The organism is Rhizobium sp. TRM95796 (assembly GCF_025779995.1).
Classification (GTDB): Bacteria; Pseudomonadota; Alphaproteobacteria; order Rhizobiales; family Rhizobiaceae; genus Rhizobium_E.
Genome location: NZ_JAOXHE010000005.1, coordinates 1 through 54,918, shown reverse-complemented (window position 1 = coordinate 54,918; position 54,918 = coordinate 1). Strand labels below are relative to the sequence as shown.

Annotated in this window: 60 protein-coding genes (1 of these 60 only partly in view); 13 read left to right on the top strand and 47 right to left on the bottom strand. The window is 61.6% G+C overall.

Annotated elements, in window-relative coordinates; genetic code table 11:
• The 9 genes from OCK01_RS11655 to flgF all read right to left on the bottom strand — a co-directional run.
• Positions 1-1,079: the 5' portion of a flagellar basal body P-ring protein FlgI gene (locus OCK01_RS11655; protein ID WP_182827274.1), read on the bottom strand. 37 nt of this gene lie to the left of the window's left edge; the window shows 1,079 of its 1,116 coding nt (coding positions 1-1,079); its start codon is at positions 1,077-1,079; its stop codon lies off the left edge, out of view.
• Positions 1,076-1,546 (bottom strand): flagellar basal body P-ring formation chaperone FlgA, encoded by a 471-nt coding sequence (flgA, locus tag OCK01_RS11650; RefSeq protein ID WP_246697328.1) that lies wholly within the window; start codon positions 1,544-1,546, stop codon positions 1,076-1,078. The genes OCK01_RS11655 and flgA overlap by 4 nt, the downstream gene beginning before the upstream one ends.
• 28 nt (positions 1,547-1,574) lie before the next feature.
• Positions 1,575-2,363 (bottom strand): flagellar basal-body rod protein FlgG, encoded by a 789-nt coding sequence (gene flgG, locus OCK01_RS11645; protein ID WP_182827276.1) that lies wholly within the window; start codon positions 2,361-2,363, stop codon positions 1,575-1,577.
• A gap of 9 nt (positions 2,364-2,372) precedes the next feature.
• On the bottom strand, positions 2,373-2,693 hold the full coding sequence (locus OCK01_RS11640) for a flagellar hook-basal body complex protein FliE (protein WP_182827277.1): 321 nt from the start codon (positions 2,691-2,693) through the stop codon (positions 2,373-2,375).
• Complete coding sequence (flgC, locus tag OCK01_RS11635; protein WP_182827278.1) at positions 2,690-3,109, bottom strand: flagellar basal body rod protein FlgC; 420 nt, start codon at positions 3,107-3,109, stop codon at positions 2,690-2,692. The genes OCK01_RS11640 and flgC overlap by 4 nt, the downstream gene beginning before the upstream one ends.
• A gap of 3 nt (positions 3,110-3,112) precedes the next feature.
• The gene (flgB, locus tag OCK01_RS11630; protein WP_182827279.1) at positions 3,113-3,496 is read right to left on the bottom strand and encodes a flagellar basal body rod protein FlgB; all 384 of its coding nucleotides are present in this window, start codon (positions 3,494-3,496) and stop codon (positions 3,113-3,115) included.
• A 172-nt stretch (positions 3,497-3,668) separates the two neighbouring features.
• Positions 3,669-4,232 (bottom strand): flagellar protein, encoded by a 564-nt coding sequence (locus tag OCK01_RS11625; protein WP_182827280.1) that lies wholly within the window; start codon positions 4,230-4,232, stop codon positions 3,669-3,671.
• Between the two features lie 2 nt (positions 4,233-4,234).
• Positions 4,235-5,587 carry a flagellar protein export ATPase FliI gene (gene fliI / locus OCK01_RS11620; protein ID WP_246697558.1) on the bottom strand — a complete coding sequence of 451 codons (1,353 nt, stop codon included), beginning with the start codon at positions 5,585-5,587 and terminating at the stop codon, positions 4,235-4,237.
• Between the two features lie 59 nt (positions 5,588-5,646).
• Positions 5,647-6,372: a flagellar basal-body rod protein FlgF gene (gene flgF / locus OCK01_RS11615; protein ID WP_182827282.1), complete on the bottom strand. Its 726-nt coding sequence runs from the start codon at positions 6,370-6,372 to the stop codon at positions 5,647-5,649.
• A 219-nt stretch (positions 6,373-6,591) separates the two neighbouring features.
• Here flgF and motA point away from each other — a divergent pair, with 219 nt between their 5' ends.
• The 6 genes from motA to OCK01_RS11585 are packed head-to-tail and all read left to right on the top strand — an operon-like array spanning position 6,592 to position 11,685.
• Positions 6,592-7,467, top strand: a complete 876-nt coding sequence (gene motA / locus OCK01_RS11610) for a flagellar motor stator protein MotA (protein WP_263824064.1) — start codon at positions 6,592-6,594, stop codon at positions 7,465-7,467.
• Between the two features lie 17 nt (positions 7,468-7,484).
• The gene (locus OCK01_RS11605; protein ID WP_182827283.1) at positions 7,485-8,417 is read left to right on the top strand and encodes a FliM/FliN family flagellar motor switch protein; all 933 of its coding nucleotides are present in this window, start codon (positions 7,485-7,487) and stop codon (positions 8,415-8,417) included.
• 48 nt (positions 8,418-8,465) lie between these two features.
• Positions 8,466-9,044, top strand: coding sequence for a flagellar motor switch protein FliN (gene fliN, locus OCK01_RS11600; RefSeq protein WP_263824063.1), 579 nt, complete (start codon positions 8,466-8,468; stop codon positions 9,042-9,044).
• A 44-nt stretch (positions 9,045-9,088) separates the two neighbouring features.
• The gene (locus OCK01_RS11595) at positions 9,089-10,120 is read left to right on the top strand and encodes a flagellar motor switch protein FliG (RefSeq protein WP_182827285.1); all 1,032 of its coding nucleotides are present in this window, start codon (positions 9,089-9,091) and stop codon (positions 10,118-10,120) included.
• A 15-nt stretch (positions 10,121-10,135) separates the two neighbouring features.
• Positions 10,136-11,218: a flagellar biosynthesis protein FlhB gene (flhB, locus tag OCK01_RS11590; RefSeq protein ID WP_263824062.1), complete on the top strand. Its 1,083-nt coding sequence runs from the start codon at positions 10,136-10,138 to the stop codon at positions 11,216-11,218.
• A 5-nt stretch (positions 11,219-11,223) separates the two neighbouring features.
• Entirely contained in the window at positions 11,224-11,685 is a 462-nt protein-coding gene (locus OCK01_RS11585) for a hypothetical protein (RefSeq protein WP_263824061.1), read from the top strand.
• Positions 11,686-11,700: 15 nt separating this feature from the next.
• On the opposite strand, the gene visR is transcribed toward OCK01_RS11585, so the two are convergent.
• From visR to OCK01_RS26450, 13 genes are all read right to left on the bottom strand, one after another.
• Positions 11,701-12,411 carry a transcriptional regulator VisR gene (visR, locus tag OCK01_RS11580; RefSeq protein WP_412179010.1) on the bottom strand — a complete coding sequence of 237 codons (711 nt, stop codon included), beginning with the start codon at positions 12,409-12,411 and terminating at the stop codon, positions 11,701-11,703.
• Positions 12,412-12,444: 33 nt separating this feature from the next.
• Complete coding sequence (gene visN, locus OCK01_RS11575) at positions 12,445-13,098, bottom strand: transcriptional regulator VisN (protein WP_182829310.1); 654 nt, start codon at positions 13,096-13,098, stop codon at positions 12,445-12,447.
• 315 nt (positions 13,099-13,413) lie between these two features.
• Positions 13,414-15,123, bottom strand: coding sequence for a flagellar basal-body MS-ring/collar protein FliF (gene fliF / locus OCK01_RS11570; RefSeq protein ID WP_182827287.1), 1,710 nt, complete (start codon positions 15,121-15,123; stop codon positions 13,414-13,416).
• Positions 15,124-15,279: 156 nt separating this feature from the next.
• The gene (locus OCK01_RS11565; RefSeq protein ID WP_182827288.1) at positions 15,280-15,669 is read right to left on the bottom strand and encodes a hypothetical protein; all 390 of its coding nucleotides are present in this window, start codon (positions 15,667-15,669) and stop codon (positions 15,280-15,282) included.
• 17 nt (positions 15,670-15,686) lie between these two features.
• Positions 15,687-16,235, bottom strand: a complete 549-nt coding sequence (gene cheD / locus OCK01_RS11560) for a chemoreceptor glutamine deamidase CheD (RefSeq protein ID WP_182827289.1) — start codon at positions 16,233-16,235, stop codon at positions 15,687-15,689.
• Entirely contained in the window at positions 16,232-16,621 is a 390-nt protein-coding gene (locus OCK01_RS11555; RefSeq protein WP_137156717.1) for a response regulator, read from the bottom strand. Before OCK01_RS11555 ends, cheD begins: the two co-directional genes overlap by 4 nt.
• Positions 16,621-17,682 carry a protein-glutamate O-methylesterase CheB gene (gene cheB, locus OCK01_RS11550; RefSeq protein ID WP_263824471.1) on the bottom strand — a complete coding sequence of 354 codons (1,062 nt, stop codon included), beginning with the start codon at positions 17,680-17,682 and terminating at the stop codon, positions 16,621-16,623. The genes OCK01_RS11555 and cheB overlap by 1 nt, the downstream gene beginning before the upstream one ends.
• The gene (locus OCK01_RS11545; RefSeq protein ID WP_263824059.1) at positions 17,679-18,581 is read right to left on the bottom strand and encodes a protein-glutamate O-methyltransferase; all 903 of its coding nucleotides are present in this window, start codon (positions 18,579-18,581) and stop codon (positions 17,679-17,681) included. The genes cheB and OCK01_RS11545 overlap by 4 nt, the downstream gene beginning before the upstream one ends.
• Positions 18,582-18,583: 2 nt before the next feature.
• On the bottom strand, positions 18,584-19,051 hold the full coding sequence (locus OCK01_RS11540; RefSeq protein ID WP_182827290.1) for a chemotaxis protein CheW: 468 nt from the start codon (positions 19,049-19,051) through the stop codon (positions 18,584-18,586).
• A 30-nt stretch (positions 19,052-19,081) separates the two neighbouring features.
• The gene (locus tag OCK01_RS11535) at positions 19,082-21,391 is read right to left on the bottom strand and encodes a chemotaxis protein CheA (protein ID WP_263824058.1); all 2,310 of its coding nucleotides are present in this window, start codon (positions 21,389-21,391) and stop codon (positions 19,082-19,084) included.
• A gap of 13 nt (positions 21,392-21,404) precedes the next feature.
• Positions 21,405-21,770 (bottom strand): chemotaxis response regulator CheY1, encoded by a 366-nt coding sequence (cheY1, locus tag OCK01_RS11530; protein ID WP_137156722.1) that lies wholly within the window; start codon positions 21,768-21,770, stop codon positions 21,405-21,407.
• Entirely contained in the window at positions 21,770-22,060 is a 291-nt protein-coding gene (locus tag OCK01_RS11525) for an STAS domain-containing protein (RefSeq protein ID WP_263824057.1), read from the bottom strand. Before OCK01_RS11525 ends, cheY1 begins: the two co-directional genes overlap by 1 nt.
• Positions 22,061-22,103: 43 nt before the next feature.
• Positions 22,104-23,702 (bottom strand): globin-coupled sensor protein, encoded by a 1,599-nt coding sequence (locus tag OCK01_RS26450; protein WP_318530238.1) that lies wholly within the window; start codon positions 23,700-23,702, stop codon positions 22,104-22,106.
• A gap of 481 nt (positions 23,703-24,183) precedes the next feature.
• On the opposite strand from OCK01_RS26450, the gene OCK01_RS11510 reads away from it, so the two are divergent.
• Entirely contained in the window at positions 24,184-24,642 is a 459-nt protein-coding gene (locus OCK01_RS11510; protein ID WP_182827293.1) for a YbaK/EbsC family protein, read from the top strand.
• A gap of 12 nt (positions 24,643-24,654) precedes the next feature.
• Here OCK01_RS11510 and OCK01_RS11505 read toward each other — a convergent pair whose 3' ends face one another.
• Positions 24,655-25,011: a hypothetical protein gene (locus tag OCK01_RS11505; RefSeq protein WP_263824056.1), complete on the bottom strand. Its 357-nt coding sequence runs from the start codon at positions 25,009-25,011 to the stop codon at positions 24,655-24,657.
• A 132-nt stretch (positions 25,012-25,143) separates the two neighbouring features.
• Here OCK01_RS11505 and OCK01_RS11500 point away from each other — a divergent pair, with 132 nt between their 5' ends.
• Positions 25,144-25,896: a Crp/Fnr family transcriptional regulator gene (locus OCK01_RS11500; protein ID WP_263824055.1), complete on the top strand. Its 753-nt coding sequence runs from the start codon at positions 25,144-25,146 to the stop codon at positions 25,894-25,896.
• A gap of 26 nt (positions 25,897-25,922) precedes the next feature.
• On the opposite strand, the gene OCK01_RS11495 is transcribed toward OCK01_RS11500, so the two are convergent.
• From OCK01_RS11495 to OCK01_RS11480, 4 genes are all read right to left on the bottom strand, one after another.
• The gene (locus OCK01_RS11495; RefSeq protein WP_263824054.1) at positions 25,923-26,930 is read right to left on the bottom strand and encodes a sensor histidine kinase; all 1,008 of its coding nucleotides are present in this window, start codon (positions 26,928-26,930) and stop codon (positions 25,923-25,925) included.
• 90 nt (positions 26,931-27,020) lie between these two features.
• Positions 27,021-27,827 (bottom strand): response regulator, encoded by an 807-nt coding sequence (locus OCK01_RS11490; protein WP_263824053.1) that lies wholly within the window; start codon positions 27,825-27,827, stop codon positions 27,021-27,023.
• Positions 27,828-27,919: 92 nt separating this feature from the next.
• Complete coding sequence (locus OCK01_RS11485; protein WP_263824052.1) at positions 27,920-28,348, bottom strand: hypothetical protein; 429 nt, start codon at positions 28,346-28,348, stop codon at positions 27,920-27,922.
• 2 nt (positions 28,349-28,350) lie between these two features.
• A complete protein-coding gene (locus tag OCK01_RS11480; RefSeq protein ID WP_263824051.1) occupies positions 28,351-28,677 on the bottom strand; it encodes a DUF883 domain-containing protein in 327 nt (108 codons plus the stop codon).
• Between the two features lie 445 nt (positions 28,678-29,122).
• On the opposite strand from OCK01_RS11480, the gene OCK01_RS11475 reads away from it, so the two are divergent.
• From OCK01_RS11475 to OCK01_RS11465, 3 genes are all read left to right on the top strand, one after another.
• Positions 29,123-30,256, top strand: coding sequence for a PQQ-dependent sugar dehydrogenase (locus OCK01_RS11475; protein WP_263824050.1), 1,134 nt, complete (start codon positions 29,123-29,125; stop codon positions 30,254-30,256).
• 103 nt (positions 30,257-30,359) lie between these two features.
• Positions 30,360-30,563: a NepR family anti-sigma factor gene (locus OCK01_RS11470; protein ID WP_281409981.1), complete on the top strand. Its 204-nt coding sequence runs from the start codon at positions 30,360-30,362 to the stop codon at positions 30,561-30,563.
• 2 nt (positions 30,564-30,565) lie between these two features.
• Positions 30,566-31,132, top strand: a complete 567-nt coding sequence (locus tag OCK01_RS11465) for an RNA polymerase sigma factor (protein ID WP_137156732.1) — start codon at positions 30,566-30,568, stop codon at positions 31,130-31,132.
• A 102-nt stretch (positions 31,133-31,234) separates the two neighbouring features.
• On the opposite strand, the gene OCK01_RS11460 is transcribed toward OCK01_RS11465, so the two are convergent.
• The 5 genes from OCK01_RS11460 to OCK01_RS11440 all read right to left on the bottom strand — a co-directional run bounded on the left by OCK01_RS11460 (position 31,235) and on the right by OCK01_RS11440 (position 37,529).
• Positions 31,235-32,266 carry a histidine kinase dimerization/phosphoacceptor domain -containing protein gene (locus OCK01_RS11460; RefSeq protein WP_263824049.1) on the bottom strand — a complete coding sequence of 344 codons (1,032 nt, stop codon included), beginning with the start codon at positions 32,264-32,266 and terminating at the stop codon, positions 31,235-31,237.
• A 13-nt stretch (positions 32,267-32,279) separates the two neighbouring features.
• The gene (locus OCK01_RS11455) at positions 32,280-32,717 is read right to left on the bottom strand and encodes a response regulator (RefSeq protein WP_182827300.1); all 438 of its coding nucleotides are present in this window, start codon (positions 32,715-32,717) and stop codon (positions 32,280-32,282) included.
• Positions 32,714-34,210, bottom strand: coding sequence for a sensor histidine kinase (locus tag OCK01_RS11450; RefSeq protein ID WP_263824048.1), 1,497 nt, complete (start codon positions 34,208-34,210; stop codon positions 32,714-32,716). Before OCK01_RS11450 ends, OCK01_RS11455 begins: the two co-directional genes overlap by 4 nt.
• A 164-nt stretch (positions 34,211-34,374) precedes the next feature.
• Entirely contained in the window at positions 34,375-37,071 is a 2,697-nt protein-coding gene (locus OCK01_RS11445) for an EAL domain-containing protein (RefSeq protein ID WP_263824047.1), read from the bottom strand.
• Between the two features lie 146 nt (positions 37,072-37,217).
• Positions 37,218-37,529: an SH3 domain-containing protein gene (locus tag OCK01_RS11440; protein ID WP_182827302.1), complete on the bottom strand. Its 312-nt coding sequence runs from the start codon at positions 37,527-37,529 to the stop codon at positions 37,218-37,220.
• 191 nt (positions 37,530-37,720) lie between these two features.
• Between OCK01_RS11440 and OCK01_RS11435 the strand changes: the two genes are divergently transcribed.
• A complete protein-coding gene (locus tag OCK01_RS11435; protein WP_263824046.1) occupies positions 37,721-38,386 on the top strand; it encodes a sulfite oxidase-like oxidoreductase in 666 nt (221 codons plus the stop codon).
• A gap of 3 nt (positions 38,387-38,389) precedes the next feature.
• Here OCK01_RS11435 and OCK01_RS11430 read toward each other — a convergent pair whose 3' ends face one another.
• From OCK01_RS11430 to OCK01_RS11415, 4 genes are all read right to left on the bottom strand, one after another.
• A complete protein-coding gene (locus OCK01_RS11430; protein ID WP_263824045.1) occupies positions 38,390-38,581 on the bottom strand; it encodes a hypothetical protein in 192 nt (63 codons plus the stop codon).
• 72 nt (positions 38,582-38,653) lie between these two features.
• Entirely contained in the window at positions 38,654-39,766 is a 1,113-nt protein-coding gene (locus tag OCK01_RS11425; RefSeq protein WP_263824044.1) for an ABC transporter permease, read from the bottom strand.
• A 3-nt stretch (positions 39,767-39,769) separates the two neighbouring features.
• Positions 39,770-42,505, bottom strand: a complete 2,736-nt coding sequence (gene rbbA / locus OCK01_RS11420) for a ribosome-associated ATPase/putative transporter RbbA (RefSeq protein ID WP_263824043.1) — start codon at positions 42,503-42,505, stop codon at positions 39,770-39,772.
• Positions 42,502-43,569: an HlyD family secretion protein gene (locus OCK01_RS11415; RefSeq protein ID WP_263824042.1), complete on the bottom strand. Its 1,068-nt coding sequence runs from the start codon at positions 43,567-43,569 to the stop codon at positions 42,502-42,504. Before OCK01_RS11415 ends, rbbA begins: the two co-directional genes overlap by 4 nt.
• Before the next feature lie 337 nt (positions 43,570-43,906).
• Between OCK01_RS11415 and OCK01_RS11410 the strand changes: the two genes are divergently transcribed.
• Positions 43,907-44,203 carry a DUF6894 family protein gene (locus OCK01_RS11410; RefSeq protein ID WP_263824041.1) on the top strand — a complete coding sequence of 99 codons (297 nt, stop codon included), beginning with the start codon at positions 43,907-43,909 and terminating at the stop codon, positions 44,201-44,203.
• Positions 44,204-44,209: 6 nt separating this feature from the next.
• On the opposite strand, the gene OCK01_RS11405 is transcribed toward OCK01_RS11410, so the two are convergent.
• From OCK01_RS11405 to rfbB, 11 genes are all read right to left on the bottom strand, one after another.
• Positions 44,210-44,836, bottom strand: a complete 627-nt coding sequence (locus OCK01_RS11405; RefSeq protein ID WP_263824040.1) for a hypothetical protein — start codon at positions 44,834-44,836, stop codon at positions 44,210-44,212.
• A gap of 41 nt (positions 44,837-44,877) precedes the next feature.
• Complete coding sequence (locus OCK01_RS11400) at positions 44,878-45,342, bottom strand: MarR family winged helix-turn-helix transcriptional regulator (RefSeq protein WP_182827309.1); 465 nt, start codon at positions 45,340-45,342, stop codon at positions 44,878-44,880.
• A gap of 2 nt (positions 45,343-45,344) precedes the next feature.
• The gene (locus tag OCK01_RS11395) at positions 45,345-46,784 is read right to left on the bottom strand and encodes a hypothetical protein (RefSeq protein WP_263824039.1); all 1,440 of its coding nucleotides are present in this window, start codon (positions 46,782-46,784) and stop codon (positions 45,345-45,347) included.
• Positions 46,785-46,800: 16 nt separating this feature from the next.
• Positions 46,801-47,502: an ABC transporter ATP-binding protein gene (locus OCK01_RS11390; RefSeq protein WP_263824038.1), complete on the bottom strand. Its 702-nt coding sequence runs from the start codon at positions 47,500-47,502 to the stop codon at positions 46,801-46,803.
• A complete protein-coding gene (locus OCK01_RS11385; protein ID WP_263824037.1) occupies positions 47,502-48,233 on the bottom strand; it encodes an ABC transporter ATP-binding protein in 732 nt (243 codons plus the stop codon). Before OCK01_RS11385 ends, OCK01_RS11390 begins: the two co-directional genes overlap by 1 nt.
• Positions 48,221-49,180, bottom strand: coding sequence for a branched-chain amino acid ABC transporter permease (locus OCK01_RS11380; RefSeq protein ID WP_263824036.1), 960 nt, complete (start codon positions 49,178-49,180; stop codon positions 48,221-48,223). The genes OCK01_RS11385 and OCK01_RS11380 overlap by 13 nt, the downstream gene beginning before the upstream one ends.
• Positions 49,177-50,058 carry a branched-chain amino acid ABC transporter permease gene (locus OCK01_RS11375; RefSeq protein ID WP_263824035.1) on the bottom strand — a complete coding sequence of 294 codons (882 nt, stop codon included), beginning with the start codon at positions 50,056-50,058 and terminating at the stop codon, positions 49,177-49,179. Before OCK01_RS11375 ends, OCK01_RS11380 begins: the two co-directional genes overlap by 4 nt.
• 107 nt (positions 50,059-50,165) lie before the next feature.
• Positions 50,166-51,452, bottom strand: coding sequence for an ABC transporter substrate-binding protein (locus OCK01_RS11370; RefSeq protein WP_263824034.1), 1,287 nt, complete (start codon positions 51,450-51,452; stop codon positions 50,166-50,168).
• A 580-nt stretch (positions 51,453-52,032) separates the two neighbouring features.
• On the bottom strand, positions 52,033-52,896 hold the full coding sequence (gene rfbA, locus OCK01_RS11365) for a glucose-1-phosphate thymidylyltransferase RfbA (RefSeq protein ID WP_263824033.1): 864 nt from the start codon (positions 52,894-52,896) through the stop codon (positions 52,033-52,035).
• Positions 52,897-52,936: 40 nt separating this feature from the next.
• Positions 52,937-53,824 carry a dTDP-4-dehydrorhamnose reductase gene (gene rfbD, locus OCK01_RS11360; protein ID WP_263824032.1) on the bottom strand — a complete coding sequence of 296 codons (888 nt, stop codon included), beginning with the start codon at positions 53,822-53,824 and terminating at the stop codon, positions 52,937-52,939.
• A complete protein-coding gene (gene rfbB, locus OCK01_RS11355; protein ID WP_263824031.1) occupies positions 53,821-54,879 on the bottom strand; it encodes a dTDP-glucose 4,6-dehydratase in 1,059 nt (352 codons plus the stop codon). The genes rfbD and rfbB overlap by 4 nt, the downstream gene beginning before the upstream one ends.
• Positions 54,880-54,918 lie beyond the last annotated feature (39 nt).

The window sequence follows — 54,918 nt, the reverse complement described above, 5'->3', positions numbered from 1 at the left end:
TGCTTGATGCCCTGGAGAATGGCGATGATGCCGTCAGGCTTCACGCCGATCGAATTCAGTCCCGACACCAGGGTCTTCAGATTGGAGCCCTTGATGATCGCCACCTTGCTGTTGGCTTGCTGCGCGATGATGTCCGTCTGCGGCTGCACCGCCGTCTCGCCGTTCGAGAACGGCAAAGGCTGCACCACGGTGGGGTTTTCGCTGACCTGAACCGTCAGGGTGCCGTAGCTGACCGCCACTTCGGAGATCCGGACATCGGCGCCGATCACGATCGTGCCGGTGCGCTCGTTGACCACCACCTTGGCCGGCGTGTCGGTGTCGATGGGAAGGTTCTCGATCTCCGCCATCAGTCGAGCGAGATCGGCTCGACGCGGCTTTTCCACGACCACTTCCTGGGAATCGTTCACCGTGGCGATCGGCCCGCCATAAGCCTGGCTCGAGAATGCGTTGATCGCGTCGGTCATGCGCACCGCGGTCGAAAAATCCGGGTTGCGCAGTTGCAGGACGAGATTGACCGAATCCTTGAAGCGGGACGGCAGGGGACGTTCGATGATCGCGCCGTTGGGCACGCGGCCGGCGGTCGCCACGCCCTGCGTCAACTGGGTGGCGTCGCCGGTGGCCGAAAAGCCCGAGACGATGAGCGGGCCCTGCGCCACGGCGTAGATCTGCCCGTCCGCGCCGGTCAGCGACGTCATTACCAGCGTGCCGCCGCGGAGCGACGTGGCGTCGCCGAGCGAGCTGACGGCGACATCCATGCGGCTGCCTGGGCTCGCGAACGGCGGCAGCGTGGCGGTGACCATGACCGCGGCGATATTCTTGGACCGGTTTTCGCCGCCCTGGGTGGAGATGCCGAGATTCTGCAGCATCGCGCGGAGCGACTGTTCGGTGAAAGGTGAAGAGCGCAGACTGTCGCCCGATCCCTGCAGCCCTACGACGAGACCGTAACCGATCAACTGATTGTCGCGGCCGGCCTGCAGCGACGCCACGTCCTTGATGCGGGCTGTGGCCGCCGCATGCGACGGCGCCGCAGTCGACAAGGTCATCAGGCTGGCCAGGATCAGGGCGAGGAGTTTCTTCATTTCTGCACCACGAGGATCGAACTGTCCGGTCTGACCGTGCCGGAGATGATCACGCCGGTGTCGGTGTTGCGGACCTTGACGAGGTCGCCGACGACGCCGTCGTTGAGCGGCGTGCCGGCCGCGGTGATCTTCAAGCCGCCGCTGTCATAGACCAGCACGATCTTGTCGCCGCGACGCACCGTCCACGCTTCACGCAGCGAACCGAGCATGATCGTCCGGTTGGGCAGAAGCGTTCTCGTCGTCACCAGACCGGCGACATCGGACAGCTTCTGCGCATAGCCCGGCGCAATGTTCGGATTGGTCACGGGTACGGTCTTCACCTGGCTCTCGGTGATCTCCTGGCCGGGATAGATGATCTGAGTAGGGACGACCGCCATGCCGAAGTCAGCAGCCGTCGCCGAGCCCATCATCGCCAGGGACGCGAAGGCGAACGCCAGCGTCTTCAGCCCATGTCTCTTATGCCGCATGTTTGCCATCATGGTCGTCCGCTCCTCCTTACTTCATGCTCTGGCTCACCGTCTTGGACATCTCGTCCGCGGTGGTGATGACCTTGGAGTTCATTTCGTAGGCGCGCTGGGCCGAGATCAGGTCGGTGATTTCCTTGACCGAATCGACGTTCGAGCTCTCGAGGTAACCCTGCTTGACATAGCCGAAGCCCGCGTCGTCGCCGACGCCGACGATCGCGGCGCCCGAGGCGGTGGTTTCCTGATAGAGGTTGCCGCCGAGTTCCTTGAGGCCCGCTTCGTTGACGAAGTTCGCGAGCTGGATCTGGCCGAGCTGCTGGGGCGCAGTCTGGGCGCCGATCGTGGCGTAGACTTCGCCCGACCGGTTGATGGTGATCTGGGTGGCGTCGTTGGGAACGGTGATGGTGGGGATGACGAGATAGCCGTCGGCCGTCACCAACTCGCCGTTTTCATTCTTGTTGAAGGCGCCGTCGCGCGTGTAGAGCGTCGTGCCATCAGGAGCCTGGATCTGGAAGAAGCCGCGCCCGACGATAGCCATGTCGAAGTCGTTGCTGGTCTCGCTGAGATCGCCCTGCTCGAACAGGTTGCGCACCGCCGCGGTCTTGACGCCGAGGCCGATATTGATGCCTTCCGGCACCGTCGCCTGGTTCGCAGTGTTCGCGACGCCCGCCGCCCGATCCGTCTGGTAGAGAAGATCGGTGAATTCGGCGCGCGCGCGCTTGTAGCCCGTCGTGTTGATGTTCGCGATGTTGTTCGCGATCACCTCGAGATTGGTCTGCTGTGCGTTCATGCCGGTCGCGGCGATCGATAGCGCTCTCATTCGTTACCCTCAGATGTTCATCTTCACGATGTCGAGATAGGCCGAGACAACCTTGTCGCGGAACGCCATCGCCGTTTGCAGTGTCTGGTCGGCGGTCATGACGGTCTCGACGACCTCGCGAACGCTGGCTTTGCCGAGCATGCCGTCCATGGACTTGGTTTCGGCGGCCTTCAGATTATCGACGAAGGACGCGCCGATATTGGACATGAAATCCGTGAAGCTGGCGCCTGCCGCGCCGGCTTCCATAGAGGGCTGGGTCGCGGCGGTTTCCGCGATCTTCTTGGTTTCGGACGCCAGGGAGGCGCTCAATGCGCTGATAGGTTCAATCATTGCGAGGACTTCAGAAGATCGATGGTTGCGGAAATCAGATCACGTGTCTGACGAATGGATTGCAGATTGGCCTCGTAGGAGCGGTTGGCTTCCCGCATGTCGGCCATTTCGAGCAGGACGTTCACGTTCGGATACTTCACGATGCCGTTGGGGTCGGCGGCCGGATTGCCCGGTTCGTATTCGGTGAGGAAATCCGACGTATCGACGCCGATCCGCTTCACCTTGACCTTTTCGACGCCGGAAGTGCGGTCGAGTTCGTCCGAGAAGCTGATGGTCTTGCGACGGTAGGGATCGGCGCCCGGCGTGTCGCCGGTTGAACGCGCATTCGCGAGATTTTCCGACACGACGCGGAGACGCGTCGACTGGGCGGAAAGACCGGAAGCGGAAATCGTGAGGGAATCGGAAAGCGGATCCATGGATTATCCCTTCCTCACGGCCATCAGAAGCATCTTGTTGAAGGCTTTGACGACGGCGGTGTTGAGATCGTAATCGCGGCGGATCTGGCCTTGCTTCATCAGTTCTTCGGACAGGTCGACGGAGTTTCCGGACAGTTTGGCGACCGCCTTCTTGTCCTCGTCGGACTGGACCACGTAGGTCGCAGCCGGCGTGTCGGTGAAGTGCCGCGCATTGGTGGCGGCCATCGGCGTCGCCTGATTTTGCAACACGAATTCGAAGGGCTCGACGTCTTTGGCCCTGAAGGCCGGCGTGTTGGCGTTGGCGATATTTCCGGATACGGCGCCTTGGCGGACCGAAAGCCATTCTGCCTGTCGCGACGCCAATTCAAATAGTTGAATCGGTTGCATGGGTGTTCTCCGTCTTCATGACCGAACTTTTGTCTTCATGACACCACGGACCATAGAGGGAGAATCTTGCGCGGGACTTGTCCCAAAAGCCGCAATTTTCAGGGTTCGCCGGAAAACGCGAAAAGGGCGGCACCGGCCGCCCTTTCCCACTTGCCCGTCCTTGAACGGCGCGTCAGTTGCCCACGCCGTAGACCGTTCCCTTGTCCGTCACGACGACCCATTTGCCCTCGCGCTGTTCGAGCGCCGCCACTTTGGACGCGTCCGGCAAAAGCGAGCCGGGCTGCACCAGATAGACCCCGCCTTTGTCTTCGATCATGGCGCGGCCATTGGCGACATGGAGGACCTTGAACCTCATGGCGTCGCCCGGAAAGGCCTGGTCGAGAGCGGATGCGGCGCCGTCGTCGCCGATATCCTTGCCGATGTCGGGGACGGAGCCGGTGATGATCTTCTCGCCGGCCAGCGGGTCGCCGCTCTTCTCGTCGCGGTCCACGATCGCCGCCGGCGAGGGATTGACGATCGCCCGACCCGCCCATTCGGGAAGATCGCGGGACAATTCCTGCACCGCGACGCGTATGCCGAACTTGTCCTCGTTGAAGAAGACATACCAGGGGAAAAACGCTGCGGTCATCGCGAGCGCTGCGCCCGACCAGCCAATGATGCGGTCCACGGTCCAGAAAGGCTTGCGCAACGCTTTCTTGGGCGGTTCGACGGGTTCGTCGGCGTCAAAATCGGTCATCGTCACCTCGGGCGCCCGTTGGCGCCGTTACCCGGCTGGTTGGCGTTCTTCAGAGCCGAGGCCAGATCGGCGAAGGCGTCGCGCGCCGGCCTTTCCCCAGGGGTCTGCTTCAAAATTTCATAGATCGGCGGAACCTGCTTGACCGCCATGTCGAGGTCGGGATCCGCGCCGGCGCGATAGCCGCCGATGAGGCGAAGATCCCGGGTTTCCTCGAATTTGTGGATCAGCGTCTTCAGACGAGACACCAGCTTCTCCTCGTCCGGCGTCCACGCCTTGCGGGCGAGACGCGAGATCGATGCGAGCGGATCGACGGGCGGGTACCGGCCCTCTTCCGCCAGGGCGCGATCGAGTACGATATGGCCGTCGAGAATGCCGCGCGTCGCATCGGCGATCGGATCGTTGTGGTTGTCACCGTCGACCAGGATCGAGATGATCGCGGTGATCGCGCCGGCGCCTTCCTGTCCGGGGCCTGCCCGCTCGAGCAGTTTCGGCAGCTCGGTGAACACGGATGCGGGATAGCCGCGGGCCACGGGAGGTTCGCCCGATGCGGTCGCCACCTCCCGGATCGCATGCGCGAAGCGGGTGACGCTGTCGACGATCAGCAGCACATTCTTGCCTTCGTCGCGGAAGTGTTCGGCGATGGTGACGGCCGAGAGCGGCGCCATCTTGCGCAGCATCGGGCTCTCGTCCGATGTCGCGACCACCGCCACGGATTTCTTCAGATGCGGCCCGAGCGTGTCTTCGATGAATTCGCGGACTTCACGGCCGCGTTCGCCGACCAGCGCGATGACGACGCGATCGAAAGCGTCGGCGCGGGCGAGCATCGACAGAAGCGTCGACTTGCCGACGCCGGACCCTGCGAACACGCCAAGACGCTGACCGTGGCAGAGAGGCGCGAAGATGTCGATCGCCCGCACCCCGGTGCGAAACCCTTTCGAGACGCGCTGGCGCGTCATCGACGGCGGCGCCGTATTGGAGATGGAACGGGCGACGCGACCTTGCGCGATCGGTCCGAGACCATCGATCGGTTCGCCGAGCGAATTGACCGTGCGGCCGCACCAGCTGTCGTCGGGATTGAGGCGGAACGCTCCGCGTTTCAGAATGATGTCGTCGATGCCGATGGGATCGCCGGGTTCGATGGGGCAGACATAGACGAGATCCGGCTCGACGCGAACCACCTCGCCGAGATGGATGCCGGACTCGCTGCGATGGGCGACGAATTCTCCCAGGCGCACATGACGGGACAGCCCCGTCACGGTGTAGTGGCCCGCCGCGATGGTCTTGACGCGCCCGGCATGCGCCACCAGCGCGCCGGGCTGGTTGAAGCGCTGGAACAGGGCGCCGATGGCGGCCATTCGGTCGCCGGTGGTCCCCGTCTTGTCTTGCATCGCCCTATCCATTCAAATCCGCCCGGTCAGGACGCCCCGCCCAGTGTCTTGATTGCGCCGGTGAGCGAGTTTTCGTTGTCTCTCATCAGCTGGGTGACGTAGTCGAATGTCCGCTGCACGGTGATCATTTCGGTCATCTGCTTGAGCGGGTTGACGTTGGCCTGCTCGACGTAACCCTGCAGCACGCCTGCGTCGGGGCGGTCGACGACCGGCTGCGGCGCTTCGCCCGGAATCACGGCCGTGTTTCCGGCGCGGATGAAGTTGGCGCCGATATTGGCCGACATCAGACCCAGTGTCGCGACCGGTCTGCCATCCTGATAGAGTATGCCGTCGGTGGAGGCCGTCGGCGGCCCGCCTTGGGCGTTGAGCTGGATCGGCGCGCCGCCGGCGTCGAGCACCGGATATCCCTCCAGCGTCACGAGATCGCCGGTTTCCAGCATCGAAAAGCGACCGTCCCGCGTCACGGCGTTGCCGGAGGGGGAGGCGACATGGAACCAGACGTCGCCCTTGGCGGCGAAGTCGAGCGGGTTGCCGGTCTGGGTAATGGCCCCGTTGTCGGTGGAGAGAAACTCCTCGCCGGGAGACACATAGCCGACGCGGGCGCCCTCCGCCTTGGTCATGACCTCGTCGAACTTCACCTGTGTCGCGCGAAATCCGACCGTATTCATATTGGCCAGATTGTCGGCGATTGTATTGAGCCGCTTTTCCAGCGACAGCTGCGACGACAGCGCAACGTAAAGACTCGTTTCCATGCTCGCCCTCTGACCGGGTCTCATACCCGGCGTAACACTGCCTCGAGCGAAAGCCGCGCACGCCGCGACTCTCCTTGTTTGGCGAAAGCATGTTCGGGCTCGCTTGCGCGAACCTGTCGCCGCAGCGCGGAAATCCCGCAGGGCGCCCAACAGCTTCACACAAGCAAGAAACCGTATCCAAAGCTGGATTTATTGTGAGATCAGCGCGGGCGGCGTCGTATGAACATCATTATCGGCTTGGTCATTGTTTTCGGCTGCATCATCGGCAGCTTCCTTGCGACGGGCGGCCATCTCGAGGTGCTCTGGCAGCCTTATGAATTCCTCGTCATCATCGGTTGCGGCCTCGGCGCCTTCATCGCCGGAACGCCGATGAAAGTCATCAAGGACTCGGGCAAAGCGATCGGTGAGGCGTTCAAGAATTCGGTTCCCAAGGAACGCAACTATCTCGATACGCTCGGTTGCCTCTATGCGCTGATGCGCGATCTGCGCACCAAGTCGCGCAACGAAATCGAGGCGCATATCGACAATCCCGACGAATCCATCATCTTCCAGAATGCGCCGTCGGTCCTCAAGAACAAGGAACTGACCGCTTTCATCTGCGACTATGTCCGACTGATCATCATCGGCAATGCGCGCAGCCATGAAATCGAGGCGCTGATGGACGAGGAAATCCAGACGATCGACCACGACAAGATGAAGGCCTTCACGCAGTTGCAGAACATGGGCGACTCCTTTCCGGCCATCGGCATCGTGGCCGCCGTTCTCGGCGTCATCCACGCCATGGGCGCGATCACCGAACCGCCGGAAGTTCTGGGACACCTGATCGGCGCGGCTCTTGTCGGAACGTTTACCGGTATTCTACTTTCCTACTGCATCATGAATCCGCTGATCTATATGATCAAGGCCGTTCGTAGTAAGCAGCTTCGTCTGTATGTGATCGTCAAGCAGACGCTGATCGCCTATATGAACGGATCGGTTCCGCAAGTTGCTCTCGAATACGGCCGCAAGACCATTTCCTCCTACGAACGTCCGTCGATCGACGCGGTCGAGCAGGAAATGATGAATCCGGGCGGCGGCGGCGAAAAGGCGGCATGATGACGGAGGGTGTGGCAATGCGCACGAGAGCGCCGGCGATAGATCCCAAGATCTACGCCCTGCTGACAGGAGAGCTGGGCACCAACCAGGCGGTCTCCAAAGTGTGCCTCGAACTCGGCCAGGTCCTGACTGCTTTCCTTCCCGATCTCGTGGAAATGGAAACGCAGCAGAAGATGAGCTTCTATTTCGAGCGCTGCGAAACCGGTTACAAGAACGAACTGATTTCGGAAATGGCCCCGGGCACGGTGCTGATGGACGGATCGCTGAAGAACTGGTGTCCGGACTTCACCATAGCCTGCTCGTCTTCGGCGATCATCGCCCTGGTGGAAACATTGATGGGCGGAGATCCGTCCACGCTCGGCAATGTCGAGGCGCGGCCGGCCTCTTCCATCGAGCTCGAAATGGCGCCGCTGATCATGGAGAAGATCGCCCAGGTGATCAAATCCGCCGTCGACGCGCCCGGCAATTACGAACCGATCCTGACCCGGCCGGTCAACCTCAAGAACCGTCCCAAGCCAGCCGAAGACTATGTCGACATGTTCGCGGCGCTGATCAGGATGAAGATCGAATTCGGCAGCCTGACGTCCTTCTTCGAAGTCGTCATCCCGCAGAAGACGCTGCTCAAGACCAAGGTGCGGGCTCCGACGGCCAGCGCCGCGGCAAAATCGGTGAACGATTGGGCCGACATCCTCGAAGACCAGGTCAAGCGCTCGGACGTGAAGGTCGAGGCGCGCATCCATCTCACGCCGCTGACGCTCGGCGTCATCGCAAAGCTTCAGCCCGGCGACGTGATCCCTTTTCTGGACACGGACGATGTCCGCGCGCAGGTCAGCGCCAACGGGCGCGACCTCTACAGCTGCGAATTCGGCCGGGCCGGCAACAACTACACCGTTCGGGTCAAGGAGTCGTCTGGTTCCGACCAGGATCTCCTGAGGGATCTGCTCTCCTGATCAGGCTCAGAAAAGCCTTGCGCAAGATTTAACTGGAATGATGATCGTATGGCACCGAAGAAAGCAAAAATCGAAGACGAAGCACTCGAAACCGGCGATGCAAACGCCGAGCTCGATCAGGCGATCGACGACCTTCGCGGCGTTCTGAAAGCCGACGAAGCCGGCCTCTCCGATTTCGGAGAGGATTTCGGCGCAGAATTCGGCGGCGGAGACGCAGGCGTGGATACGCCGATGGGGACGAATTTCGGCGGCGGCGCCGATTTCGACGGCGGCGGCGGCTTCGGCGGCGACTTCGGTGATTCGGCTTTCGGCGGCGACGACTTCGGAAGCGGCGCGTCGATGGGCGCGTCCGCCGAGCCCGGCAGCGCGCTGCATGCGAACCTGGATCTGATCAAAGACATCCCAATTGATGTTCAAATCATTCTAGGAACTAGCAAAATGCAGGTTTCCGGCTTGATGAATCTGACCGAAGGGGCCATTATCGCCCTTGATCGGAAAATTGGCGAACCGGTCGATCTGATCGTCAATGGAAGGCTCATCGGGCGTGGTGAAATCACCGTTTTGGAGAATGATGAAACCCGTTTCGGCATCAAACTGTTGGAAGTTAAACCGAGCGGCAGGCCTTAGAGTATCAGAGTTACAAACCGGAATGATTCCGGGGGAGCGTCGATATGTTCGACTTCGACAGTTTTGAGACCACGTCTGCGAGCACGCTGACGCCGCCGGAAAAGGCGGCGGCGGTTCTGCTCGCTATGGGCAGACAGGTCGCAGGAAAATTACTTAAATATTTTACTCAAGCCGAATTGCAGGTCATCATCCACTCGGCCCAGCGGCTGCGTCAGATTCCGCCGAACGAATTGATCGACCTCGTCAACGAGTTCGAGGATCTGTTCACCGAAGGCGCGGGCCTTATGGACAACGCCAAGGCGATCGAAGGTATTCTCGAAGAGGGCCTGACGCCCGATGAAGTCGACGGCCTGCTCGGCCGGCGCGCCGCCTTCCAGGCTTACGAAACGACGATCTGGGAGCAACTGGAAAGCGCAGAACCGGCATTCGTCGCCAAATATCTGATCAACGAGCATCCGCAGACCATTGCCTATATCATGTCGATGATGCCGTCCTCGGCCGGCGCGAAGGTGCTGCTGGAAATGCCGGAAGCGCGCCGCGCCGACATTCTCAACCGAACGGTCAACCTCAGGGACGTCAATCCCAAGGCCGTCCAGGTGATCGAAAACCGCGTGCAGGACATCATCCGCGACCTCAACGCCGAGCGCAACGCGCCGGGCACCATGAAGGTGGCGGAACTGATGAACGAACTCGAGAAGAACCAGGTGGAAAACCTGCTCGATTCGCTCGAAGCCATCAGCCAGGAAGCCGCAAAGAAGGTGCGCCCGAAGATCTTCCTGTTCGAAGACCTGTTGGTCATGCCGCAGCGCAGCCGCGTCATGCTGTTCAACGACATCGCCGGCGACGTCATCACGATGGCGTTGCGCGGCGCATCGATGGACATCCGCGAAGCCGTGCTGTCCTCGATCGGCGCGCGTCAGCGCCGCATGATCGAATCGGATCTCGGCGCGCCCGACACGACGGCCAATCCGCGGACGATCGCGATCGCCCGCCGTTCCATCGCGCAAGAGGCGATTCGGCTCGCCGCCAACGGCCAGATCCAGCTCAAAGAATCCGGAGCGGTCGAAGCGGCCTGACGAAAGTAGACGGCCATGGCTGAAGACGCCGACAAAGACAGTAAAACGGAAGCGCCGACCCAGAAGCGTTACTCCGAAGCCGCCGAAAAGGGCAATGTGCCCTTCTCGCGCGAGATTACCGTCTTCGCCTCCACGCTCGGCATCTATGTCTATTTCGTATTCTTCCTGCCCAGCGGCGTCTCGAAGCTCTGGGACACGCTGCGCGGGGTGTTCGAAAAGCCGGAGCAATGGCGCTTCGAAACCGGCACCGACATCGTCGCGCTGTTCGGCCGCGTCTTCTGGGAATCGGCCGCCATCGTCACGCCGGCGTTCATCCTCATGGCGACGTTCGGCATCGCCGCCTCGATTCTACAAAATCTCCCGACACCGGTTCTCGAACGAATCGCCCCGAAATTCTCGCGGCTCAATCCGGTGAGCGGCTTCGGCCGCCTTTTCGGCATGCCCGGCATGGTCGAGTTCGGCAAATCGCTGATCAAAATTCTCGTCGTCGGACTGGTGGTCGGCCTGAGCCTCAGATCGGAATATTTCAAATCGCTCGACGCGATGTATGCGGATCCCGACTTTCTCCTCAAGCGTCTGTCGTCGGATGTCAGGACGATCCTGGTCATCATCCTGTTCTCGGCGGCGATCATCGCCATCGCAGACTATTTCTGGACTCATCATCATTGGTATGAAGAGCTCAAGATGACCAAGGAGGAAGTCAAGGAAGAGCGCAAGCAGACCGACGGCGATCCGATGATCAAACAGCGTCAGCGGTCCTTCGCCCGCGATCTCGCGCGCAAGCGCATGATCAGTTCGGTGCCGCGAGCGACGCTCGTGATCGCGAACCCGACCCACTATGCGGTGGCCCTGCGCTATGTGCGCGACGAGGATCCGGCTCCGGTCGTGGTCGCCAAAGGAACGGACCTCATTGCCCTCAAAATACGCCAGGTGGCCGAAGAGAACGGCGTTCCGGTGTTCGAAGACCCCCCTCTCGCTCGCTCCATGTTTGCGCAAGTCTCGGTGGATACTGTCATCCCGCCGGTCTTCTACAAGGCCGTCGCCGAACTGATACAACGCATTTATGCGTCCAAGAATAAAGCCAGACGGGTTCACTGAAAACGATGAAAAAAAGCCCTTTCTCCATCGAACACGAAAAAATCGTGGCCGAGGCGTTGCGTCCCGTTGCAACAGAACTCAGGCTGATCGACGCTGCAGACCTCGTTTCGCTGCTGCGCTACGAGCGCTGGGGCAATATCGCGGATCTCGTCAATTCAGCGGCGGAACTCTATTTCCTGCCCGGCACAATCCGCTTCGGCATCGGCGGCAATTACGAGATGGACTGGAACAAGCTGCCGCAAATCTCGCTCGACCTCGAAATCATGGCCGACGCGGTGACCGTCTATGCGCAATTGTCGCTGACCGACGAGCTGGCGGGCATCGAGATCAACCATATCGCCTTCCATGAAGCGAATGACGATCCGGATCAGGATACGGCGCTCCTCGCCGAAAGCCTGCAGCGGGCACGCTTCATCACGCCGAAAATGCAGGCGCTCGAGGCGCATTCCTCCAGCGCCCTGCAATAGGCCGAAATCGCGAATTCAGGCGATATAGCCGAGGCGAATAGCCTTGGCGATCGCCTGAATACGATTGACCGAATCGAGTTTCACCGTGGCGGACGACAGGTAGGCGTTGACCGTGTGCACGGATAGACCGAGCTGCACGGCGATCTCCTCGCTGACCAAGCCGTCTCCGGCGAGCTGCAGGCAGGCGATTTCACGGCTCGACAGCACCTCGTCGGGCGCCGACCGGCGTTCGTCGAGCGTCAAGAGATCCATCATCAACTGATGTGACCGGGCGTGAAGATCGAGAATCGTCTCCCAGGCGAGATCGAGGTAATTGGCCGAAAACACGATGAAGCCATTGCCCATCGACCCCAATCGAACCGGAAATGCGATTCCGCACACCGGCAGGCTGCGCTGCTTGATCCGGCTCACGAAGCCGGTGAAATCCGGCGTCTCGGCGGTCTGCGCCTCTCCCAGTCCGTTCCAAAGCAGCGGCAACGACGATGTCTCGAGATGATCGAGGAACACCTGGCTGTAATGCTCGAGGATCGAGGCCGCGGCGATCTGGTTGTCGGACTGGAAATTGTCGAGAATGCAGGCCAGCTTCCGCTTGCTGGGAAGACCCGAATTGTTGGTCTTGAAGACCGCGAAATTGCGGGCATGCGCGGTGCGCTGCATGGACACCAGCCTCGGAAAGAAATCCGAACGGCTGAGCGAACGGATGTTTCGCTTGCCGCCGCCATCCATGCCGGTCTTGCCATCCTTCACAGGCGCCGCTCCTCAAACAAGATTGTGTCGCACGGCATAGGCGATCGCCTCCGATCTGGTGCGGGTGGCGGTCTTGCGCATCACGCTGGTGATATAATTGTTGATGGTGTTCTTGGAGATGCCGATGATGGTGGCGATCTCGTCGCTCGTCTTGCCCTCGGCGATCCAGTAGAGACATTCCAGTTCGCGGTCGGTCAGATCCATGTCACGGGCGCTGCGGACCGCATCCCTGAACATGAGGCTGGCGAGGTAGCCGGCCAGAAGTCCCGTTTCCCGCAATCTCTGCTGCGACAGGATCACATCCGGCGGGCAGATGAACATCAGGCAATAGCGTGTCCGTCCGGCATTGAAGATGATCGTGCAATATTCGCGCCCCGACTGATCGGCGCCGTTCTTGTCGTCGACCAATAGGGAGAAGGCGGGGTTGAGCACGGACAGGCATTTCTCCAGCTCGGTGCTTCGCGACAGTCGCGCCAGGAGTTCGCGCCCGCGATTGCGAACGAGGTCGAACGGCCAATTTGAGGAAATGATGTTGTCGAGACCGGCTTCGCTGTTCAATTCATGACGGGCCAGCAGATACCCCTCCGCTCCGACATAGTCGCAGAGCGCCATTGCCGCGGAGGCGACGTCCTGGGCCGAAATGCTTCTGTTCAAACGGTCCAGCATCTGGTCCGCGCTGATCGTGCCATTCACATGCGCCCGGACCGAGCCCGACGCTTCTGTCAACGATCCGCTGTCGCTTTTAGCGGTCACTTCACCACCCGGTCGGTTGCCGCGGGCCCGCGAAGAAAAACGCTGCCCCGTTCATTGTCGTCATCACGATAGATCCGAACGCCTTCATGGTGAAACTGATTCGACCCCGAATACAATTTTTTAATCCTCCGGCTCAAGTAGCCTCGCGATTTTCAGTGGTTTCCGAAGCCACTGCAAACAGAAAACGCCGGCGCGAGGCCGGCGTTATTGTCGTTTCGATTTTTTGGGTTAGGCCGCTTGTTCCGGAATCGCCCACTTGCGGAGAATTTTGGCGGCTCTTTCTTCGCTGATCTCCACCATGCGGCCCAGTCGGCGCTCGGGACCTTCCTTGACCCGCTTGGCGAGTCCGGAGCCGTCGTCCTCTCCGGGGTTGAGGATGTCGTCGGTCGAATCGAAGCCGAAGTCGGAGCCGAAGCCGTCCATGAGGGTGGCGCCCGGTCCGCCGACCGTCGGCGGCGAGAAGTCCGGCAGTTCCAGTCCGGCGCTTTCGCCGATGGGAACCGAGCCAGGGGCGCCGAGGGCCGCCGCGCCGAGTTCGGGACCGCCGATCGCCTTGATGAGCGGACGGAAGCCGAGCCAGACGATGAGGAAGGCGACGGCGACGAAGGCCAGCGCGTTGATCATCGTACCCATATTGCGCATGAAGATGTCCGCGAAGGATTCGGACGTCGCCGCTTCGTTCAGCAACTGGTTGTCGAGGAAGTCGATCGCCGAAACATTCACCACGTCGCCGCGCGTCGAATCGATGCCTGCCGCCGAGGTGACGATCTTCTGCATTTCCGCGACGATCTTGTCGAACTTCGCCTGATCGAAAGGCTCGCCGGCTAGCTTGGCGATGCGGCCGCGATTGACGACCACGGCGATCGACAGCTTGTCGATCGTATAGCCGTTGCGAACGGTGGCGACGGTCTTCTGGTTGATCTCGTAGTTGGTCTGTTCTTCCTTCTTGTTCGCCTGATCCGACGACTTCGGTCCGGCGCCGGCGCTCTCGTTGCCCTGGGGAACGTTCTGTTCGACCGTCGTCGCCTGCTCCTGGGACACCTGTTCGGACTTCTGGTCCTCCTTGGTGACGCGAACGGAGCGTTCGACCTTGGATTCGGGGTCGAAGATGGTTTCCTGGATCTGCTGGGCGTCTGTATTGAGCTTGGCGGTCACCGACGCGCGGAAATTGTCCATGCCGAGGAAAGGCGCCAGCGCATTGTCGATCTTGCTTTCGATTTCCTGCTGAACGTTCTGAACGATGCCGAGCGAGCGGTTCAGGGAACTGCTGGACGGATCGTCGCCGGATGCGAGCAGTTGACCGGCCGAATCGAGAATGGTGACGTCGTCGACGTTCAGGCCCGGAACGGCGGAGGCCACCAGATGCCGAATGGAGGCCGCGGCCTGGCGGCCGACCTGTTCGGAGGCGCGAATCATGACGGACGCCGTCGGCTTCTGTTCCGACTGGCGGAAGGAGCCTCGATCGGCCATGACGATGTGAACGCGCGCGGCGTTGATGCCGTTGATGGTTTGGATGGTGCGGCCGATTTCGCCTTCCAGCGCCCGAACCCGGGTGACTTCCTGCATGAAGGAGGTCAGGCCGAGCGATCCGACATTGTCGAACAATTCGTAGCCGGCGTTGGCGGAATTCGGAAGGCCGCGTTCGGCGAGAAACAGTCTCGCCTTTCCGGTCTGGCCGACGGGCACGGAGATTGAGCCGCCATCGGTTCCGACCTGATAGTCGAGCCCGCCTTCGGCGAGCGCGATTCCCACCTGATTGAGATCGGAAGCTTCAAGACCAACATAGAGGGTTTCATACCCTGGCTTGTTGACATAGTAGCTGCCGACGAGGATCGCCAGGAGGGTCAATCCGAAGATTGCGCCCAGAGCCACGAGCTTGGTCATGCCCAGCGACGTCAGGTTCTTGAGTATAGCTGTAAGCTGATTCAACAGATTCATTCTGTTCCCGCGAAGTTAAGCGCCACGAGGTCAAGGTATCATTCCTTGCCTACACTCTATGGCTTCAAACTTGCGCGAGGGTGATGTCGGGAGGTCAGCGGCCTCCGGATCTCCTACCCATTTTTCGCCCTTCCCCACGGGCCCGCATCAGCGGCGTCAGAACAGATCGCAGTCTCCCGCGGTCTTGATGATCGGCTGAGAATGGCCGCGGCGAGTGCCTCCGGAAAGGGCGCGCTGCATGTCCGCCAGCTTGACCAGATTGAGCGCCGTGGTGATGTCGACCAAGGTTTCCTCCGGGATGGACGCCGTCACCGTATCGATGAACTCCGCGAGACCGCGGGTTTTCTGGACGGCGAGATCGATGCCCTGCAGAACCATCATGCGATCGGCCGCGTCCATGAAGTCCACGCCGTTCGAATTGGTCAGGAAGGGTTCGATGCGCTCGATCAGATAGGCGACGTCGTGCAGTTCGGAAACCACCCGCATCAGGATTTCTGGCAGCGACTCTTCGATCTCGGCCGTATGCGATACTACACTCGAATGCATGGCGTGATCCTTCCAGATCAGAAAAACTCGATCGACGACTCGGCGGGCTTCGGCGCTGGCACGGGGCGCGTTTCGAGCTGCACGGTCCGCTGCGTTTCGGCGCCGGTCAGCGCATATTGACGTGCCCGGCCGGAGACCGGCCAGAATTCGAGCTTGCGGCCGGCGTCGCCGCCGGTCGACGCGCCTGCGATCTTGATGCCTTCGTCCTTGAGGAAGCGCATCGCGAATTCCGCGTTCTGCTGGCCGACATTCGAAAAGGACGCGATCGTCTTGGCGCCGCCGAAGATTTTCGCTTCAAGACGGTCGCGACGGGCGCCCTGCTTCAGCAGGCCGTTGATCAGCAGTTCCATCAGATGCACGCCGTAGCGGGATACGTCGCCGCCCTGCGCCATGGCCTCGGCGGAGCCGGGAAGGAGAAAGTGATTCATACCACCGACGCCGACCACCGGATCGCGCAGACAGGCGGCGACGCAGGAGCCGAGCACGGTGGACAGAACCACATCGGGATCGCGCGAGACTTTCCACTCGCCTTGGATTACATGGACACGTTTGAAGCCATCGCTCATTTCAGGGACCCGAACACAGCCTCGATGGCCGCTTTCATCTTTTCGATGGTGAAAGGCTTGGCCAAGACGTTGTTCGCCCCCATCTGCGCCGCCTTCTGGACGAGCGCGCGGTCACCCTGAGCGGTCAAGATAATGAAGGCGGCTTTCTTCGTAGCCGGGTTAGAGCGCACGGCCTGAAGAAGCCCCAGGCCATCCATTTTCGGCATGTTGAAGTCCGAGATGACCAGGTGGTGAGGCTGTTGGGCCATGATCTGTGCGCCCTGTTGCCCGTCGCCGGCTGCCGTAATTTGCTTGAACCCGAGCTGGGTCAAAGCGTCACTAAGAAGCAAGCGGCTCGTTACCTGATCATCGACAATAAGGACTTTGATTTTTTCAGCGATAGACATCAGTCGCTCCCTTCTTTTCGGGCGGCAGTAAGTTTCAATATTTCCTCCCCGATGGCCGTCAGCGGAAGCTGCGTTTCCACAGCGCCGAGTTCGAAAGCCACACGGGGCATTCCATAGACCACGCAGGTCTTTTCATTCTGGCCGACGGTGCGCGCTCCGGCGTGACGCATCTTAAGTAGTCCCGATGCGCCGTCGCGGCCCATGCCAGTCAGAATGACGCCCACCGCGTTGCGTCCGGCAAGTTCGGCCACCGAATCGAACAGGACGTCGACCGAGGGGCGATGTCCGTTGACCGGCGGCTTCTCCAGCAGACGGCACACGGGCGCGTGGGCGTTTGCGACCGTCATGTGACGCTCGCCCCCCGGAGCAAGATAAACGCGGCCGATTTCGAGCCGGGCTCCATCGGTCGCTTCCTGCACCTGAGGCGCACAGAGGCGGTTCAACCTTTCCGCGAAACTTTTCGTAAAGGTTGACGGCATGTGCTGGGTTATGACAGTCGGCGGGCAATTAACCGGAAATTTCTTAAGAACTTCTATCAAAGCCTCCACGCCGCCTGTGGAAGATCCGATCGCCACGACCTTTCGCCCGACCCGGTAGTCGGACGGGACCGCGTTGATGTTGGCGGCCGGCGCCGGGTTCGCCGGTTTGCGCATGTATTGATAGCGATAGCTCGACTTGGCCGCCGCCTTGACCTTGTCGATCAGTTCATGGAACGGACGCGTATCGCCGGGAGCCGGCTTGCCGATGCAATCGAACGCGCCGATCTCCAAAGCCGCGATGGTGGCTTCCGCGCCGCGATGCGTCAGCGACGACACCATGATCACCGGCATGGGGCGAAGCTTCATGATCTTTTCGAGAAAATCGAGCCCGTTCATGTCGGGCATTTCGATGTCGAGGGTCACGACGTCGGGATTGAGTTCCTTGATGGCGGCGCGCGCCTCCATGGCGTCGCGGGCCTGCCCGATCACATTCACGTCGGGGTCGGAATTCAACACGGCCGAAATCAGCCCCCGCATCGTGGGAGAGTCGTCGACGACGAGTACGCGTGCTGGCGCCATCAGGTCTTCCTCCCCCCTGACTTGCCGATGAACTTGTAGGTCGTGATGCCGGTATTGTCGAAGAAGGCCTTGGCCTCGCCCGAAACGCGCTCGGAATGACCGATATAGAGATGACCGCCGTCGGTGAGAAGATCGGAGAAGCGGTTCCAGATGCGGACCTGGGTCGGTTCGTCGAAATAGATCACCACGTTGCGGCAGAAGATCACGTCGAACTTGCCCTTGAACGGCCAATTGGCCATGAGGTTGAGCTCGTTATAGGTGATCAGCCGCTTGACGGTGTCGCTGACCTGCCATTTCTGCTTTCCGTCGATATTCACCTCGGAGAAATACTGCTTGCGCATCTGCGGGCTGACGGTCTCGAGCGAACTGGCGTCATAGGCTCCGAGCCGGGCCGCGGCGAGAATCTTCGGATCGATATCGGTGGCGAGGATCTTGAAGTCGTAATCGGCGATGTTCGGCATCACCGACAGCGCCGTCAGCGCGATCGAATAGGGCTCCTGGCCATCCGAGGAGGCGGCGGACCAGATGCGCGCGCGTCCGCCCGATTTCAGGCGGCTGATCATGCCCGGCAGAACTTCGGTGCGCAGATGGTCGAAATGGTGGTTTTCACGAAAGAATCGCGTGAAGTTGGTTGTCAGGAAAGACAGCATTTCGCGGCGCTCGGCCGCGCCGTTCGGCGACGACACGAGTTCGCAATAGGTGCGGAAATCCCGAAGGCCCAGTTGCCGGATATGCTTGGACAGCCGCGAATAGACGAGCGAAGCCTTGGTCTCGTTGAGATAGATGCCCGCATCCGAATAGATCATCGCGGCGATCTCGGAGAGATCGCGGCGCGTCAACGGGAACTCACCCCCTGCGAGGATCTCTTCCTGATTACGGCGCGGGTCAATGGCTAAACTCATGGTCACGCAGCTTCGCTTTCACTCTCGTGGAACAGGGCTTCCAGTTCCATCAGGCAGATCATTCTCCCTTCGATCGCGATGATGCCGCGAGCAAAGGATCGTTCGAGATCGGAGGCGATCTCCGGCGTGGGCTGGATCAGGTCGTCCGTCACCGTGAGGATGTCGGACACCGCGTCCACCAGCAGACCAACGATCTTGTCCCTCATCTGGGCCACGATGATGACGTGGCGCGCCGTGGGTTCGGCCGGCTTCATGCCCAGCCGGGCCGAGAGATCGATGATCGGCAGGACTGCCCCGCGCAGGTTGATCACTCCGCGCATGTAAGACGGCGTGTGCGGCATGGGGGTGGCAGGCGTCCATCCACGGATTTCGCGGACGGACATGATGTTCACGGTAAACTCCTGATCGCCGATCCGGAATGCGATGAGCTCGCGACCTTGCTGCGAAATGGCTTTTGCTGTGTACGACATTCTGACGAACCCATACTCCTCACATCATCTTCAACCCGTCGCGGCGAGCGCGCTCTCCGATCTCAAGGACTGACCTCGGGAAGCTGCGACCACCGCGTCCACGTCCAGGATCAACGCCACCCGGCCGTCGCCGAGAATGGTGGCGGCTGCGATGCCCGGAACATGCGTGTAATTGGCCTCGAGACTCTTGATGACGACCTGGCGCTGACCCTGGATCGCATCTACCATCAGCGCGCGCTGACCGCCGCCTTCCGACTCCACCAGCAGCGCGACGCCATCCACCGGATTGGCCGAATTGCTGCGATAGTTGAGGATACGGCCGACATCGACCAGCGGGCAGAACGAATTGCGGATGGCGATGAGTTTCTGATGGGCGCCGAAGGAGTGGATGGCGCTCGCCTCCGGCTGCAGCGTTTCCACGATCGCGGTCAGCGGCACGACCAGCGTCTGGTTGGCGACCGTCACCACCATGCCGTCGAGGACGGCCAGCGTCAGCGGCAGGCTCATGATGAAGGTCGAGCCCTGCCCCGGGCGCGACTGGATCGAGATGCGGCCGCCTAGCGCCTGGATGGAGCGCTTGACGACGTCCATGCCGACGCCTCGGCCGGACACGTCGGTGATCTTGTCGGCGGTCGAGAAGCCCGGCATGAAGATCAGGTTGTCGATCTCCTCGTCCGACAGATTGGCGTCGGCCGGGATGAGGTCGTTGTCGATGGCCTTCTGCTTGACCTTTTCGCGGTTGATGCCCGCGCCGTCATCCGACAGTTCGATCAGGATGCGACCGGAACGATGCTTGGCGGTCAGCTTCACGGTGCCTTCGGCCGGCTTGCCGATGGCGGCGCGCTTTTCCGGGCTTTCGATGCCATGGTCGACCGAATTGCGGATCATGTGGGTCAGCGGCTCGGCGAGCTTGTCGATGACCGTCTTGTCGACTTCGGTGTTTTCCCCTTCCGTCACCAGACGGACGGACTTGCCCACCATGTCGGCGACTTCGCGGACGATGCGCGACATGCGCTGGAAGACTGGTTTGACCGGCTGGGCGCGGATCGCCATGACCGAATCCTGGATCTCGCGGGTGAGCTGCTGGAGCTCGTCGAGGCCCATATTGATGCCCTGGGTGCCGGTCGAGTCGTTCTCGATGACGCTCTGGGCCAACATGGCCTGATTGATGACGAGCTCGCCCACCAGGTTGATGAGGCGGTCGACGCGATCGAGATCGACGCGGATGGTCTGGTTGGCGCCGGCGGCCGAATTGGCGTCGGCGGCTTTCGCGGCGGCGGCGGCGGGCTCGCGCTTTTCAGCGGCGGGGGCTGCGGCGCGCTCGACCTTGGCGACGACTTCCGACGCGGCGGCGGCGGTCTGCCTGGCCATGGCGGCGGCGGCGGCCATCTCCTCTTCCGCGTGATGATCCTCGATCATCACGGCGGGCTCGTCGTCCTCAAGGATGCTGAGATCGAACGGAATGGGCACCATCGGCAATTCTTCGGCTTCTTCGTTGCCGATGCCTTCGCCGTCGCCCAATTGCTTGATGTCGAGTTCGCAGTCCCATTCGGCGAATTCGAACACCTGACGAACGGCGTCTTCGCCCTTGTCAGTCTTCAGCCAGACCTTCCAGGAGAAATAGGCGCTTTCCGGCTCCATCTGGTCGAGAGCCGGGAGCGTGGTCATGTCGCAATGCAAGCTCATGTCGCCAAGGCGGCGCAGATCGCGCAGCAGCAGGGCGGCGTCGTTGCCTTTGGTGTAGAGCTCCGTGCGCGGCTTGAAGTTGATCTCGAAGGTCGGCGCAACGGCTTCGGGTTCGTCGCCGAAATCGTCGAAGGAGAACGGGATCGGCTGAAAGCCGCTGTCATCGGTCGGCGCAGGCGCGGCGGCCGCCGGCTTGGGCGCAGGCGCCGCGGCCTTGGGCGCGGGAGCGGCCTTCGGAGCGGGCTCCGCCCCGCCGGCGCTCGGCAGGGGCTCGCCATGGGCGAGCGCTTCGAGATCCTTCACGAGACCCGAGGTCCGGCTCGGATCGACCGAGCTGCCGTCGCGGGCGGCGTTGGTCAAGTCGGCCAGCGCATCCGCCGACTTGAGCATGACCTTCATGACATCGGGACCGGGATCCAGCTTGTTGGAACGAACGCAATCCAGAGTCGTCTCGAACACGTGGGCGAACGCCACGAGGTCGTCAAGACCGAAGGCGCCAGCGCCGCCCTTGATGGAGTGGACGGCTCGAAAAACGGCGTTTACCGTTTCAGGATCCGTGTCTCCATCATTCATCTTGAGCAGACCCGATTCCAGTTCCGCGAGCTGTTCCTCGCATTCCTGGAAAAAGATCTCTTTGATTTCGTTCATATCCATAGGATTGTTCCCGTTAAGCGGTTACGCGCTCGATGGCATCGATCAGTTTCGTCGGGTCGAACGGTTTCACGATCCAGCCCGTCGCGCCTGCCTGGCGAGCGCGATTCTTCTTTTCCGCGTCACTTTCCGTCGTCAGAACCAGGATCGGGATCGCGCGGTACTTGTCGTTCTTGCGCACGCCTTCGATAAAGCCGAAGCCATCGAGACGCGGCATGTTGATGTCCGTGACGATCACGTCGGGATTGCAGGTTTCGAGCACTTCGAGACCTTCGACGCCGTCTTCGGCCTGGATGGTTTCAAAGCCTGCATTGTTGAGAGTGACCAGAAGCATGTTTCGGATGGTTCTGGAATCGTCCACCGTGAGAACGCGTTTCTTCATTACTTGCTCTCCTTTGCGAGCATCATTTCGTGATTGACTCCGATGAGCTGCATCGTCTTGACGAGCGCGTCGGAGATGTTTGAGAACTTGAACGAGAGCTTTTCCTGTTCCCAGGTCTTGGATGCCGACATCAGCACCTGGATGCAGAGAGCGCCGCAACGCTCCACTGCGGATCCATCAATCGCGAGATCGCTGCCGCGCATCGACATCAGCTTGCCGTGCAGGGCGGAGGCCTCGTTCAGATCGAGGATTTTCTCCAGACTGAGTTTCTTCATTGCTTTGCCACTCATTGGGTCTTTCCCGTCGCTTTGATTTCAGGTCCCCGTTCATGCGTCATGACGCCACCCTTTCCTCGAGCAAGGCGAATGCCGTCGGTCCGGTTTCCGTCACGGGCGCAACGATCTGGTCGCTTCCTGTCCTCCGGGAAGGTCCCGAGACGCGGCCATGGTCGGATTGGCCGAGCCTGAACGCCCTGATCGTGTCGCCAAGCTCTACTATTACAGCCTTAAGGTTATCGGAGTGTTCACACGCGCCCGTCGCGACATGAGAAGTTTCGGTGAGCATGCGGCCAATCGAATTGGCCGCTTCCGCAAGGCTGGAGACTTCCGATGCGCATTCGCTCGTGTCGCGCGCAAGACGCGAAATCGCCGTATTGATCTCGGTGACCTGCGTGGCGATTTCACCGATCGCCCCTTGTGTGCGGTTGACCATCGCGACGCCGCTGTCGACCTGAGCCTTGGTGCCGGTGACGAGATCCTTGATCTCGCGCGCCGCGTCCGCCGATCTCTGGGCAAGTCCGCGCACTTCCTGCGCGACGACGGCGAAGCCCCGGCCGCTGTCGCCGGCGCGCGCCGCCTCGATGCCCGCATTCAAGGCGAGAAGATTGGTCTGGAAGGCGATGTCGTCGATGACGCCGATGATCTGACCGATCTTTTCGGCCGAGCTTTCGATATCGGCCATGGCGTCGATGGCCTGTCCGACGATCTTGCCGCTTTCGATCACCGCGTCGCGGGCTTTTCCGGAAGCGCCCTCGGCAAGACCGGCGCGATCGGCCGCCGCGGACACCTTGGCGGCGAGCGCAGCGACGTCGGAAGCGACCTCGCCCAGCCGCCCTGACGCCTGATCACTGTTGGACGCGAGCGCCGACGCCAACAACGCAATGCGGCTCGCTCCGTCGCGCGCCAGTTCGGCCGTGTCCGAAGACCGCCGCAATTCTGCGCTGATGACCTGCAACGCGCCGTTCAGGCTACCCAGGAGGTCACGGTAATCTTCCAGCGCCTGCTCTCCGACCGGTTGGGAAAAATCCTTGCCGGCGAGCCGTTCGGCGATCTCGCCGATCAAGGCCCGGGTCTCGCCGCGACGGGCGGCGTCTTTCGCCGCCAGTTCCTTCTGGTGGTTCAGCCGGCTCTCGTTGAAGCGCAGCGAGGTGGAGATTTCGAGATCCACCATGACGGCGCGGATGAGCGCTGAGACGAGCCGCAGCGCCTCATCCCGCTTGCGGGCGCCGCCGAACCAGCTCTTCGGCCAGTTGTCGCGAAGAACGCCGGCGACGAGGTGCTCGAGAACGACCGCTTGCCCGGCGATACGCCAGCGCGGATCAAGCCCGCCTCGGCTCTCGGTGTCGGATAGCAGTTTCACGCGCTCGGCATAGAGGCTGTCGAACCGCGCATCGGTCAATACGTCCCAATGGGACTGACAGAGATCGTGGAGGCGATCGATCTGCCCTTCGCTCTGGAACTGGCGTGCGGCGTCGGGGAAGGTTTGGTAGCGCTGGAAGAGATCGCGGAGACCATCTTTCACATGAGGCAACAGGTCGTTGCGGCGTTCGCGCAAAAGCGCGGCTTCTTCGGCGGCGAGCCCCGCGAAACGCAGGCGACCGCCGAGGCTTCCGCCTTCGCGTCTTTCCCTGTCCGCCGATGCAGCCCCGTCCACCACTTCAAATCCCCGTCACAACGCGCGACGCCAGCCGACGGGCTGACACGGCCTGCTTTGCACGGCTGCGAAAGATTTCCGCATTTCGCCGCGTAGAGCACGATCTCACAGAACATGTTCGAAAATCCGGACTTGATACCGGCACGGCGAAGCGGCTTCATGCCAATCGGACCACGCAGCGATCCCATTCCGGCGTGAGTAAAATGTTTATGGTTAATTCCTTGCCTGAAGGTTAACGCCATCCGCGAACACTCATTTTTCCTAAAATAAGAGCGCCGCCAACAGCGAACATCAACCGGCCAAGCCGGCAATTAATCGCCTCGGGCGCAGGATTTCCGTATGCGCGTCCGCGTGGGAGATACTTGTCGCACCGGCGGATCCACCTTCTCTGCCGTTAACCTTCTTCAACGCGCAATCCGGGCTTGCCAGCCGTCTCGCCGCTTCTATGATCGTCGAGGCAATCATCCCGAACGGACCACGTATGAGCCTCGACAGCGTCAAACAGTTTTTCCGCGACAACGCCCCGGACATCGAAGTCATCGAGTTGTCGGTCAGCACCGCCACCGTCGAACTGGCAGCGGCTGCGCATGGGGTCGAGCCGGGACAGATCGCCAAGACCCTGGCCATCCGGGTCGGCGAAGACGCCATCCTTCTGGTGACCATGGGCACGGCGCGGCTCGACAACAAGAAGTTCAAGGCCCGTTTCGCCGCCAAACCGCGCATGCTCGCTCTCGACGAAGTCACCGCCGAGACGAGCCATCCCGTGGGCGGCGTCTGTCCCTTCGGGCTGCCGAAGCCCCTCCGGGTCTATTGCGATATTTCGCTGCGGGACTACGCCGAAGTCGTGCCTGCAGCCGGGGACATTCACGCCGCCGTCAGGATCTCGCCCGAGCGCATGGCTGCTCTGGCAGGCGCCGAATGGGTCGACGTCTGCCAGTAATCGGAGGACGTCTCAACTCTTGCCGGCCAAGGCCAGACCTCGCAGGACGGCGTCCAGCAACTGCCCTTCGATAAAGGGCTTCACCAGAACCGGCCATTCCTGAAATCCGGGCACGCCCTCGGCGAAGTCGACATGGCCGGTCAGAAACACCAGCGCCGATCCGGAAGCGAGCACGGCCGAAGCATTGCGACGATCCGTTTCGGGCGTTTCGCCCGTATCCAGGAGCACGAGATCCCACGACCGCGCGCGCAGCTTCGCGCCCAGTTCGATCAGCGACGCGATTTCGATATCTCCCGGCAACAGCCCTGCGAGCGCTTCTTTGACGTCCAGCGCGATGAGATATTCCTTTTGCACCACCAGAATCCGCAAATCACTCTCCGAGCCCGGTTTCAATGCCGCGCAATCAACTGATTTGGGTCGGGTAAGTCATTTAACTTTGACATGTCCGGAACTTTTACGGCCCAGCAACATTGATATGCTGCATTCTACGGAGAAGCCCGAGTGGAGTCATCATCTCGCCGCACAGTGCGGCACGACTGCGAAAAATGCTGGATCAGAAATCTCGAGACCTTCCGAGAATTTTCCCCGCCGGAACTCGATTTCGTTTCCGAATTTAAAAGTGGCGAGATGTTGATCGAGCCCGGCGCGACCGTGCTCAGCGAAGGCTCCCTCAGCCCTCACCTTTATACGGTGCTCTCGGGTTGGGGCTTCCGCTACAAGATCCTCGAAGACGGCCGACGGCAGGTGCTCAACTATGTCGCGACCGGCGACCTGCTCGGTTTGCAGGGCACGCTCATGGGGGAAATGCAGCATTCTGTGGAAGCCCTGTCGCCGCTGTCGTTGTGCGTATTCGAGCGGGAGCGGCTCGGCACGCTGTTTCGCGATCATCCCGGTCTCGCTTTCGACCTGACCTGGATAGCGGCGCGTGAAGAGCGCATTCTCGACGAGCATCTTCTGAGCATCGGCCGCCGCAGCGCCATCGAGCGCGCCGCCTATCTCCTCGCCTTCCTCGCGCACAAGGCGCGAGAGTCGGGAATGGCGGACACGAAGTACATCAACCTGCCCGTCACCCAGTCGCATGTCGCCGACACTTTGGGACTGTCGATCGTTCACACGAACAAGACCCTGCGCAAGCTCGCGGAGCGCGGCGTCATCCGTTGGCTCGAGCGCGGCTGCGAAGTGCTGAACGAGGATGAATTGGCCCGGATCGCCGACTGGCGCCCGCCGGTGCCGAGACGCCGCCCCTTCATTTGAGGCGGCGGCTCGGGGCTGCCAAAGTCTCAGGCGGCCCGCCGCGCATCGGCGGGAAAAACCAGCCCGTAACGAACTTCACTTTGCGATACGCTATATTCCGCGTTGCCATTGACGGAGGCGGGAACGACCCGCTCGAGGATCGCAGTCCCAAGCCTGCGAACCGGCAGCGCAGAGTCCTGCCCCGCTTTGCGATAGGCCGCGTCCAGGGGTTCGCGCCAGGAAACACTGACGAAATCGCGTCCCTCACGCTCCTGCATCGCGATCGTCACCACGATCGTCTGGCCCGCCGGCAGGAAGCTGCCGAAATTGATCGCGTTGATCAACAATTCGTGGAAGGCGAGGCCGAGATGCATGGTCACATTCGGAGACAGCAACAGGTTTTCACCTTCGAACGTGATCAGCTGTTGGCCGTTTGGAATATAGGCCGAGACCTGCTGCTCCAAGAGCTCGCGCGCAAATGCGCCGCGCCAGCCGGAATCCGTCACCAGATCCTGTGATCTCGACAGGGAGAAGATGCGCCCCCTGAGCTTCTGCACATAGGCTTCGATAGAATCCGTATATTGCGAGGTCTGTGTGACGATGCTCTGGATGATCGCCAGAAGGTTTTTCGACCGATGGCTCACGTCCCGCAAGAGCGAATGAAGCACCTTTTCGCGACGTCGATCTTCGCCCCGATCGATGATCGTGGTGATGAACTGCATCTGCGCGCCATGGCCACTGAAGGCAAGCACCCGGAACTCGAAGACTCCGCCGTCTTCGAGCGTCACTTCGAGGATTTCAGTCTGACGGGTTTCGAGCGCACGCGACTTGGCGTCCGCCAATCGGGCGCCGATCTCCGCGCCGAAGACGGAACGATCGTCGGGCGCATCGTCGGATTTCAGGCGCCAGATATCCGGGAGGCCCGTGACACAGAGATAATTGTGGTCGCGGTCCTGCAAGATGAGGCTGGCGTTCATGTCGAGCAGGGCCGTGATGAAAAACGGGCCAAGCTCTCCCTCGTTGAGATCCTTGGCGTGCCAAAGGAATCGCCGCACCTTACACCTCGAAATTACGCGCCTGCAGCAGAAAGACCGATATCGCCTCTCCGTGCACCGCGCTTTGCCGGCTGCTACGCGTCAAATCTATCAGGCGGACATGGCCTGATAGGCCTTGTCGCCTTCATTGAAGAACAAGGCCTGACTGATCAATGCTTTCAGCATATCAGGATTATACGGCTTGGTGACAAGGAAAGTCGGTTCCGCACGCTCGCCTGTCAACAAACGCTCGGGGAAAGCGGTGATGAAAATCACCGGAACGCTGGCGACCTTGAGAATGTCGTTGATCGCGTCGATGCCGGAGCTGCCGTCGGCGAGATGGATATCGGCGAGGATCATGCCCGGATTGCTGCGACGATAAAGGTCAAGCGCCTCGGAATGCGTCCGGGCGATGCCGCTGACGCTGTGGCCAAGATCGAGTACGATGTGCTCGATGTCGAGCGCGATGAGCGGCTCGTCCTCGATGATCATGATCTCGGTGGTGATCTGACGGGAGATCTCCTGTGTCGCTTCGTCGAGAAGACGCTTCACGTCCTCGATGCCGACAGCCAGGATCTCGGCCGCCTCAGAAAAGGAAAAGCCTTCCACGGAGACCAGAAGGAAGGCGTGGCGCGCCTGCGTCGGCACGGCGGACAGATTGGCGACCGCTTTCTTCTCCCAGGCGAAGGGCGAAATGGCCTGCGGCACGTCGACCTGAGCCGACTTGAGGATGCGGACAAAAAGCTTATACAGCGCCACACGGTCCGACGACGCTTCCGGGAAGATACTGAGATCGGCGATCAACGCCTCGAGCGTCGCGACGACGAATGCATCGCCGGAGGTCTGAGATCCGGTGATCGCGCGCGAGTAACGGCGCAGGAACGGCAAATGGGCGGCCACGCGCTCGGTCAAGGTCATTCAGATGTTCTCCCCTTCTTGGATTCTGCTGACGCATTGGTAAATGCGAAGATAAGCAAAAGGTTCCGCGACTGTAAGTCGTCGCGATGAATTTATATCGTTCCTCGGCGACGCTCTGCCGGCGGTTCGCCATGAACCCGGCGCGCCGCAAAGAAAGCGCCCGCCGCGCACACGGCCAATATGGCCCATGGGCTCTTACGCATGAGGCCGGGCATCAGACCAAGCGCGAGATCCACCTCCGACAAAGGACGGATGGGAGCCTGTCGGATCACGACCCTGCGACGGCGCATCGTCATTGCGAGGAGGCCGACGATGGAGATGGCGATCAACACCGAGCCTGCGAACAACCAGCCGACCACCACGCCGTAGATATCGGATATGGCGATGGACGCTGCGGCCAGCAAAAAAGCCAGACCGACCGCCAGCAATAAGGCGAAGGCTAAAAAAAGCCCGGCGCGCGCCGCAGCCCGACTGGCGCCATTCGCCAGATTACTCCCCGCCAGCGTGATGAAGTGTTGCATGCTCATCCTCTGCGGGTCAGGAGAGCCGCGAGATAGCCGAGGCCGAGCGCCAGACCCACCGCCTGGAAAGGGCGAGCGCGTATTTCATCCTCCACGTCCCGGCCGAGAGAATAGGCTTCTTCACGGGCGTCGTTGAAAGCGCGGCGCGAAGCGGCGGCGGCATCGGCAGCCATGCGCTCGGCGCCGTCTCGGTAGGATTCCGCCTTTGCCGCGCCGAGGGCTGTCAGGGTCTTGGTCAGCTCGGCAAGATCGCGCTTGAGATCGCCGATCTGCGCTTCGAGATCCTCGACGGTCGGCGCGTTTTTCTCATTCGCTTCGGAAAAAGCCATGATGTCATCCCTTCTGATGTAAAGACCCGCGCGGCCTCGACCGCACTCGCTCCGGAAAATGCACGGACGGGGAAAAAGTTCCCGAAAATAAAAAGGAGAGAACCATTCCGGCGGGAGGAAAGGTTCTCTCCTTTACGCGTCTGGCGCCTTCGGGGGGATGAAGGGGCGGATCCGGCGCCAGCTTCCGAATGGAGAGGAGGGGGCTCTGCATTCGACATCCGCAAAACGCCGCGTTCGACGTTTGGTTCCGCCAACATGGCTGAAACCTCGATTTTTTCGCGTAATCCGGAACCGAGCAACATGCATGGGGTTACAAAATCTCGGAGACCTTCGGCGGCGTTGGACACCGTGTCACCGCCATCCTGGCGCAAAGTCCCCTCGGTTGCGCCGACGAACATCCGGACCGAGCGAAGTCGCGTAACAGATCTTTAAAAAGGAGTTGAGCATGAAAGCAATGAGATGGCTTTTGGCGGGACTATCCGCCCTGCTGATCTCGGACGGCGCGACGGTCGCTTCGGAGAATGCCGGAAGCAAGGAAGCGACGAGCGACCTTCCCTTTTCCGCCACAGACGTCGCCGTCTTCGACACGCCTTGGGCTCTCGCTTTTCTCGACGAAGATGAGATGCTGGTGACGGAAAAAGGCGGGCGGATGTGGCTCGTCACGACAGGCGGCGACAAAGTGCCGGTCGAGGGTGTTCCGGACGTGGTCTATCGCGGCCAACTCGGTTTGCTGGACATCGCGCCCGCCCCGGACTTCGCCGCGTCCGGGCTGGTCTATCTGACATATGTCGAACCGAACGCCGCGAGCGGATCTCTGGCGCTGGCGCGGGCCTCGCTGGCTCGCGGCGACGGTGAAGTCTCTCTCCAGAATTTCGACGTTGTCTGGCGTGACGACGCTTTACCCGGCGGCGGTCAGGCCGGCGGGGTGATCGCTTTCGCGCCTGACGGACGACATATATTCTTGACGGTGGGCGATCGGATGCGCCCAAAGCGCGCCCAAGATTTGTCGACCCCGCAGGGCAGCATCATCAGGCTCACGCTCGACGGCGAGCCTGCGCCGGGCAATCCCTTCGAGGCCCGCAGTCAGGCGCGACCCGAGATCTGGAGCTTCGGGCACCGCAATCCCTATGGTCTCGGCTTCGCCCCCGACGGACAACTCTGGGCCCATGAAATGGGCCCTCGCGGCGGAGACGAACTCAACCGCATCGAAGCGGGCGGCAATTACGGCTGGCCGCTTGTTTCCAATGGAGATCAATACAGCGGCGCGTCGATCCCGAGGCATTCGACGCGTCCCGACTTCACCGCGCCCTCGCTCTACTGGAACCCGGTGATCGCGCCCGCGGGGCTCGCTTTCTATACAGGCACGCGGTTTGCCGGTTGGAAAGGCTCAGCGTTGATCGGAGGACTTGCCGGACTGAGCCTCAGCCGTATAACATTCGATCCGAGCGGCGCCGCGCATGAGGCGGACCGTTGGGACATGGAGGCGCGCATCCGCGACGTCGCGGTCGACCCTGACGGCTATGTTTGGGTGATCGAAGATGACGCCGAGGGACGACTGAGGCGTTTGGAGCCGAAATAGCCATTCAGTCGTTTTATTCTACGCCGGCATGGAACCAATGTCCGCCGAGGGCGTTCCCGCGAAGACCAGACGACAATCAGCGCAACCATGCGAGCCCGCACATATGAACCATGATGAATCAAACGGAATGGGGGATCCCGGCGTGCCGGGTCCGTTCGGCGAGATCCCCAAGAAGCTCAAGGAGTATTACGACTCCCTGCAGGAAGAAGCCATTCCGGCCCGTTTTCTCGACTTGCTCGAACAGCTGGACAAGGCGGAGCGTGTCCACGCCGCCGGCAAACAGTCCCTCCTGACTGGGGAAAGCTGATCATGACGCAAGACGAAGACAGCATCGAAAGAGATTTCAAGCGTACGATGCTCGCTTGCCTCGGCAGCTTGCGCGCTTTCGGCGTCTCGCTCACCGGCCGCCACGATCGAGCTGACGATCTCGTCCAGGACACGATCATGAAGGCTTGGGCCAAGAAGAGCTCGTTCGAGCCGGGCACCAATATGAAGGCCTGGCTGTTCACTATCCTGCGCAACGAGTTCTACAGCCAGATTCGCAAGAGCGGGCGTGAAATCCAGGATTCGGACGGCTTTTACACCGAACAGCTGTCGACCCATCCGGGACAGTATGGCGCGTTGGATCTGCAGGACTTCAAGGCGGCGCTCGAAAAGCTGCCCGACGACCAACGTGAGGCGATCATTCTCATCGGCGCCTCCGGCTTTTCGTACGAGGAAGCGGCCGAGATTTGCCAATGCGCCATCGGCACGATCAAGAGCCGCGTCAACCGCGCGCGCAATCGGCTGGCCGAATTGCTGGCGGTGGAAGGCGACCGCGAATATGGTCCGGATTCCAGAGCGCTCGCCGTGACGGGTCGCACCTTCGTGGGCTGATCCGGCCAGCACCGAACAACGACGCCGCCGGTCTCGCGACCGGCGGCTTTTTCATGTGTACATGTCTCGAAGAGTGGCCTGCCCGGCAGGCGGAAACCACTGTCAGGGGATGGTCAGACTGACCTCGGCGCGCGTTCCGCGCTCGCGCGGGACATAGCGGATGCCGCCGCCGACGGCGCGCGCCATGGAGGCGACGATTCGCGACCCCAGCCCGGTGCCCTGCGCCGGCTGAGACATCTCGATGCCGCGACCGTCGTCCTCGACGACCAGAAGGGCTTCGCTATCGTTGAGGCGGGTCAGCTCGACGCGGATCTCGCCGTCTTCCTCTTCGGGATAAGCGTATTTGATCGCGTTGGTCAGCAGTTCGGTGACGATCATGCCGGTCGAGACGGCGCGATCGGAGGGGAAAATCACGCTTTCGAAATGTGAGCGGATATTGGACTTGCGCCGGTCCTTGGCCATGGTCTCGGCCAGTTCCGAAATCAGCGTCGAGAGATAGCGGCTCATCTCCACCTCGCGCACATCGTCGGACGTATACAGGCTGCGATGCATGCCCGCGATGGCCGAGATCCGCGCCTGCGTCTCCGACAGCGCATGACGAACTTCATCGCTTTCGCTGGCCGAAACCTGGAGACGGATGAGAGCGGCGACCAGCGCAAGGCTGTTGGCGACGCGATGATTGACTTCGGCGAGCAGAATTTCCGCCCGTTCCTTGCCGAGCCGAATCTCCTGCTCCGCCTCCTCGCGCGCGGCGCGGAGTTCTGCGTTTTCCAGCGCCTGCTGGAGCGCATTGCCGAGCAGCGGCCAGAAATCGTCGCCGACCGTCTTGATGACATAGTCGGCCGCGCCGGCTTTCAGAGCGTCGACGGCGATGGTCGCCTCGCTCGAGCCCGTGACGTAGACGACCGGCAGCACGACCCCCTGCTCGTCGAGACGACGCATGAAATCCAGTCCGGTCGACCCCTGCAGATAGTGATCGAGCACGATGGCGTGGAATTCGCCCTGCGCCAGACGCTCCAGGCCCTGCACGGCGTCCTGGGCATGCTCGGTCTCGTATCCGAGCCGCCCGAGCGACTTCTGGGCTAGGCGGAAAAGCGCATAGTCGTCATCGATATAGAGGATCTTTTTCGCCATCGCCGGGTCGCTTTCAGGGAATTTGCATCACGGAGAAAAACAGCCCCAGTTGCCGGATGGCGTGCGCGAAGCTGTCATAGTCCACCGGCTTGGTGATGTAGACATTGGCGCCGAGATCGTAGCAACGCTGGATTTCTCGTTCGTCATCGGTGGTGGTGAGGATGATCACCGGCAGACGCTTGGTGTGCGGATTGGCTTTGACCTTTTCGAGAATATCGATACCGGACATGTCGGGCAGGTTGAGGTCCAGTAAAATCAGCAGATATCGCCCCTCGCTCACCGACCCCGAGCGATCTTCGCCCAATATGAAGTCGAGCGCGGAATTGCCGTTTGCGAAAGGAATGATTTCATTGTTGACGCCCGCGCGCCGAACATTCTTTTCGATCAGGCGCGCATGGCCTTCATCGTCTTCGACCATCACGATCGTTACTTCTTTGCCTGCCGCCATCATTCGCTGATACTCCCTACAAAACGACTGAGATCCGAAGGCATCCGGATCATGAATGTCGAGCCCTTGCCCCGTTCCGATTTCAACTGGATGTCGCCGCCCATATTGCGCACGAGCGAACGGACATGCGCCAGGCCGATCCCCTCGCCCGGCTTGTCCTGCACGCCCGAGCGGCGGAACAATTCGAAGACGCGTTCATGATCCTCCGGCGCGATGCCGCGGCCGTTGTCGCTCACATCGATGCCGACCGTGAAGGCGTTGACGCGGAAGGCGCGCACCGAAAGACGCAGAGGCCGCTCCGGCTCGCGATACTTGACCGCATTGTCGAGCAGATTTCCCAATGCCTGCTCGAGCGAGAAGCGGTCGGTGACGATGGTCTTCACATCGACCTTGATGCTGACCTCGCCGCTGGCTTCGAGCACCTGATGCTGGATCGCGGCGGCGTTGTGCTGAACGAGTTGCGCGACATCGATCCGCTCCGGCTTCAGTTGCCGGCGGCCGTCGCGCGAAATCTTGAGAATCGCGTTGATCAACTCGTCCATCTTGCGCGTGGAAGAGCGGATGAAGCCTATGGCCTCGGGCAGATCCTCCTCGACCGCCAGCACCGTATCGGCCCGCGCCGTCTCGGGAGCGGAACCCGCCTCACCCTTGAAATAGGCCTGGATGGTCTTCAGCGCATTGTCCAGCTCGCTGGTGAAGCCCATGATGTTGACCAGCGGCGCCCGGAGATCGTGGGTGACGATATAGGCGAATCGCTGGATCTCCTGATTGGCCTGGATCAGATCTTCGGTGCGTTCACGCACCCGCTGCTCCAGACCGGCGTTCAATCCTTCCAGTTCGCGTCGCGCCGCCAGAATCTCGCGAACATAACGGCGGATGATCAGGAAAAAGATGACGAAGACGGCCAGGACGGCGATGACGCCCGCGATCGTCGCCATTCGAAGCCCCATGGCGAGATTGAGATGGCTTTGCAGTTGCAGGGCGATCTGCCGATCGGCCTCGGCGATGACGCCGCCGAGCGTTTCGCGGATATCGTTCATCAGCGACAGGCCGACCTGGTTTCTCACCATGTCGAGCGCATCGTCGCGACGGCCGGATTGTGCGAGCGACAGAGTCGCCTTCAACTCGGTCAGCTTCTGCGTGATGACCCGGCGCAGCGACTCGACATCGATTTCGGAGAAGCGGCTGCCGCTGATCGATGCCTCCAGAGCATCTTCGCGGCGCGATATCTCGTCGATGGAATCACGGTAGGGCTGCAGGAATGTCGGCTCCATGGTCAGCAGGAAACCGCGCTGGCCGCTTTCGGAATCCTGGATGGCCAGGAGAAGATCCGCCGCCGCGCTGCGGACCATGCGCGCTTCCGCAGCGCCGGCGACATATTGTTGCGTCTTGTAGACGAGATAGATTATCCCCGAAACGATCCCGACGAGGATGAAGGCGCTCGCCACGAGAGCGATGAACGTCGATCGGATCAACGACTGCTGTTGGTCGGACATTCAGGCGCCGCTCCCGCGCGACGCCGCCGCCGACCCGCTCGTCGGCGCTGCATGGGCGACTGCCGCCGCCTTTGCCAAAACCATATGCCCCTCTCGCGCTTCACCCGTGTCGACCACATTCAACGCGCGCGCGGAGGGAAGGTTCCAAAAATTCGTGGAAAAAATCAGCCGACCTCGTCGAGGCGCTGTAGCGGCATCCAACTGCGCGCCTTGAGGAAGGGGAGCAGATCGGCGGGACTCATGGGGCGGGCAAGGGCGTAACCTTGCAGATAGTGGCAACCGAGGTCGCGCAGGATGTCCGCATGTTCCATGGTCTCCACCCCTTCGGCGACAATCTCGATGCCGCGCGAGCGGCCGATATCGATGATCGACCGCACCAATTGCTGCTGCGCCTTCGATTCCACGATCGGCTGGATGAGTTGCCGGTCGATCTTGAGCCGCCGTGGCGTCAGCTTCAGGAGAGTGACGATCGACGCATAGCCGGTGCCGAAATCGTCGATCTCGATGTCGATGCCGAGAGCGCGGATCTTCTCGATCTGCGGCACGAGCTCGCCGTCGTGACCGTCGAAGGAGATGGATTCCAGGAGTTCGAAGGACAGGGAGCCTGGCAGGATCGGCAATGCGGCCAGTCGTTCGATGAGACCCTCCTCGCGCAAACGCTGGGCGGAGATGTTGACCGACACCTTCTGCACCGGCATGCCGGCGAGCTTCAGGCGGTTGAGCTGCATCAGGGCCTGGTTGAGTATGATCTCGTCGATCGCAGCCAGGACCTTGAGGTTCTCGGCGATCTTGAGAAACGCGTCTGCCCCGAGCAGACCTTTGACCGGATGATCCCAGCGCGCCAGCGCTTCCAGCCCGACGACTTCCAGCGTCGCGGCGTCGAATTGCGGCTGGAAAAAGGAGATGAACTCGTTCTGCTCGAGCCCGCGCAAAATGTCGTCAGCCGTCTTCTTCGTGTGGACGGCGTTGAGCCGAAGCGTCTCGTTGAAGCGTTCGACGCGATTGCGGCCCCGTCTTTTAGCCTCGTAGAGAGCGATGTCGGCGTCGACGAGCAGTTGCTCCACGGGTTCCGAAGCATCCGTGCGCGAAGCGATGCCGATGCTGGCGCCCACGCGGCATTCGTGGCCCTCGTAATCGACAGGCTTGCTCAGGGCTTCGACGAGCCGGCTCGCCATGTCGGAATGCTCCTCGGCCGAGCCCGGCATGCGCGAAACAACGACGAATTCATCGCCGCCGATGCGGGCGACGAAATCGCTGCCGCGGACATTGAGTTTCAGCGCCTGGGCGGCGTGCTTGAGGATCACGTCGCCCGCGGCGTGACCGAGCGTATCGTTGATGTCCTTGAAGCGATCGAGATCGATATGCAGGACTGTGACGTCCATTTCGCCACCGGCGTCTTCCATATCGGCGAGGATCTGATCGAGATAACGTCTGTTCGGAAGGCCTGTGAGCGCGTCGTGCAGCGCAGCGTTCTCCATGCGGAGATGCGCCTTTTCGAGTTCGCGATGCTGATCTTCGGCTTGGCGCTTGGCGCGCCGGAGATCGGCCTGCAGGCGTATGTCTTGGGTGACGTCCCAGTTGACGCCGACGATCTTCTTGCGTCCCTTGCCATCCAGATAGGCGTTGCCGATCGCGCGGATGAAGCGGATGGCGCCGTCTTTGCCGACGACGCGGAATTCGCTGCGATATTCTCCGCCGTTCGTCACCACTTCGGTGAACTCGCGCTGCGCCTGCGCAAAATCGGCAGGATGCAGCGTGTCCTTCCAGTCCTCGTAGGTGGCGGTGCGCGCATCCGGAGGCCATCCATAGAGCACCTTCATGCGTTCGTCCCAGACGAGCAGGTTGGCCGCGGGATCGAACTCCCACACGCCGATCTGCGACGTCTCGAGCGCCACCTGCAGGCGGCGAGAAAGAAGCCTCATCGCTTCTTCCCGTTCGTGGATCGCCACCAGGTTGCGCTGCCGCTCCTGCATCAGTCGCCCGGCCCAGACCATCGGCAACACAACGATCGTCTCGGCGAGCAGCAGTTGAAGGCGAAACAGCCAGACATCGGCGAGCGAGAGGCCGAAGCCGGATTTCGGGGCGGCGGAAATGGTCCATGTTTCGCGCCCTACGTCCAGAGTCACCGACACACGGTCGTCGGACAACAGTGTCTCGTCTCCAAAAAAATGGTCGAGCTGCAACCCGTCCTCGGTCCGCGCGCCGATCGCAAGTCGGTCGGTATTCTGCGCGTCCAAGAGGCCGCTGCGCTCATACAGCGCGGCTAGATTGACCACCGAAGATAAAATGCCCCAGAACTCACGCTTGCCATTTTCCATCGGCAGAAAGACCGGCAGTCGGATGATGAGAGCCTCACCACCCTGGACGAGCTTGACAGGTCCGGTGATGACGGGAGCGCCACTGTCGCGCGCCGTCAGCACCGCGTCGCGTTGAGACGGAAGTTTCATGTAATCGAGGCCGATGACGGCGGTGTTCGGCGCATAGGGGTGAACCATGCGCACCACCAAACCAGGCGCAGCGGCGACGTTTATGATCTGGGACTGACCCTGGATAACCTGCGCCGCGATTTCGGAGAATTGCGCCTGCTGCATGCCGGGAAGCGCTTCTATGGTGGCGACGAGACCGCGCATCAGATACAAATTGCCTCGGATATCGCTGTCCAGCCTGGAAGCGATCTGATTCAGACGATCCAGGGAGGCGAGACGCTTTTGCTGATAGGCAGAGGATTGATGCAGCCAGTCGGCGTAAACCAAGATGCCGACCATCGCCACGATAGCCACGAGAGCCGGCACATAGTGGAGAGACAAGAAGCCGAGAAGCCTTCTTCGTCTCCGAGTGGAATCCGCCGCCCCGTCAGACATTCCTTGTTACGCCCTTACAAATATACGGTATTTGGCCCCATTTGAACTCAGGTGTAACTTTGCCGTCTTAACAAGGGATTTCGACGCCCTCCTAGATTTTGACTGGCGTGGAATGAGGGGAAACAAGGTTAAGTTTTACCGCCCGATCAGAGAACCAGCCTGTACACATGGGTCGACTTGTCGATGACGGGCGCACGGTCCGGGTCCGGCCAGTTCATCGTATCGGACGGCACCCAACCGCGCTGGCCATCTGCGATGACCTCGCACCAGCCGGTGTCGCGTTCGCAGCCGATCACCTTCAACCCCTGCCCCCAGGCGATCAAACCGATGCGCGGAAAATCCATGGAGGGGCCACCATAGAGACGCATGGAATTCTTGGCGAGAGCGATGTCCTCTGCAAGCGCTGCAGACGGGGCGCCGATGGCGACGGCAAGCAAGATCGCGGACAGGATCTTCATTTTCCTATCTCCTGAAGCCCGAGTTTTTCAGGCGTTTGAGGTGAATTCTTCGCTGGGGAAATGCGGCGACGGCAGGAAGGTTCCGCGGCTTGACAGACTCACGAGGACGTGATCGGGCATATGGAAGCCTCGATCGGGAACTCTTGCGCGAGCCGGGCTTTTGTCTGACAGTGCGCCGAAGGGAGCCCGACATGACGACAGACGATCAAGACATGACCGACAGCAAACTGACGCGTTCTAAGCGTCGCTGGGCCGAGGAAGGAAAGTTCCTGACCGGCCGGATCTCCAGGCCCGAAGCCGAGCGCCTGCCGCCCGGTCAGCACCTCGTAAAAAACTGGCCGGTGCTGGATCTTGGCCAACAGCCGGAAATCCGGCCCGACAGTTGGAGACTGGATATCCGCGGCCTCGTCGACAGCCCCGTGACCCTTTCCTGGAAGAGTTTTCTTGCGCTTGACCAGTCGGAAAGCAGGAGCGACATCCATTGCGTGACCACGTGGTCGCGCTACGACAACGACTGGCGCGGCGTGCTGACGCGCGACCTTCTGGACGCGGCGCCGCCCAAGGCGGAGGCGACGCATGTCATGCTGACCAGCTATGACGGCTATACGACCAACCTGCCGCTCGAGGATTTCGCTTCAGAGGACGCGATCCTCGCGACGCACTGGCAGGGAGAGCCGATCACCACCGAGCATGGGGGGCCCATGAGACTGGTCGTGCCGCATCTCTATTTCTGGAAAAGCGCCAAATGGCTGAACCGTATCGAGTATATCGCCGGAGATAAGGCAGGCTTCTGGGAGCGCAACGGCTACCACATGCGCGGAGATCCGTGGCGCGAGGAGCGCTATTCCGACGATTGAGGCTCAGATGCGCCGGGCGACGGCGAACAGGCCGAGCCCTGCCAGAATCATGCCGCCGCCCCACCAGATCCAGCTGCGATCATTGATCATAAAGCTCTGCTCCGGATAGGGAAAGAACCCGCTTCCCTGTCCCATCCAGATCAGGCCCATCAGGGCGATCAGCAGGCCTGCGCCCATCAAAATCTTGCGCGTCATTCGACACCTCCGCTTTTAACATCCTACGCGTTGTCCCCGCCGGCGGCTCACCTTTTTCGCGGTCGTCGGACGTCAACGGAGGAAAGCGCGGAAGCGGCGCAAAGATATGGCGAACAGCACGCCGCCGATGGCGATCAGCGCCAGAAACTGAGGCCAGACCACTGAAAGACCGGCGCCCCGAAAGAGGATCGCCTGTCCAAGCATGACGAAATGCGTGGTCGGCGCCGCCAGCATAATGTCCTGAATGATCATCGGCATGCTTTCGCGCGGCGTCACCCCGCCCGAGAGAACCTGGAGCGGGATCATCACCAGCATCAACAGCATTCCGAACTGCGGCATCGAGCCTGCGGTGGTGGCGAGAAAGATGCCGAGCGATGTCGTGGCGAAGAGATGCAGCGCCACGCCGGCAAGAAACAACCCGAGCGATCCCTGGATCGGCACGTCGAGAAGACCATTGATGACGACGGTGATCGAGAAGGCGGACGCGACGAGGACCGCAAGCCCCATCGACCAGATCTTGCTCAGCATGATTTCCGTGCTGGTCACCGGCATCACCAGGAGATGCTCCACCGTGCCGTGTTCGCGCTCCCGGATCAGGGCCGCGCCGGTTAAGACGATGGCCAGCATGGTGATGGAGGTGATCAGATTGACGATGGCGCCGAACCACATGGAGTCGCGCTGTGGATTGAAGCGGTTGCGCATCACGAGATCCGGGCCGACCCTCGCCGAACCGCGACTGTGATCGACGAATTCGTTGATCTCGGAGTTTACGATCGACTGGATGTAGCCATTGCCGCTGAAGGCCTGCGTCATGCGCGTAGCGTCGACGTTGAGCTGCAGCGTCGGCTGGCGGCCGGCCAGCAAGTCGCGCTGAAAATCGGTGGGGATATCGAGCGCGAAAGTGTCGAGACCGGCGTCCATGCGTCGGTCCATCTCGGAAATATCAATCAGCTTCGGCGTCGTGAAATAAGGGGGATAAAAGGCGGTTTCGATGCGCCCCGACAAAGGCGATCGGTCCTCGTCGACGATGGCGATGGCGGCGTGATTGAGCGCGTCCGGCATGGCGCGGGAGGCCGTATAGACCGATATGGTGAAGGAATAGACGATCAGGATCATCAGCATCGTATCCCGGAAGAGGCCGCGGATTTCCTTGACGCCGAGATTGTAGATATTCGCGAGCCGCATGGGTCATTTCGCCTGTTTGTTGAGAAGACCGACGCTGAGCGCCATCAGCACAGGGATCGCCAGCAGGATCGGCCAGAAGGCGCCGGACAAGGCTTGAAAATCGAGCCCCTTGGAAAAGGCGCCGCGGGCGATGTTCATGAAATAGGTGGACGGATAGATCTCGCCGATGATCCGGGCGCTGCCCTGAAGCGAGGAGACCGGATCGATCATGCCGGAAAACTGGATGGCGGGAATAAGCGTCACGAGCGCGGTGGCGAAGACGGCGGCAATCTGGCTCGACATGAAGGTGGAAACGAACAGGCCAATGGCGGTGGTGGCTGAGACATAGATGAAGCCGCCCAGCACGAAGCCGAGGAGGCTGCCCTTGAAGGGGACGCCGAACAGGAGAACGGCGACGACGCCCATCAACAGGCAGTTGAACATGCCGATGGCGATATAGGGCGCCTGCTTGCCGAGCAGGAATTCCAGCCGCGTCGCCGGCGTCACATAGAGATTGACGATCGAGCCCAGTTCCTTTTCGCGCACCACCGACAGAGCCGTCAGCATGGCCGGTATCAGGATGAGCAACAGCGCGATCACCGCGGGAACCATAGCGACGAGGCTCTTGATCCCGGGATTGTAGCGATATCGCGTCTCGATGGTGAAAGAGTTCGACGTGGCGGCGTCGCCGAGGAGCAGGCGAGACTTGGCCGCCAGCCAGCTATTGTGGATGCCTTGGACATAGCCGGCCATGGTTTCTGCGCGGGACGGCATAGAGGCGTCGATCCAGGCGGCGACCGACACCGTGTCGCCGCGCAACACGTCGCGGCCGAAACCGGGCGGAATTTCGATCGCCAGGCTGATGTCGCCATTCTTCATGCGCCGGTCGAGATCGGCATAGTCGCGGATCGGCGACTTCTCGACGAAATAGCGCGAGCCCCTGATATCCAGCGCATAGTCGCGGCTGATGGAGGTGTCGTCGCGATCGAGCACCGCAAAGGTAAGGTTCTCGACGTCGAGATTGATTCCATAGCCGATCACGAACATCAGGATCAGGCTGCCGAGCACGGCGAGCGTGGCGCGGATCGGGTCGCGCATCACTTCCATGGCTTCGCGCTGGCTGTAGCTCAGGAGCCGCCGGGGGTCGAAGGCCCGGCTTTTCGGCATTTGAAAGACCGCTCTCGGTTGCGCCACAGGCTCGGGCGCTTCGGTTTTCGGCGCATCGCCGCTCGCGTCCTCCAAATAGGCGATGAAGGCTGTTTCCAGATCGGCGGCGCCCCGGCGTCGCATGATTTCCGCGGGCGTATCGCTGACCAGCACCTTGCCGCCATGCATCAGCGAAACGCGGTCGCAGCGGGCCGCCTCGTTCATGAAATGGGTGGAGATGAAGATCGTGACATTGTCGCGGCGCGACAGATCGGCCAGCACCCGCCAGAAATCGTCGCGCGCCACCGGATCGACGCCGGAGGTCGGCTCGTCGAGGATCAGGATCTCCGGACGATGGATCAGCGCCACCGCGAGCGAGAGGCGCTGGCGCACGCCGAGCGGCAAGCCGTCCGGCAACTCGTCCATGATGGCGTCGAGGCCGAAGCGCTCGGCGAGTTCGACGATGCGCGGCTGGATGGTCTCGGCCGGCAGATGAAACAGACGCGCATGCAATTCGAGGTTCTGCCGGACGCTCAGTTCGGTATAGAGCGAGAAAGCCTGCGACATATAACCGACCCGGCCGCGCGCCTCCATGTCGCCGGCGTCGATCTCGCGGCCGAACAGCCGCGCTTTTCCCTCGGTGGCCGGCAAAAGGCCGGTCAGCATCTTCATGGTCGTGCTCTTGCCGCAGCCGTTGGAGCCGAGAAAGCCGAAGATCTCGCCCCGCGGGATCGCGAAGCTGACATCGCTGACGGCGGTGAAATCGCCGAAGCGCATGGTCAGATGTTCCGCCTCAATGGCGAGGTCGCCGTCCGCGTTCTTGCGCGGCGGGATCGAGACGGGTTGGTGGCCACGACCGACCTCTTGGGGCAGTAGCGCAATGAAGGCTTCGTCGAGATCACGCGTTCCGGTGCGCGCCAGGATATCCGCCGGCGCGCCCTCTGCCAGAACCTTGCCGGCGTTCATCGCCACCAGCCAGTCGAAGCCTGCGGCCTCTTCCATATAGGCAGTGGCCACCAGCACGCTCATAGTTGGCCGACCGGCGCGGATGACGTCGATCATCTTCCAGAACTGCCGGCGCGACAGGGGATCGACGCCGGTGGTCGGCTCGTCGAGAATCAGCAGATCGGGATCATGCACCAGCGCGCAGCACAGGCCGAGCTTCTGTTTCATGCCGCCCGACAGTTTTTCGGCAGGGCGATCGACGAAAGGATGCAAGCCGGTGCGTGTCACGAGATCGGCGATCCGCGCCTTGCGCTCGGCCCGGCCCTGACCGAACAGCCGCCCGAAGAAATCGATATTCTCGTAGACCGACAGGGTCGGATAGAGGTTCTTGCCGAGGCCCTGCGGCATATAGGCGATCCGCGGGCAGAGATCGGCGCGAACCGCCGGCCTGCCCATATCGCCGCCCAGCACCGTGACGGAGCCCGACTGGATGGCGCGCGCGCCGGAGATCAGCGACATCAGGCTGGATTTGCCGACGCCGTCCGGCCCGATCAGCCCTACCATGCGCCCGGCCGGGATATCCAGCGTGACGTCATCCAGCGCCTGGGTCTGACCATAAGTGAGGCTGACGCCGGAGAGGCGGATCACGGGCTCCTCGGCCGAGGTCATTTGACGAGACCCTTATCGAGATCGGCGGGCCAGGCGACGGTTCTGTCGAGACGAACATAAGCCACGCCCGGCAATCCGGTCTTCACATAGGAGATATATTTGCGCAGCAGGTCCGGCGAGATATGCGCGCGGACGCGGAACATCAGCTTCTGCCGTTCCTCCTCTGTCTCCACCGTCTTCGGCGTAAACTGCGCGACGTCGGAGACAAAGGAGACCGTCGCGGGAATGACGTATTGCGGGGCAGCATCGAGAACCAACCTGGCTTCCGCGCCGAGCGCCAGCTTGCCAGCCAGTTCGGATGGCAAAAAGAACGTCATGTAGACGTCGGTGAGATCGACCATGTTGACGACACGGCCGCCGCTGGCCACGACCTCGCCGGGCTCGGCGACGACGTATTGAACGCGACCGTCGCGCGGCGCCTTCAACACGCCGTCGCGGATCTGGGTATCGACGGAATCGATTGCAGCGCGGCCTGCGTCTACAGCAGCTTCGGCATCCACCACCAGGGCGCGCGCTGCGCCGATGGCGGCGTCGGCGGCCGCCACGGATGCTTCGGCGGCCGCGAGGGCGGCGCGAGCGCCAGCCGCGGTCGCCCGGTCGTCGTCGAGCACCTGCAGCGCCACGGTGTTGGTCTGAGTCAGTTTTTCCGAGCGGACGAGGCGTTTTGCGGCCGCGTCCAGCTGCGCCTGGCGCTGGGCGACGGTGGCCTCATACGCGCGCTTTTCCGCAAGCCGCTGTTGGACCTGGCTTTTGGCCGTATCGACGCCGATCACGGCCCGGCGGAGATCCGCCTCTGCCTGGCGCTTCTGGGCTTCGAGTTGTTGGGTGTCGATCCGCGCAAGGATCTGGTCGAGATGGACGAAATCGCCCTCCTTGACCTCCAGGCTCGCGACACGCCCGGCGCTCTTGGCCGCGACATCGATCTCCACCGCTTCGATGCGACCATTTCCGGCGGCGACGCCGTCCGGCAAGCCGTCTCCGGCATAGGTCTTGTAGCCGTAATAGCCAAATCCCGCCGCCAACGCAGCCGCGATCAGAAACGGCGTCATCCTCGAGGTCGCCATGATCATGCCCTTTCTGGCGTGGGATCGGCCTGCGCTCGTCGGCTTGCAGCTTTGACGCTGAGCCCATGCACGTGCCGGCACACCTCCGTGAATGTGAGGTCCCGCCTCTGGATGCCTGGCAAAAGGCCTCCGGCAGGATGAGAGGGAGATTAGGGTGAGGCGGCGCTTAGGCCATGACATAAATCAAGCGCCGTGCAGTCGAGTCTGGACAGATGCTATCAAACGCGGCTGCGTCCCCGTCCGGAAGGTGAATGCCGGCTGAACGGCCGGTTCAGCCCCGGTTCGGAGGTCGCGTGTTTTACTCGGCTCAAGATCGGGGCGTCACGGGAGCCGGACAATGCAGACCTATTTCTTCGACATTCACTGGAACGGCGAGATGCTCCGGGACGAAGATGGCGCTGCGCATTTCGACGAGGGCTCGGCGCTCTACTACGCCCGCGTAGTCGCCAACCGGCTGGCGCGCGGGGCCGACGAAGCGGCGATCCGCATACATATCCGCACCGTCGACGGTCGCCCTTTCGCGATCGTCTCGCCCACGCCGCGCGGTCCCCTGCCCGTCAATCAGGCGCGGGTGCGCGCGATCGTCGAACGCGATCTCGATCGCAGGCGTATGGCGGAGGTCGCTGCGGCATGACGGCAATCAACCGGCCGGTGGTCCGGCGCGGCGGGCTGGAGCGCGCAGCACCGCAATCGCCGTCAGCGCCGCCGCCAACGCCATGAGTAAAATCATGGCGAACTTGCCGAAGCGCTGCCAGAGATAAGCGCCGACAGCGCTCCAGTCCGGGACTACCGGTGACGCCGTGTTGAAGCCTTCGGCGCTGAATTCGCATTGGATGAGCGCGGCGCCCGCCAGCGTCATATCGCGGTCGATGCGAGCCACAAGTTCGCCCGCCATCGGCTGCGCGACCGGCAGGTCACGAAGCTTGAACAGCATCGTCTTGACGCCCGCAAGTTCGGCATGGGCGCATTCATTGAGCGGGTTCGCTTCGTCGGTGACGCTTCCCGGCACCAGGCCCCAGGCGCAATTGGCCGATTGCAGGCCGGTGAACATCACCAGCGCTCGGATATCGGCGTCGCCTTGCCCGGTCTCCTCGGCGAGTTTCATGACATCGCTGCGATAGCGTGACAGCACCGCCATCTCGCCATGCGAGATGGCGGGGACCGGCACCCCGCTCGCATCGGCCGGCGCCCCGAAGACATGCGCCTGAGACTCCGTCGCCAGGCAGGCGGCAAGCAGTACCAACGAGACCTGTCGCATCATCTGCATGTCCCCATTTTCTCCCACCTTGCGCCATTCAAGGCCCTCGATCAATCCGACAGCTTTCGCAACAGATATAGCAGCGCCACGCGCTCGGCCGGATTGAGCGGGGCCATGGTCTGTTCCGAAATCGCAGGCCCGCGCGGCAGCATGGCGGCGAGCAGGTCTTTCCCTTCGCTCGTCAAGGACATGACCACTTTGCGCCCGTCGCTTTCGTCGCGCAGCACCTGCAGAAGTCCCCGCGCCTGCAGGCGGTCGACGATGCCGCGAATGGTCGCCTGATCGATGGCCGTCGCCTCGACCAGGTCGCGCTGCGAGCACGGCCCGCGATCCGACAGCGCGCAGAGGGTCACGAATTGCATCGAGGTCAGGTTCAGATCCTCGGCGAGGTTCTGGAAGATCGCCAGATGCCGCTGATAGGCGCGCCGCAGCAAGTGGCCGACCTGCCGGGTGACGACATAGACGTCGTCTCCCGTCTTCGCCGCCTGTGGTTCTTCTTGTGATCGCTCATCCATGCTCAGATCCTCGCCGTGGACAGAAGCCAGAGACCGAAGCCGGTATAGGCGATCATCAAAAGCGCGAATGGGGTTTCGATCAGCAGTGTTTTCCGCCGGTCTCGCGCGATCGCATCGAGCAGCGCATGCGCCAGGATGACTGCGACGACATGGCCGAGCGTGACCGCCAGCGTCTGCGCGACGAAGATCATTCGCACGGTGGAATAGACGTTCAGGAACGATGTGCTGACCTGATAATCCGACACGCCGAAAAGATCCCAGCCCCGATGGAAGGGATCGGAAGCGGCCACGATGAAATCCTGAAGGCCGACCATGGCGAGCGTCAGATAATGCGCCGCCTGAAAGCCGAGCGAAATCGGCAGGATGGAGAAAATCAGCCGACCGGCGACCTCTCCGAAGCGGCGCTCGCCGGCCGCGACGCAGCCAAGCGCGATGCTGCCGAAATAGGCGGCCGCCAAAGCCAGGAAGGTCACAATGAGGCCGAAGGTGGACGACAGCGTCACTTCGCTTCTGCCGGGAAATTCCAGCGGATTGACGCCGATCGCGGTCAGCCAGACGAAGGTGGACGACAGTCCGTCGAAAGACACCGTCGACAGCGTGAGCAGCACGAAGAGAACGCCGCTCGGGCTCATCGCGTCGCGGCGGACCAATTGCAGTCCCGGCCAGGCGAAATACAGTCGCAAGCGCCCTGCGCGCCGCTCCCAGCCGAACGGAGCCAGCCGGCCGATGAGATCGAAGAATATGCCGAAGGGCTCCGCCCTGCCACCCCATTGCCGCGCGCCGAAAAGAAAAAAGCCCAGCGCATTGACGAGCCAATAGGCCGAAACGGCCATGGCGAGACGGCGGGGATCTTCGGGGTAGAGATAGACGAGTTCGAACCAGGCGAAAGCTGAAAATTGCAGGATAGCGATGGCGTAGCCTAGCCGCGCCGGCAGCGTGAACCGTCCCTCGATTGCCCGGTCTTTCGACAGGCTTCTTACAACAGCCAAGGGTCCGGTCCAGGGATTGACGAAAGACCAGAGCCTGCCAGCCACTCCATGGGCGAAGACGAGGCAGACCCAGAACACCGTCCAGACGAATGCCGGCAAGGGATTGTGCGCAGGATCGACACTGCCGAGAAACCCGCACGTCACCATGAAAGCGAGCAGCGCGAAGGACAGGAGGCTGGGAACAACTGATGAGAAACCCGGGAGCGCGCCAAGCCAAAGCCGATTTTCATGCAATATGCGCATAGGCGCAGCCGGCGCGAGCGCCAGGATCAGGAATGTCGCGGCCACCGCCAGCACGCCGGCGAGAATGAAATATCCTGTCGGCAACAGCAGCACCAACCCGCCTTCGGAACTGTGCGCCGAGGCGCCGGTCGCCATCCCCGCCAACGCAGCGCCGACAAGAAGCGCGGTCGGGCGGAAGGGAGTTTGGGGGCATTGCCGCGCCGTCGTCATTCCCCCTCCCCTGGCCTCAATGTCCGATACCGAGATATTTCTTGAGGATCGACGCGTCGGCGCGGACATCCTCGATGCCGAATTCGGCCTTGACCTCGCCATGGTCCATGAAGGCGATCCGATCGGCAACGGGCAGAACCGCATCGATGCGTTGCTCCACCAAAAGAACGCCGACGCCCTCGTCGCGCAGTTTGACGACCACGTCGCGGATCTTGGCGATCATGCTCGGCATCAGGCCTTCGGTCGGCTCGTCGAGAATGATGATTTTCGGCTCGATGCAGAGCGCCCGGGCGATCGCCAACATGGTCTGCTCTCCGCCCGACAGCGTGCCGGACCGTTGACCCATGCGCTCTTCCAGCACCGGGAAATAGGACAGCGCCTTGGCGAGCGCCGTTGCGCCGCTCTTGCGAGCCATCAGGCCTATCTCCAGATTTTCCCGCACGGTGAGTTCCGCAAACAGCCGCCGGCCCTGCGGCACATAGCCGACGCCGTGGGCGGCGATCTGATGCGGCGGCAAATTGACGAGATCCACGCCGTCGAGCTCGATACGGGCGACCTTTCTGGTCACCGCGCCCATGATGGCCTTCAGCGCCGTGGTCTTGCCGGCGCCGTTTCGACCGAGCAGACAAAGCACTTCGCCGGGCGCAACGGTGATGGAGAAGCCGCGCAACGCCTGGCTCTGCCCGTAAAATGCGTCCAGTCTATCGATGTTCAGCATCACGACCCCAGATAAGCGGCTTGGACTTCGGCATTGTCACGGATTTCCTCGGGCGTTCCTTCCGCCAACGTCTGGCCGCGCGAGAGAACGGTGATGCGATCGGCGAGCGCCATCACCACATGCATATTGTGTTCGATCAACAGCACGGTGGCGTCCTTGGCGATGCGACGCACCAAAGTGAGGAAGTTCTCTATTTCGAGGTCGGAAAGCCCCTGTGTCGGCTCGTCCAGGATCAGAAGCTTCGGTCGCAGCGCGACGCCCATGGCGATTTCCAGCAGACGCTGATGGCCATAGGCCATTTCTCCGGCAATCGCTTCCGCCCTATCCGCGAGACCGACGGCGTCGAGCGCGGCGCGTGTCTCGCTGTCGAAATCCGGCCTATCGCCGCGAACACGCTTCAGTCGGCTCTGCACCGCCATGCGCACATTGTCGGCGACACTCATCGTCTTGTAGATATTGGTGATCTGGAAGGTGTAGGCGATGCCGCGCTCCACCCGACGAAAGGCCGGCAGCCCGGTCACGTCTTCGCCGGCAAATGTGATCGCGCCGGCCGTCGGGGTCGTCCGGCCCGACAGCAGGCTGACGAAAGTGGTCTTGCCGGCGCCGTTTGGGCCGATGATGGCGCGGATTTCGCCCGTCTCGAGTGTAAAGTCGACATCGTCGACCGCCCTCAGGCCGCCATAATAGCGCTTGAGGCCGCGAGCTGTCAGCAGCGGCGTTACATCAGCCATGGCGCCCACCTTTCACGGATCGTTCCCAAGAGACCTTTGGGGAACCAGAGCACCAGCGCGATCAACACCACGCCGATGACGAGGAGATAGGCGCTGGTCAATTCGCTGAGCTTGTCGATCATCGTCACCATCAGCACCACGCCGACCAGCGGCCCGAGCAGGGTGCCCGCCCCGCCGAGCAAGGTAAACAAAAGAGCCTCGATCGAATACTGAAACGACGCGAAGGTCGAGCCGACATAGCCGAACAACAGCGCATAGGCTCCACCCGCCGCTCCTGACAGCAGACCGGACAAGACGAACATTTCCAGCTTGGCGGCAAAAATGTTGAAGCCCAGCATTTCCGTGCGCTCTTCGTTTTCACGCACGCCGATCGCCAGCCGTCCGCGCCCCCCTTTGAGATAGAGGAACAGGATGACGAGGGAGGCTGCCACAAGCAGGAAGGCGATGTTGTAGCGCGTCACCGCGTCGGCCAGGTTGACGTCGAGACCTGCAAGCGTGAAGCGCCGCTGCGCCTCGGGCACCGACAGGCCCTCCAAACCATTGGTGTAGGCGGAGAAATACAGGCTCGCGAGATAGAAGACCTGGGCGAACATCAACGTCACGATCATGAAAGACACCCGCGCGGTCCGAAGCGCGATCGCCCCGATGACCAAGGCCAGCGTGGCGGAGGCGACCAGCGCCGCGACGAAGGCGGCGGGCGCGTCCCAGCCGAGATGATAGGAGACGAGGCCGGCGGCATAGAGGCCGCAACCGAAAAACATCGCATGCCCAAGGCTGAGCAGCCCGACATAGCCGAACAGGGCGTTGAAGCCGAGCGCGAAGACGCCCAGCACCATCATGCGCGTCGCCGTCAGAACATAATAATCCGACAGCACGAATTGCAGCAGGAACAGGCCGATCAGCGTGGCCGCCACAAGGGCGAAATTCTTGGCGAGGGCCCGGGTCATCGCGCCGCCTTTCCGAACAATCCATTCGGGCGGAAGACCAGAACCAGCGCCACGAGCAGGGTCGACACCATCTTGGCGAGCGTCGGAGAAAACATCATCGACATGATCCCGTCCGACAGGCCGATCAGCACCGCGGCGACGACGGCGCCGGACATCGAGCCGAGCCCGCCGATGATGACAACGATGAACGAGAGAAGAAGCGGATCGGCTCCCATCAGATAATGGGCCTGCTGGATCGGCACCACCAGCACGCCGGCCAGCGCCGCCAGCATGGCGCCGAAGGCGAAGACGAAGGCCGAGACCCGATCGACGGGCATACCGAAGGCTTGCGCCGTTTCGCGGTCATATTGGGCGGCGCGCATGACCAGACCAAGCTTCGTCTTGCGCATCAGGACCCAGATGCCGGCCATGATCGCGATTGCAGCGACGATGACGAACAGCTTATAGCCGGAATAGCCAAACCAGGGCAGTCGGATGGTGAAATAGAAGGGCGGCTCCACTGGGCGGGCATCCGGTCCATAAAGGATCAGCACGCCCTGCTGGAGAATGTAGAGAAGGCCGATCGTTGCGACGATCGTCGCTTCCGGATTGTAATCCAGCCTTTTCAAGATGAGGCGATCACTGAGATAGGCGACGGCGCCGACGAGCAAGGGACTCGCCACGAGAGCGACGATGAAGCCGAGGGCCGGATGGCCCGAGATCAGGCTCGCAGCGAACCAGGCGATGACGGCGCCGAGCATGACGAATTCGCCATGCGCGACATTGACGATGCGCATGACTCCGAACACCAGCGACAGGCCGGCGGCCATGATCGTCAGCACGGCGGCCTGCACCAGGCCTTCCAGCGTGGCGAGAAGAAGATAGGGGCCCATTCCCATGAAGGGACCTTTCGGTCATGCGGCGACGCGCCCCGGCTGACCAGCGCCGCCGCCGCGATTGAACATCCGCCCCCCGCCAAAGCGGAGGGCCTTGCGGGAAAGAGCGGTCAGAGCTCCATCTTGGTGTAGTCGACGGTCGTCTCGTAACGGCCGTCGTCGATGGACGTGGTGTGGACGACTTTGAGCTTGCCGCCCTCGACCTTGGAAATATACTGCTTGCCGAAGGCCTGATGGGTCTTGCCATCGAAGATCTTGGCGCCCTGCGGTCGTTCCTTGCCTTCGGGCAGGTCGGTGATGGATTCCATCGCCACGACCAGGTCCTTCTTGCTTTCCGGTCCCTTGTAGTTGGCCATTTCCATCGCCTGCTTCATGGCGAACACCGTCTCCCAGCAGGAGAACATATGCGAATAGGTGGAAATATCCTTGGGGTCGGACAGGCTGGCGCCATTGGCGTCGACGCCGACCTTTTCGCGGTAGAATTTGTCGAACTCGCTTTGGTCGGCCTGGGCGTAGCGCGGGCTGGCTTCCCAGAAATAGGTGCCGTCGAGGAATTCCAATTGCGGCGTGGCGAGATCGACCGCTTCGAGCGAGTCGATGAAGCCGAAAATCTGCGGGCGCTGGCTGCCGAGGTAATCGCCCATCTCCTTGACGAAGGTCAGAACGGCCGGGCCCACCATGACATGGTAGATGACTTCGGTTTCCGGCGGGATCTGCGGAAAATAGCGCGTGAAGGTGGTTTCGGTCGGCGGAATGGCGATGACCGAAATAACCTCGCCGCCCTGCGCCTTGATGGCGGCGGTGAAGAAATCGCGATGATTATGCCCGAAATTATAGTCGGGAATGAACATCGTCACCTTCTTGCCGAGGGTGGAGCTCATCCAGGGAGCCATGGCGTGCACCTGCGCATGCACATCGGTGATGCCGGGCTGGAAGACATAGCGGTTCAGCGCGCCCGACGGCAGCAAGCTCGCCTCCGAGCAGATGAAATAGGGCATCTTCAATTCGCCGGCGCGGGGCGCGGCGGCGGCGACCACATGCGAGAAGAGATGGCCGAACACGGCGTCGACCTTGTAGTCGGTGGCGAATTTCTCGATCAGTTCGGTGCCGCGCTTGGGATCCGTGCCGTCATCCTCGACGATCAGCTCCACCTCACGGCCATTGATGCCGCCGCCCTCATTGACCAGCTTGATCGCCGCCGCCGCCGTCCGCTCATACCAACGCCCATAGGAGGCGCCGATGCCTGTGCGGTGGATCGGCGCGCCGAACTTGATCTTGCCATCTGCGGCAAGCGCGGGCCGAAGCACCGCGGGACTGGCAAGCGCAAGCGCGGCCGCGCCGAATGTCTTCAATGCGTCGCGTCGGTTGACGGCGAATGTATGGGATTCCCTGCTCATGTTTAGTTCCCCTTGCTTCTGTTCTCATGCGGGTCGGAAGCTGCGCCGCCGGATCTTTGCGACCTCTTGCGGCTGTTTCTAGCGTATGCGCTTAATTACAGAGGAGGATAACAAAGCCCAAATTGTTTGCAAGGGAATATTTTGGGCAACCACCAAGTAAATTCTTGTTTTATTTAACTATTTTCCGAAAAACGGGAAAAGGCCGCAGAGAGCCGCGACGCAGACATCAGATATTGAGCGCTCACGCTTAAAATGTCGATGTCCGGACTCACAGCCGCAAACGGACATCATTTGCATGCAAACAATGTCTCCCGATGAAACCCAGTTGTCAAGTTGGCGAAACAGATAAAACCGCATCGTGAAAGGCGGCTATCACGCGGCAAAGACTCGTGTGAGTGATTGTCGCGCACAGCAGCGACCGAAGCCAGCCATGGGGTGACTGCAAGCCGCCGGCCTTTCGATGTGAACGGCGATGTACGGTCCCGCAGTCTACACCAACCGGCGTCGACGCCGGACGCGCCAATTTTCTGGCGGTCCCTGTCGCCACGCGAAGTCGAGTCTCGCTGATGCTCAAACGGTCCTATTTAAGAAGCGACATCAAATACTTCCCATAATCGCTCTTACCATACCGCGCCGCCTGCTTCTCGAACGTCTCCTTGGACACAAAGCCCTGCAGCAGCGCCACTTCTTCCGGGCAGGCGATCTTGAAGCCCTGGCGCTTCTCGAGCGTGCGGACGAATTCGCCGGCTTCGATCAGGCTGTCCGGCGTGCCGGTGTCGAGCCAGGCATAGCCGCGGCCCATGATCGACACTTTCAGCTTGGCCTGTTCGAGATAGATGCGGTTGACATCGGTGATCTCATATTCGCCGCGCGCCGAGGGTTTCAGGTTGGCGGCGATGTCGATGACGGAGGAATCGTAGAAATAGAGGCCGGTCACCGCCCAGTTGGATTTCGGCGAGGCCGGCTTTTCCTCGATCGAGACAGCCTTCATCTTGTCGTCGAACTCCACCACGCCGTAGCGTTCGGGATCGGCGACGTGATAGGCGAAGACATTGCCGCCGGTGAGATCGGCGCGGGCGTCGGCCATCAGTTTCGGCAGGCCGTGGCCGAAGAAGATGTTGTCGCCAAGAATCAGGCAGGAGGGGGACGAGCCGACGAAATCGGCGCCGAGCACGAAGGCCTGAGCGAGGCCATCGGGCTTTTCCTGGATGACATAGCTCAGCGAAACGCCCCATTGCGAGCCGTCGCCCAGCAATTTCTGGAAATGCGGCATGTCATGCGGGGTCGAGATGATCAGGATCTCGCGGATGCCCGCCAGCATCAGCGTGGTCAGCGGATAATAGATCATCGGCTTGTCATAGACCGGGATCAGCTGCTTGCTCAGCGCCAATGTCATCGGATGCAAACGCGTGCCGCTGCCGCCCGCCAGAATAATGCCCTTCATCGTCTTCCCCTCTTATGCGTCGGACGCTGTCGCGCGCCGATCAGCCCAGTAACGTCGCGACCACCTTGGCGGTCGATTGCCGCCATGGCGGCAACACAATGCCATAGATCTGTTGCAGTTTTTCGCCCGACAGCCTGGAATTGGCCGGGCGTTTGACCGGCGATGGATATTGATCCGAGGTGATTGCCGTCACCGTCACCGGCTTGCGGCCGAACGCTTCGGCGCAGGAAAAGATCTCGCGCGCGAAATCGGCCCAGTTCGCCTCGCCAGACCCGGTGAGATGGAAGACGCCGCGATACGTCTTATCATCGCTTTCGACCATTTTCCGCGCCGCGAGGATCATGGCGCGGGCAATGTCTTCGGCAGAGGTCGGGCAGCCGAACTGATCGCCGACGACGGACAGCGCATCGCGCGTTTCGCCGAGCCGCAACATGGTCTTCAAGAAATTGGCGCCATAGGGCGAATAGACCCAGGCGGTGCGGAAAATCGCATGGTCATCCGTCGCCGCCGCCACCTGGCGCTCGCCTTCAAGCTTCGAGGCGCCATAGACCGAGGTCGGGCCGGTCGGATCACTTTCCAGATAACGCTCGGCCTTGGAGCCATCGAAGACATAGTCAGTGGAGAGATGCAGCACAGGCACGCCCAGCGCCCTCGCTGCCTGAGCCACCGCGCCGGCGCCGGCGCCGTTGATGGCGAAAGCGGCGTCCTTCTCTGTCTCAGCCTTGTCAACAGCCGTATAGGCGGCGGCAGAGACGATCGCATCGGGCCGCGCCGCTTGAAGCGCCGGCAGGATGGATGCGGGCTCGAGCAAATCCACGTCAGGGCGTCCCACGGCGATGATCTCGACGCCCATCTCCGGACCGAGCGCAATCATCGAGCGGGCGACCTGGCCCTCCTTGCCGGTGACGGCGATGCGAAGCGGGCTCACGCCTTTTTCTCCAGCGTGCCCAAGCGTTCGCCGGAATAGACGCCGTCGCGCAAGGGCCGCCACCACCATTCATTGTCGAGATACCAGGCGACCGTCTTTTCAATGCCGGTATCGAAATTTTCCAGCGCCTTCCAACCGAGCTCGGTTTCCAGTCGCGTCGCATCGATCGCGTAGCGCGCATCGTGCCCAGGCCGGTCGGTGACATATTTGATCAGCGCCTCATGCGGCTCGGCCTTGGGCCGCATTTTATCCATGAGCGCACAGATGCGCTTGACCACGTCGATGTTTCGGCGCTCATTGCGTCCGCCAACATTGTATTTCTCGCCGAGCCGGCCTTTCGAGGCGATCAGATGCAGAGCGCGGGCGTGATCTTCAACATAGAGCCAATCGCGGATGTTCACGCCCTGGCCATAGACCGGCAGCGGCTTGCCATCGAGCGCGTTGAGAATGATCAGCGGGATCAGCTTTTCAGGGAAATGATAGGGGCCATAATTGTTCGAGCAGTTCGACACCACGACCGGCAGGCCATAGGTGCGATGCCAGGCGATAGCCAGATGGTCGCTGGCGGCCTTCGATGCCGAATAGGGCGATGACGGATCGTAGGGCGTGGTCTCATGGAAAAGCCCCTCGTCGCCCAGCGAACCATAGACTTCATCGGTGGAGACATGCAGGAAGCGGAACGCGTCCTTCTCATCGCCATCAAGCCCGCCCCAGTAACGGCGCGCGGCTTCCAACAGCATGAAGGTGCCCATCACATTGGTCTGCACGAATTCCGCCGCACCGGTGATGGAGCGATCGACATGGCTTTCGGCAGCCAAGTGCATGACGCGGTCGGGCTTGAAGGAGGCAAAGGCCTCATTCATCGCCTGGCCGTCGCAAATGTCGGCCTTCAGGAAGTGATAGTTGGGCGCGTTTTCGATGACCTTCAGCGAGGCTTCATTGCCGGCATAGGTGAGCTTATCGACATTGAGCACTTCGGCGCCGACGTCGCGCACGAGATGGCGAACAAGGGCCGACCCAATGAAACCGGCGCCGCCGGTGACCAGAATACGCATGTCAGACAGTCTCCCCGGGGGCGGCATAATGGAATGAGG

Bases quoted from the DNA above. Each gene is read 5' to 3' on its own strand.
- flgA (WP_246697328.1), bottom strand. From the start codon at position 1,546: ATGCGGCATAAGAGACATGGGCTGAAGACGCTGGCGTTCGCCTTCGCG.
- OCK01_RS11510 (WP_182827293.1), top strand. From the start codon at position 24,184: ATGAGCCTCGACAGCGTCAAACAGTTTTTCCGCGACAACGCCCCGGAC.
- OCK01_RS11455 (WP_182827300.1), bottom strand. From the start codon at position 32,717: ATGATGGCGGCAGGCAAAGAAGTAACGATCGTGATGGTCGAAGACGAT.
- rbbA (WP_263824043.1), bottom strand. From the start codon at position 42,505: ATGACCTCGGCCGAGGAGCCCGTGATCCGCCTCTCCGGCGTCAGCCTC.
- flgB (WP_182827279.1), bottom strand. From the start codon at position 3,496: ATGCAACCGATTCAACTATTTGAATTGGCGTCGCGACAGGCAGAATGG.
- OCK01_RS11395 (WP_263824039.1), bottom strand. From the start codon at position 46,784: ATGACGACGGCGCGGCAATGCCCCCAAACTCCCTTCCGCCCGACCGCG.
- OCK01_RS11385 (WP_263824037.1), bottom strand. From the start codon at position 48,233: ATGGCTGATGTAACGCCGCTGCTGACAGCTCGCGGCCTCAAGCGCTAT.
- OCK01_RS11415 (WP_263824042.1), bottom strand. From the start codon at position 43,569: ATGGCGACCTCGAGGATGACGCCGTTTCTGATCGCGGCTGCGTTGGCG.
- OCK01_RS11525 (WP_263824057.1), bottom strand. From the start codon at position 22,060: ATGAGTGGCAAAGCAATGAAGAAACTCAGTCTGGAGAAAATCCTCGAT.
- flgC (WP_182827278.1), bottom strand. From the start codon at position 3,109: ATGGATCCGCTTTCCGATTCCCTCACGATTTCCGCTTCCGGTCTTTCC.
- visN (WP_182829310.1), bottom strand. From the start codon at position 13,098: ATGCTGGACCGTTTGAACAGAAGCATTTCGGCCCAGGACGTCGCCTCC.
- flgG (WP_182827276.1), bottom strand. From the start codon at position 2,363: ATGAGAGCGCTATCGATCGCCGCGACCGGCATGAACGCACAGCAGACC.
- motA (WP_263824064.1), top strand. From the start codon at position 6,592: ATGAACATCATTATCGGCTTGGTCATTGTTTTCGGCTGCATCATCGGC.
- OCK01_RS11545 (WP_263824059.1), bottom strand. From the start codon at position 18,581: ATGAGTTTAGCCATTGACCCGCGCCGTAATCAGGAAGAGATCCTCGCA.
- OCK01_RS11595 (WP_182827285.1), top strand. From the start codon at position 9,089: ATGTTCGACTTCGACAGTTTTGAGACCACGTCTGCGAGCACGCTGACG.
- visR (WP_412179010.1), bottom strand. From the start codon at position 12,411: ATGGATGGCGGCGGCAAGCGAAACATCCGTTCGCTCAGCCGTTCGGAT.
- cheD (WP_182827289.1), bottom strand. From the start codon at position 16,235: ATGAGCGATGGCTTCAAACGTGTCCATGTAATCCAAGGCGAGTGGAAA.
- OCK01_RS11485 (WP_263824052.1), bottom strand. From the start codon at position 28,348: ATGCAACACTTCATCACGCTGGCGGGGAGTAATCTGGCGAATGGCGCC.
- OCK01_RS11430 (WP_263824045.1), bottom strand. From the start codon at position 38,581: ATGACGCGCAAGATTTTGATGGGCGCAGGCCTGCTGATCGCCCTGATG.
- OCK01_RS11470 (WP_281409981.1), top strand. From the start codon at position 30,360: ATGAACCATGATGAATCAAACGGAATGGGGGATCCCGGCGTGCCGGGT.
- OCK01_RS11440 (WP_182827302.1), bottom strand. From the start codon at position 37,529: ATGAAGATCCTGTCCGCGATCTTGCTTGCCGTCGCCATCGGCGCCCCG.
- OCK01_RS11410 (WP_263824041.1), top strand. From the start codon at position 43,907: ATGCAGACCTATTTCTTCGACATTCACTGGAACGGCGAGATGCTCCGG.
- OCK01_RS11390 (WP_263824038.1), bottom strand. From the start codon at position 47,502: ATGCTGAACATCGATAGACTGGACGCATTTTACGGGCAGAGCCAGGCG.
- rfbB (WP_263824031.1), bottom strand. From the start codon at position 54,879: ATGCGTATTCTGGTCACCGGCGGCGCCGGTTTCATTGGGTCGGCCCTT.
- OCK01_RS11480 (WP_263824051.1), bottom strand. From the start codon at position 28,677: ATGGCTTTTTCCGAAGCGAATGAGAAAAACGCGCCGACCGTCGAGGAT.
- OCK01_RS11625 (WP_182827280.1), bottom strand. From the start codon at position 4,232: ATGACCGATTTTGACGCCGACGAACCCGTCGAACCGCCCAAGAAAGCG.
- OCK01_RS11475 (WP_263824050.1), top strand. From the start codon at position 29,123: ATGAAAGCAATGAGATGGCTTTTGGCGGGACTATCCGCCCTGCTGATC.
- OCK01_RS11370 (WP_263824034.1), bottom strand. From the start codon at position 51,452: ATGAGCAGGGAATCCCATACATTCGCCGTCAACCGACGCGACGCATTG.
- flhB (WP_263824062.1), top strand. From the start codon at position 10,136: ATGGCTGAAGACGCCGACAAAGACAGTAAAACGGAAGCGCCGACCCAG.
- OCK01_RS11380 (WP_263824036.1), bottom strand. From the start codon at position 49,180: ATGACCCGGGCCCTCGCCAAGAATTTCGCCCTTGTGGCGGCCACGCTG.
- fliN (WP_263824063.1), top strand. From the start codon at position 8,466: ATGGCACCGAAGAAAGCAAAAATCGAAGACGAAGCACTCGAAACCGGC.
- OCK01_RS11445 (WP_263824047.1), bottom strand. From the start codon at position 37,071: ATGTCTGACGGGGCGGCGGATTCCACTCGGAGACGAAGAAGGCTTCTC.
- OCK01_RS11450 (WP_263824048.1), bottom strand. From the start codon at position 34,210: ATGTCCGACCAACAGCAGTCGTTGATCCGATCGACGTTCATCGCTCTC.
- OCK01_RS11465 (WP_137156732.1), top strand. From the start codon at position 30,566: ATGACGCAAGACGAAGACAGCATCGAAAGAGATTTCAAGCGTACGATG.
- OCK01_RS11535 (WP_263824058.1), bottom strand. From the start codon at position 21,391: ATGGATATGAACGAAATCAAAGAGATCTTTTTCCAGGAATGCGAGGAA.
- rfbA (WP_263824033.1), bottom strand. From the start codon at position 52,896: ATGAAGGGCATTATTCTGGCGGGCGGCAGCGGCACGCGTTTGCATCCG.
- OCK01_RS11490 (WP_263824053.1), bottom strand. From the start codon at position 27,827: ATGACCTTGACCGAGCGCGTGGCCGCCCATTTGCCGTTCCTGCGCCGT.
- OCK01_RS11425 (WP_263824044.1), bottom strand. From the start codon at position 39,766: ATGCGGCTCGCGAATATCTACAATCTCGGCGTCAAGGAAATCCGCGGC.
- OCK01_RS11460 (WP_263824049.1), bottom strand. From the start codon at position 32,266: ATGGCGAAAAAGATCCTCTATATCGATGACGACTATGCGCTTTTCCGC.
- OCK01_RS11585 (WP_263824061.1), top strand. From the start codon at position 11,224: ATGAAAAAAAGCCCTTTCTCCATCGAACACGAAAAAATCGTGGCCGAG.
- OCK01_RS11640 (WP_182827277.1), bottom strand. From the start codon at position 2,693: ATGATTGAACCTATCAGCGCATTGAGCGCCTCCCTGGCGTCCGAAACC.
- OCK01_RS11375 (WP_263824035.1), bottom strand. From the start codon at position 50,058: ATGGGAATGGGCCCCTATCTTCTTCTCGCCACGCTGGAAGGCCTGGTG.
- fliF (WP_182827287.1), bottom strand. From the start codon at position 15,123: ATGAATCTGTTGAATCAGCTTACAGCTATACTCAAGAACCTGACGTCG.
- OCK01_RS11435 (WP_263824046.1), top strand. From the start codon at position 37,721: ATGACGACAGACGATCAAGACATGACCGACAGCAAACTGACGCGTTCT.
- OCK01_RS11555 (WP_137156717.1), bottom strand. From the start codon at position 16,621: ATGTCTATCGCTGAAAAAATCAAAGTCCTTATTGTCGATGATCAGGTA.
- cheY1 (WP_137156722.1), bottom strand. From the start codon at position 21,770: ATGAAGAAACGCGTTCTCACGGTGGACGATTCCAGAACCATCCGAAAC.
- flgF (WP_182827282.1), bottom strand. From the start codon at position 6,372: ATGGAAACGAGTCTTTACGTTGCGCTGTCGTCGCAGCTGTCGCTGGAA.
- OCK01_RS11605 (WP_182827283.1), top strand. From the start codon at position 7,485: ATGCGCACGAGAGCGCCGGCGATAGATCCCAAGATCTACGCCCTGCTG.
- OCK01_RS11540 (WP_182827290.1), bottom strand. From the start codon at position 19,051: ATGTCGTACACAGCAAAAGCCATTTCGCAGCAAGGTCGCGAGCTCATC.
- fliI (WP_246697558.1), bottom strand. From the start codon at position 5,587: ATGGCCGCCATCGGCGCCCTGTTCCAGCGCTTCAACCAGCCCGGCGCG.
- OCK01_RS11565 (WP_182827288.1), bottom strand. From the start codon at position 15,669: ATGCATTCGAGTGTAGTATCGCATACGGCCGAGATCGAAGAGTCGCTG.
- OCK01_RS11405 (WP_263824040.1), bottom strand. From the start codon at position 44,836: ATGCAGATGATGCGACAGGTCTCGTTGGTACTGCTTGCCGCCTGCCTG.
- OCK01_RS11400 (WP_182827309.1), bottom strand. From the start codon at position 45,342: ATGGATGAGCGATCACAAGAAGAACCACAGGCGGCGAAGACGGGAGAC.